The organism is Salinibacter pepae, from assembly GCF_947077775.1.
GTDB classification, from domain to species: domain Bacteria; phylum Bacteroidota; class Rhodothermia; order Rhodothermales; family Salinibacteraceae; genus Salinibacter; species Salinibacter pepae.
Genome location: NZ_CAMTTE010000001.1, coordinates 2,102,647 through 2,160,317 on the forward strand (window position 1 = coordinate 2,102,647; position 57,671 = coordinate 2,160,317).

A 57,671-nucleotide genomic window follows, 5' to 3' on the forward strand; every position below is an offset into this window, starting at 1 on the left:
GAAGCGTCCAGTCCAGCGGGGGCTACGGCGCCCCGACGGTCGCTCTGACGACCCTGAACGGCGAGACAGCCGCCATGGTCGGTGGGCAGGGCGGCTGGGTGCTCAACCGGCGCTTTGTGGTTGGGGGCGCCCTGCGCGGCATCGCCCCGCGCCCGGACGTCACGTTGCAGGGCCGCTCGTCGAGCGCCCCCGAGTCGGCGCAGGTGCAGCTGGGATACGCGGGCCTGCTTCTCGAATACATCGGCGCCTCGTCCAATCTCCTCCACTACGGCGGCACGCTCGTCGTCGGCGGGGGAAATGTGGAGCTCGTCGGCGATCAAGGCTTCCGGGCCGGCCCGTCGGTCTCGGACGACAGCGTCGAGCGGTCCGCGGTGTTTGCCGCGGAGGTGGGGGCCCGCGCCGAGCTCAACGTGACCCGCTTCTTTCGAATCGGGCTCAGCGGGGGATACCGTCTCGTCTCAGGCGCCGCCCTCGAGAAGGCGGCCGTATCGGACGGCGACCTCAGCGCCCCGTACGGCCAGCTCTCGCTTCGTTTCGGGAGCTTCTGAGGGGGGCGTGATTCCGCAATCTTTTGCGGGCCCTCCTGGCGCGGGCCCTTTGGGGGAGCAGGGCCGGCCCCCAACTCCGTTCCAAAGCAAAAGTAGATCGAGGAGGGGGATGGACGTCCGGGCGTGAGGCCTCGGGCCAGGCCCACGGGCCTTCCGGCCGCAACAATCTCCTTGCTCGTGTGGCCGTGTGCCTCAGCGGCAATACGTGCATCAACTCGGGCACTGGAACGAGTGAACTGGTCTGATCTTTTGCAAAACGACCCGTCACGGCTTGCACGTACACCCTGTATCATTCGAATCAAAACTGTCTCTCACAGAGAGGCACTCGTGGAGGCGTGCGCGTCTCCACCCGGCGGGCCGTGCGTGTTGGGCCTTCGATTCAGGGGCGATCCACTGCGCTGACAGCCAATTCGAGTCCGCCATGAGCCAACTTGAGTATCTCGTCGCCCTCATCTCGATCATCGTTGGGCTCGGGCTGACGGACCTGGCCCAGAGCGTCCGGGAATTGATCCGCCCGGGCTACACCGTGAAGTGGGACGGGCTCCCCCTCGCCTGGTCGGTGTTTGTGTTTCTCATGACCATCCTCCTCTGGTGGCAGGGATTCGCTGCCCTGAAGGAGCCGGACATCGGGGGCGGGGCGGGTCCCTTCTTCCTGTCGTTCTTGCTGTATTTCCTCATCCTGTACCTCTGCTGCGCGTTTGCGCTTCCGGACCCGGATTGGGAGAGGGCTTCCGTCGGCTCCGGGCCGGCAGGGGCGACCAACCCAACAGGCCCCGCCGAACGCGGGGTAGACCTGGAGGCCTTCTACTTCTCGACTGGGCACCGGAGGTGGTTTTTCGGGCTCCTGATCGGGTTCTGGGTGGCGCTCATGGTTGCGGATCAGCTCACGTTCGAATCGGGCGGTCCGGCCCAGCGCCTGCGGTCGGCCCTGCCAGTTGTGGGGCTGTGCGCGATCACGGCGATTCCCATTCTGACAGACCGCCGGTGGGCACACTGGGTCGTGGTGACGGTGTTGGGGGGGCTGGTTGGTGCGCAAGCGGTCAGGGACATCCTTCTTTGAGCAGAGGCTCTGGCGCGGCCCCTGTCGGTCAGCATGCGGAGCGAATCGCCCTCCGTCGTCACGGCGGTGACGTAAATGCGGTGTTGAACGAAGTCGGCAGGGAGAACGCGGCCCCCTGGACGCGGCTGTGCAAAGCTCGTTTTGGCGCCGAGCAGGCCGGCCAGAAGTCCGAAGGCGAGAATTGCGACGGGCCGCCGCGGGAACGAGACGGAGAAGCAGCGCACGGTTGCGTGAACGAGCGCAATGAGCAGAGTGCGATCGTGCAACGCCGTCCGGGACGCGCGCCGTCTGGGAAACGAGCCCCGACATCGCGATCCCCTGTTCGGCATCGCAGTCCCCTGTATACTCCGGCACAGGTCCGGTTGCCCCCTGATCGACGAACGGCCTCGGTGCGTCGACGAACGTCCAGTCCGCATCGACGAACACGGGGCGGGGCAACCTGAACCGCGCCGTCATGCGTCGCCGCCGCCGGACGCCCAGGGCGCGGCGCCGCCGGGTCGTGCGGTGCGAAAAGAAAGCGGGCCGCTCCAGAGCGGCAGCGTGACGGCCATGCCCCTCTGGGCCTTTGTTCGAAGGGCCCTGAAACGACAGTCATCGGGCGCAGCCTGGATGGGGCGCCGGAAGGGGACGAAACGGGGGCCGCGCCCGAGACCTAAATGGAACGATTCGTCCCGTCTGGTCATGGCCCCGAACCCGTTCGGGAGGGTCGCCCCCCCTTCCTCGCAGGTCTTCTTTCGGAGCGTCTTTTGATAGCATGCCCAACCCATCGGTGCCCCACTGCTACTTGAAAGCGCGGGTTCTCGTCCTCGCCGTGTCGGCCGCGTCGCTACTGGGCCTGTCGGCGGGGGCGGCACGGGCACAACCCGGGCCCGCCGAGATTGGGAAGCAGGTGCCCGGCTTCGAGATCGAGGCGCTCCGAGACTCGGGGCGCGCCATCACGCCCTCCGATTTCGAGGGCCGGTACGTGCTGCTCAACCTCTGGGCCACATGGTGCGCGCCCTGCATTGAAAAACTCCCCGCTCTCCGGGAGGCGCGGCGGCGCTACTCGCCGGAACGGCTCGCCATCCTGAACGTCTCGTTCGACCGGTCTCGGCCCAAGGCGACGGCGTTTTTGGAGAAGCGCGAGATGCCGGGGCGGCACGCACATGCGAGCGGGGGCCTCATGGGCGAATTTGGAGACAAGTTCGCCCGGATGCCGACCGAGTCGGCCTCGATGCAAATGCGAGGGCTTCCCAACATGACCCTCATCGGGCCGAAGGGAAAGGTTGCCGACATAGCAGCTGGAGAGTCGGCCGACCTCCTCGAGATGTTGAGCGAACGTCTCGGGCGTTGAGCGGGCACCTGTCAGGTCGCCGCCCCGAACGCCCCTCGATCGTGCTCCCGGGCCCTCCCCCCCGCTCGGAGGCCCGCCGCCTCGCCCCGGATCCCGCTCGGCCCGACCCCGAAGCGCCCGTCGTCAGAACTGGAGCGTTACCGAGAGGCCCACCTGCTCCCCCCGAGGGCCGCCGGCGGTTGGCGTGACGCGAGCCCGAAGGCCGTGCGTCCTGTTGTATTCTCGGGCCGCCGTTCCTGCCGTGGCGGTGTCGTAGATGCCGCTGCCAAGTACGGCGGCTGCCCCAATGAGGAGCCATTCCAGGCCATCGAAAGTCGGCGCCTCACTGACGCCCTGCTGATTCTGCGCCGATTCGGCCGCGCTGATCGCCACCAGGGCCGTTCCGGTACGGATTCCGATCCCGACCCACGCCTGCGAGTGGTTCTCCGCGTAGAAGTGGCCGAAGGCCGGCCCGACGAAAAGCCCGGCCCCGTAGGCGGGCGCAAGGAGCAGGGTGCCCCCGAGCGACAGGGCCACGGCCCGCCCGGGGCGTTTCGGCGAGGTGGCGGCGGCCTTCTGAGGGGGGCGATGGGGCTCCGGTTGGGGATGTGCTGCCGGTCGGGAGGCCGTGTCCCGATCAGTGGGGCCGGTCGGCTGGCCGTGGATGAGAGGGCCGTGGATGGGGCGGGCCCGGACGGACTGGCCCTGGGCGGCCTGTCCCGACAGGAACGCGGCAACGAGAAGAAGGCAAAGGCAGATCGAATGGACGTAGCGCATCGGTCGTTGGTTGCGTGTGGACCGGTGTTGAGAACATGCGCTCCCATGATCGGACCCGCCCGGGCGGAAAAACCGGACACGGGTCCGGAGAACGGGGACTTGTCCGCTCGGTCCGGGGGACGTGTCCGCTCAGTTGCGAGGGGCGCGCCGACGTTGACCCCGAGGCCTTCAATACCGCCGCAACACCGGACCGGCGGGTCCCCTCCTGCTTGAAAGCGTGGGCCCGACAGAACCGACTTCACCAAGCAATGCGGGGGACGGCGCAGGTCCCGCCAGCCGTCGGCGGCCTCGACTGGCCACCTGGACGTGGGCCGCCGGACTGCCTGCAGGGGGCAGTGCTCCCGCGCTCCTGCGGCAGGCGACAAGACTGACTTAAGGCCTAAACCTTTGAGGCCGATAACGTGAAGCAGAGGTCAAACCCTAGTCTTCAGGTCACATGTCTTGTCTCCCAACGTCATGAGCAGTACCACAGCGTCCAGGGGCAAAGAAGGGGTGGTCTCCAAAGCATTGTACAGTATTGGGGCGCTCGCCACGGCACTGGAAACGGCAACCCCGGATTTTCTACGTCGCCGTTTTGGGCTTAGGGTCCTTCTGGCAGGGCCGCTCTGTTCGGTGATCGGGTTCCCGTTCGCCGCCGCGTATCTGATCGAGAACGCCCACCTTTCCTTTGTCGTCGCCGGGGGCGGTGTGGCCGTGACTGGATTCATGGTCTACGCCGAGATGTACTGGCTGCTCCGGAAGATGAACGAGAAGGTTATCGAGATCGAGGGTAGGACTCACGACATATCCTTCGACTACGAGCGGCTTGACAGAATCGGGGTCATCTTCGAAACCTTCGAGGGGGTGGCGAGGGACCTGGGAGATTCAATAGAAGAGGCGAATGCCGCCCAGAGGCGAGCCGAAAAAGAGGCCGAGCAGGCCCGGGAGGCCGAGCAGAAGGCAGCCGAGCGGAAAGAGCGTCTTCAGGACGGCGTCGACACGATGCTGAAGGCGACCGACCGCCTAGCTGAGGGAGACCTGACGCCCCGACTTCCCGAGGGGCAGGGTGGAGCAATCGGCCGCCTGTTTGAGGGCTTCAACGAGGCGGCAGAGACGATGGGCCAGGCGATGGGAGAGGTCCGCAGGGCGATAAAGTCTGTCGCCTCAGCGGCGGAGGAAATCAGCAGTTCCTCCGACCAGATGGCCGCCAGCGCGGAGGAGCAATCCGCCCAGGCCGAGGAGGTGGCCGCGGCCGTTGAGGAGCTCAACCAGACGATCGGGGAGAATGCCCGGAGCGTTCAGTCCGTCGCCGATTCGGCCAGCGACGGCAGCCAGCAGGCCCAGGACGGGCAAGATGTGGTTTTGGAGGCCACCGCGAAGATGGAGGAGATTGCGGAAGAGGTTCAAGAGACCGCCGATCGGATTGAGCGGCTGCAGGCCTCTAGTGAAGAGATCAGTCAGGTGGTGGAGACGATCGACGACATCGCAGGGCAGACGAATCTCCTTGCCCTGAACGCGGCGATTGAGGCTGCGCGAGCAGGGGGGGAGGGCGAGGGCACCGGGCAAGGGTTTGGTGTGGTTGCCGAGGAGGTCCGAGAGCTAGCGGAGGACACCGACCAGGCGACCTCTGAGATTGGCGAGATCATCGGGGAGGTGCAGTCCGAAATCAAAGAGGCCGTCGAGTCGGCCCGGCGCTCGCGGAGCAATGCGGAGGACGGCATCGATCTGGCCCGGAGGGCCAGCGGCAGGCTGGAAGAGATCGTGCGGTCCATCGAAGCGGTCGAGGCAAAAGCCGACGAGATCGCGGCGGCCTCCGAAGAGCAGTCCACCACGAGCGAGGAGATCGCCCGGAGCGTACAGTCGATCTCGACGGCGGCCCAGCAGTCGGCTGAGGGCGTCACGGACGTGTCAGATGTTTCAGAGCGCCTCCGGGAAGTCACCAGCACGCTGCAGCAGCGGGTCCGGGCGTTCGAGATCGAACGAGAGACAAGGCAGGGGCCGTCGAGCCCCAGTCCCGCGTCCGGCCCCGTCCCGCATCAGCAGGGAGATGGGGCGCGGAATGAGAAGCGGTAGGCTTCAGAAACGGACAAAAGCGCCCCCAGAACTTCCAGGCTTCAACCCCAAAGGCACAGACAGCAGAATGGCCACGCTTGTCAACTTTTTTCTTCCCGACTCGCTCCCTGAAGGCTCCTCCAAACGGGACTTGGGGTACCTGACGGTCACGATGACATCCATCATCGTGGCGGCTGCGATCTCATACTCGGCGATGTACTTCAGGTGGGAGTTCTACTCAGGGATCGCGGTTCTCTGGGGAAGTGCGGCAGTACTTTCGCTCGTGCCGATAGCGGTAAAAAGTGGAGCCCCGCCGTCTATGGGGGCAAAGCTCACGCCTACCATAATGCTGGTGCTGATCTCCCTGCTTGTGATGCTGGACGGGGGGCTTTCGTCAATCACGACGCCTTGGTTTATCGTCGCTCCACTCATGGCACTTCTTCTGACGGAGAAGTGGTTTGCGGGATTACTGGCCGGAATTACCGCCCTCGAGGTGATTCTGATTTACGTGCTACAGGCCACAGGAGCCGTCTCGTTTCCGGCAGGGATAGCCGAAGTGATGACGAGTGAAGCCAGGGCCACTTCATACGTAGGACTCGTCTTCGTCATCTTCGCCGTCGCTCAGGTTTTCAAAAGCAGGCAGGTGCGGGCGATGAAAGAGGCGAAGTCCGCCACCGAAGAGGCCAAGGCCCAGAAGCAAGAGACCGAAGAAATGGCCGAGCGGCTTAAACGCCAGAAGGACTCTGTTGAAGAACGGGTCGAAGAAGCAACACAAGAACTCCAGGCACAGAAGGACGCCCTGTCGGAGCACGCGGGACAGATGCTTAAAGCCATGAACCGGTTTGCTGATGGGGACTTGAGCGTGCGGGTCCGTACCGACCGGGACGACGAGATTGGCGACCTCTTCGACGGGTTCAATCAAGCGGTCGGCAGCGTCCAACAGATCCTCAGTGACGTGAAGGAGGCAACCCGACAAACCGCCTCCACGGCGGATCAAATCAGTTCGTCGTCCGACCAGATGGCCGCCAGCGCGGAGGAGCAGTCCGCCCAGTCTGAGGAGGTCGCCGCGGCCGTCGAGGAGCTCAACCAGACGATCGGGGAGAACGCCAAAAGCGTTCAGTCGGTCGCCGAGGCGGCCGGCGAGGGCAGCCGCCAGGCCCGAAACGGGCAGGAAGTGGTCTCGGAGGCCACCGCGAAGATCAAAGAGATTGCGGCCGATGTGCAGGACACGGCCGAAACCATTGGCCGCCTCCAGGACTCCAGCGAGCAGATCAGCACGGTGGTCGAGACGATTGACGAGATCGCCGGCCAGACAAACCTATTGGCCCTAAACGCAGCCATCGAAGCGGCGCGGGCCGGCGGGGACGAGTCCGGTGCCGAGACCGGACAGGGGTTTGCCGTGGTTGCCGAGGAGGTGCGGGAGCTCGCAGACGAGACCGACCAGGCCACCTCCGAGATCTCTAGTATCATCGGGGAGGTGCAGTCGGAAATCGACGAAGCCGTGGAGGCGGCGCGGCGAAGCAGTTCGAACGCCAAAGACGGAATTGACCTGTCCGAGAAGGCGAGCGAGACCCTCGGCGAGATCGTCTCTTCCATCGAGCGGGTTGAGCAGAAAGCCGACGAGATCGCGGCGGCCTCCGAAGAGCAGTCTACCACCAGCGAGGAGATCGCCCAGAGCGTGCAGTCGATCTCGACGGCGGCCCAGCAGTCGGCGGCAGGGGTCACTCAGGTCTCCGACGTCGCTGGTGAGCTGGAGAGCGTCACCGGGAAGCTGAAACGGCGCCTCCAGCGGTTCACCGTCGATGAAGAGGGCAGGGGTCCAGGAGAGGCGGAGAGGGGCGAGACGGCTGGCCCGGCGGGGTCGGGCCGAACCGGAGCGGTGTCGGGGGGACGGCCGCTCGGGGACGGTGCGCAGGCTGCCTAGAGATAGACGGGTCGAGTCGGCCGTCGGCGTTGTCCTCATGAATCGTGCAGCCGCGAAAGGCACCGGGCGCCTCCCGAGACGGGGGCGTTTGGGACGTCCATTTCACCGCAGCCGACGGCCTCCCCCGTCCGGGTTGAGTAGACCTGTCTCCACGTAACTGTCCACCGGACAGGAGACGCTGCCCCGCCCCTCGACTGCCTCGTCCGGAAACGGTGCCCCCGACCAATCGGTGAGAGCTAGTGCCTCTTCGGTGTGTCTCTCTGAAGTGGCCTGACTGCCGCGAGAAAGCCTCTGCACGAGCGCCCGCCGACCTTCGGAAGACCCACCGGCCCACGTGCACGTGCCGGGGACGGATGCGCTCTGTGGTCGTGTTGAACCAGGGCCGTCTCTGTTTCCGGCGGCTGGTGGCCGGGACCTCCCAACGGCGGTCCCGCCGACGGCAGTCACCCTGACCTCCCAGTTTCATTGGACGCGTCCCTGCTCAGACCATGACCGTTGAGGTCTACCACCGCCAGCACTCCCCAACCGGCACCGGATACAACGTCTTTGAGGAGCGGCCCGACGTGGCCTGGAGCGACCGCCAGCACGAGTATGAGCGCTCGGCGACCGTCGAGGTGGAGGCGCCCGATCGCCGCGACGCGCTGAGGCGAACCTTTCGTCTGATGCGACACAAGCCGTCGACGACCGATTCGGGCGCCGTGGTGAAACTCTACCGCGACAGCGTGCGCCGCTCCTCGATCGGAGACGTGCTTGTGGTGGACGGGGCGGCCTATGAAGTGCAGGACGGAGGCTTCGAGCGAATTTGAGGACCCGCTCCGGCCGGGCCACCGGGACGTGTTGGCGTGGGGAAGACCCGTTGCCCGCGGCCGCTCAGAACAGAATGCGTCGGGCCGCCCGCCACCCGACCAGGCCGAGTGTCATCGCTACCGCTGTCCAGTGCGCCCAGCGCTGGTCCGTGACCATCGGCACCGCCGAGGCCGTGGCCAGCCCCCCGATCGCCAGGGCCGACACCAGACGGTCCTGCATGCTTCCCCACGCGAAGGAGATCTGGTTGTCCACCCCCAGTGCCACGAACAGCCCGGTCAAGAGCCCGAAAAACCACCGTCTGTGTCCCGCTGAAAAGTAGAAGGCTTCCAGGTCGACCGCCGGCTCGGAACCGTCCCCTGAACCGGCGACGGACGTCTCCCAATCGGGGTCCGGAAGCGCGAATGCGCAGCACAGGTACAGGAGAAAGAAAAACAGCAGGTACGACAGGAAGCGCGGCCCGGCCTCGCCTGCACTGCTTGCGCTTTCCAGCACGCTGAACCCGTTCCACCAAAGCAAAATCGTGAAGAGGAACACGAACGCCGACCAGGCGAGAGGGAGCCCATCCCACTTCACGGCGTAGCCCGGGCGGATCAGCTCTCGAACGCTCTGGGCCAGGTCCGTCAGGCCGAGGCCGACAATGATGGAGACGAGGGCAACCAGATATTCAAGCTGGCTCATGGCTCGGGGCGGTTCAGGCTATGCGGCCCAGCAGGCTCCCTTTGAGGCAGAAGACCTTTGAAGTGGAGGACTTGTTCGGAACCGGTCTCTGCGCTGTGGCACGGCGATCCCGTCCCGCGTCAGTCTTTGTCCTCAACACAGTCGAGGCAGAAAATCAGGTGGTCGGTTCTGATCCATCCGCGCTGGTAGAGGACGGCGTTGACCGTGTCGACGGAATCGAGGTCTGGCTCCGTGAACCGGAATGTACCTCGAACGGTCTTCCGGTCAATCACGATCTCATTTTCGCAACTGGCACACTCGAAGACAAAGGGATAGCCCAGACCGGACATGGCGAATAGGGGGCTGGTCAGTGATCTGCCCTCAGCACGGAGATCGAACGGCGCGTTCGGCCGGCCACTACGCTGCTGGCCCGCCCACGGAGGCGGGATTCGTCCTTGCGTCCGCGAAGCGACACCAGGGGGGCGGGAAGCGCAGGAGGCTCATTCCCGGCTCACGGTGCCGTTCCGGCCGGCAGGAATTCGTCGGCGAGCGCATGGGCGTCTTCCTTGGCCTCCTCGACCGTGCAGGCGCCCGTTTGACGCTTTTCTTCGACCGCGTCTTCGCGGATGGCGTACCTCCATCTGACCGACGTGCCTGGTTGGGCACGAGGAGCGTAGGCGCTGACGACTTCGTCCTTCCCGTGCAGGCCCTCCCAGTCGAGAAGATGTCCGGAGGGGTGCTCGACGGTCCAGTGCAGGGCCGGGCCGCCGGAGGCCCTTGGCCCACCGGTGTGCCGGCGCGCATTCTGCTCGTCGACAATCTTGACGAGCCGCCACCGCGTGATGTCGTGAAGCGCGATGGCAAGAGAAACGCAGGAGCCGCGCATGTAATCGGGCATGGCGTTCTGATCGGCTGCAACTGTGCTAAATCAGCTTGTTGTTTCGAAGCCAGGCGTGGACGCCGCTGGCGAGAATGCATTCGCAACCGCTTGCGCTGGCCCGGACGAGCGGCGGTCGGGACCCAGGGCAAACGGAAGAGCACCAACACGCGTTTTACATGACGTGCTGGGCGATGTTGTACGGAGCGTCAAGCGTTGTGCCCCATCCGATTGCAGGTTCGAGGCAGGCGCCAGTGGGGGCTGATCCGCATGTCCTCAACCAAGCGGCACGGCGGCCAATCCGGCCGTAGACGTGGGGCGGTCTCCTCTCTCCTCGGCGTCGGCCCGCAACGCATTCTCCGCGAGCGTCAATCCCTCCCGCCTTTTTGTGATTCGCCACTGCTGGCCTGCGAGTTTCCTGCCGGTGCCCCCCCATCCGCCACACGCCCCACCGAGGTGTTTTCTTGGCGGGAAAGCGCGTTTCCTGCACCGACCCACACGACAGTGCCCGTTCACTAAAAAAGCCCGGCCCCCCACCAGAGAGACCAGGCGCTGGCAGAATCGATGGCCAGATTGATATGCGGTTTTAACTAAGGGGTCCTCGCCTAAAGCGTAAAGGAAGTGCCAATGAAAAGCGCCCGCCCCAGCGGAGCCGACGGGCTCGCTACTGAGGCGGGCGCTTGCCTTGATCCCCTGGTGGGGGGCCGGGAAGGTATGCATACTAGGTAGCTTTTGCGCCTCGGTCCATCAAGCGCGGCGACGTAACCAAGCCTCAACGCAGCCGCCGAGAGGTTATGGGTAGGTAACGCCCCCACGATGAACATCCTGGCACGGCTGTGAAAGGGAGCCGAGTACGCCATCGGGCACTTCAGGCGGCCCCAGACGCGGAGCGGTCGGGGCGCAGAATCTTTTCCGGCAGGCCCTGCCGGTCGCCCTGCTCGTCTCATTGGGGCACGTCCCTCCGCACACGAACTGCCCCCCTGCGGCGCTGCAGGGGCCGCCCCCGCCAGCCGCTGTTCTCGCCAGTCGCTGTTCGCGCCGGTCGCTGTACTTGACAGGGGGCCTTGTCGACGGGGGCGTTCCCTCGCCCGGCCCTGCTCGCATCAGTGAAAGGAACGCCGGCCAAAAAGAAAGCACCGGAGGTTGCTGCCAGCGCACGTTCCTGCGCAAGAAGGCCGGTAGTCAAATACGGGCGCGGTGCCGGGACTCTAGCGAGGCGACGGGCCCAAAGTGGCAGCACGCGTCGGGTCCGATCCATCCCGCCCGAGATGAGCACGGGCAAGGCACTCGGGCTGGCTCATGGCTCGACCCTGCGTCGTGCCGCAAGATGGGCACGGCGCGGGCTGTTGTGCTTCACAGCCCCACCTCCACGGTAAGCCCGACCTGGTTCCCCGTGGGCCTACCGGCGGTGGGGGCCACCCGGACGTCGGAGACGCGCAGGCCGTGGGCGCGGTTGTGCTGGCGGGCCGCATTGTCGGCAACGACGATGTCGTAAATGGCGCTGACGAGGATCACGGCCCCTCCGATGGGGGCCGTCACGAGAAAGGCCCCCAGCCCCGCGTATCCCGAGCGGCCCGCCGTGGCGAGTATCGGCAGGAGCGCGCCGCCAGTCCGAATGCCGATGCCAACCCACGCCCTCCTGTTGTTGTCGGCGTAGAAGTGGCCGGCGGCCGGGCCCAGCAGGAGCCCGGCGCCGAAGAGGGGCGCGCCCAGCACCGTCCCGCCGACCGAGTACCAGACGGCCCGCTGCGGGTCTTTCCGCTGGGGCTCGGCCCCGGGTGCTTCTGGGGCATGAGGGGCTGAGGCGCGAGACGCATCCGGGGCGGGACGGCTTTGCGAGTGTGCCGGCGCCGCCAGCAAAACGGCAAAAGCGAAGGCGGCGAGGTAGGCTTTTCGGTGGCGTCCGGCTTCCGTGGGGGCTTTGGGGAGGTACATGGAGACAGGACAGCAGCACATGGACATGGGAGAGTCTGCTGGTGTTGGGAGAGCGATGTCGAGCATGTGGCCCTTTAGATACGCAGCTCGGGGCCGGAAGCCCGGACATCGGTCCGTGCCACGCGGACATGTCCGCTCTTGAGGCACGGAAGCCGGCCTCCTACGCGCACCCTCTGTGGTGATGGGGGGCACCAGGGGGCCTGCCCCGTTTCCCGGGCCGGACTGGAGGGGCACTGCCCTCCTGCGCCTTCCTGGTACTGCAACCCCAGGCGGGCTTGGCCCCGGTCCGGGCGGCTGACACGGTCTCACGAGGCACGCCTCATCCCAGAAAGCAAGGTCGGGCCGCTTGGGGACGGTCTTCCGGTGCCGTCCCGGACGGCGCGCACGCTGGGCCGGTTCTGTCCCCGCTCAGGCCGACACGGTGGCCGCTACAGTGAACCCTGCCTGCGTGCGCGCGGCGGCCCCGTTTCTCCCCTCCACCTTGAGAATTGCGCTGTAATCCCCCGGCACCGAGAAGGACACTGAAAGCGTCTCGCCGGTGCCGCGTGCAGGTTCGGGCCCGTCGATTGTCCATTCGTATCCGGTGGCATCCCCCGCCGAGGCCCCTGCGTCGAAGGTTACGGGCGCCCCCGTGGGCACCGTGCCGCTGGGACTGATGTTTAGGTGAGGGCGCGGCGCGATGCAAACGGGCTTGCTCAAGATGGCATCCACCGACTCCCCCGTCCCGCTCCCGTCATCGACGTAGGCCGTTACGTTGTAGGTGCCGTAGCTCGGGAAACGGGCCTCGATGCGGGATCCATCCGTGAGGGCCGGGTCCTGCGCCTCGTCGGAGAGCTCGTACTCGAGAATGGTGCCGCCGGAGACGGAGATGACGACCGTCTCTTCGGGCACCGTGGCGCCCCCAATGTGAAGGGTGGGGCGCCCGCGGCCAGGGGCTGTGGGGGCTTCAGGATCAGAAGGTGGGTCAGACATCATCGGAAGGGGGCTGGGTGAGCGTGCTTGTTGCGGCCTGTGCCGGTGGGGCGTCACGGGAGGGGCCCTTTTGCGTCGACCCGTCACAGATCCAGAATGCGCAGGGCCTCATCGAGCGTGCCGAGGGTGTAGTCCGGCTGCTCCGACGCCGCCTCCGGCGTTTCGCGGCCCCACAGGTCCCCCGGGCAGTACAGGGTCGTGCAGCCGGTGGCGTTTGCCGGCCGGATGTCCCGCTGCAGCGAATCGCCGATCACGACGACCTCAGCCGCCTGCGGCTCCGAGAGATCGACCGCGTTGCCGATGGCATGGCACACGTCTCGAAACGTGTCGGGCGTCTTCTCCCGAAGCACGATGTCGTCGAAATATTGGCCCCCTCCGATCCCGTGGGCGTCAAACGCCACCTCGAGGCGATCGGGCGCGCCCTCCGAAAAGAGGACGGACGTGCGGCGGTCGGGCCGGGCGGTCCGCCACGCCCGGACGCCCCGGAGGAGGGAAGCGGCCCCGTCCAGGAGGGGCGGTGGTGCGCTTAGCGCAGACCGGAACGCCTCGGCCGCCTTCCGCGCCCGGCTCCTGTCGCACCCTGGAGGCTGGCGGCCGGCCCGGACCTGCTCGGACGCCCAGCGAAGACGAGACGTCTGGATGCCGGCCTCAGGTCCGCCCCGAAGCCCCGACACGTAGAACGCCGCCGCCCGGGCCAACTGCTCCAGGTCCGGCCCTTCGCCCCCGGAGGACGGGAGGTGCTGGCTCAGGCGATACAGGACATCGGTCGTTTCGAGGCGCTTCTCCCCGTCGGGACGCGCCTCCTCGCCGGGCGGGTCCGCGGGCGAGGGGGCGGCGTCGTGGGGCCCGTCACCAGACGACGGGCCCGGGCCGGGTTGGGGGTCCGCCCCCTGCAGGACCTGAATCATGGCGCTTCGTGCCCGCCTGAAGGTCACATTGGTATCCCAGAGGGTGTTGTCGGCGTCCAGGACCAGCGCGTGTGGGGAAACCGGCATCGGGGGACACGATTGGAAACGTCTGAGTGGGGCTTCGCTTTGGCCGAATCCGCCTTTGGCCAAGTGTCCTTCAGGGCAGCACGCTCTACGGGGCGCAGGTAGGTTTTCTAAAGAAGTTTAGGGGGCGACAATTGGACGCGAGGCAGGATTGATGGACGCGAGGCAGGATTGACGGATGTGATGCAGGATCGGATGGTACTGGAAGCGTCTGACTCAGGGGGCCTGCACGGGGGCGTCACTTGAAAACCACTCAACTGTCTTGCCGAGCCCTTCACGGAGAGGTGTCTCCGGCTTCCATCCCAGTACCGACTGTGCCTTTGCGTAATCAAGAACGCTTCTCTTCTGCTCCCCGGGCAGGGACGGACCGTGCTTCTCGGCAACGTCCGCACCGGTCGTTGCTTTGATCAACCGAAAGAGGTCCGTGACGCTTGTTTCCTGGGCAGTCCCAATGTTGACAAGGTCACAACCTTCGTGGTCGAGGGCCTGTACGTTGGCCCTGGCGACATCGGCGACGTACACGTAGTCTCGTGTTTGATCGCCGGCGCCGTTGATCACCGGCTGTGTGCCGCCAAGCATTTCGCCGACAAAGATCGCGACCACACCGGCGTCGCCAGTGGGGTCCTGTCGGGGACCGTACACGTTGGCGTACCGGAGCGAGACGACGTCAATGCCGAACTGCCGGGCGTAGTACTGAAGGTAGTGCTCAGCGGAGAGCTTCGCGACCCCGTACGGAGACACCGGGCGTTCCGGGTGAGTCTCGTCCTGTGGCGTGTACTCCGGCTCCCCGTAAATGGCCCCACCCGTGGAGGCAAACACGACGTTCTGAAGGCTACCCCGGCGCCCCGCTTCCATCAGGTTGAGCAGTCCAAGCACATTCACACCAGCGTCGTGCGTCGGGTCTTCCACAGACGCGCGGACATCGATCTGAGCGGCATGATGGACCAGCGCATCGAAAGATCGGGCCCGAACCAGGTCGGCGGCAGCTTCGGATCGGACATCGAGAACGTGAAGGGTAGCCTCATCGGGGACATACTCGCGCCGTCCCGCCGAGAGATTGTCCATGACATCCACGCAGTGGCCCCTTTCGACGAGCATGTCAGCGACATGCGATCCGATGAATCCAGCTCCTCCTGTGACGAGGACGTCCATGCTGTTGAAGTCGGATGTTGGATTGAGAGGCATCACGGGTGAGAAGGCACGCAGCGGGGACGTCAGCAGTGCGTCCTCAGCAGCAATGCATCGAGCCTCCCTGCGGCATCGGCATTCCCGCGGAACCGCTCGACGGCCGAAGGAACCCCCTCGCGGTTTGACAAGGAGCCTTGAGAGCTCGCGCCGTCGGCGTCGCCCTGTATGCGGCGGGCCTCTTCGTGGGCGAGGTAGGTCAAGGCACGCCGCATGATGGCATGCTCCGCGTCCCGATCCTCTTTGGGCGTCGCTCCACCCCGGCTGCTGGCAGGCTGACTTTCGGCAGAGGCCCAGTCACGGTCAGAAAACCGACGCGTAAACTGGCGTCCAAGCTGCGACTCGTAGGCGGCCGCCCCGTTGAGCTTCTGCCGCAGAACCGGCTCTACGTCGACGGCGAGCGGGCTGCGCTTGCGAACGCGGGGGAATGGAGAGTGGGCGCCGAGATGCTCGATGACGTACGGCGCGTCGCGATACCAGACGAGCGGCGGGCAGGTATCCAGCGATTCCACACGGCCGACGGCATTGACGAGCTGGACGTGATCGACATGCCCGCCGATGGCCTGCGGAAGGGCGAGGAGGTCCGGCTTGTGCTCGCGGAGCAGGGCACGCAAATAGCCGCAGAGGGGATCCACCACAGAATCGTCGTCACGAATGGGGCCGAAAAGAGCATCGGGCGACGAGTAGCCGCGATGCGGGGCCTCCGGAAACGGTCCGTGCACGACGTTGGAGGCCCCGACCTGCTCGGCGAACACGCGGTCTTCGTCCCGACGGAGCGCCATGTAGTCCACGTCCGCACCGATGCCCTTGTCCAATTGGCACCTGAGCGCAAAGCCGGACGGGTCCGGCACCGGTGCGGCGAACAGCGTCGCGTGCACGACCTGCCAGTCCGCATCGGCGAGCCGGGCCATCAGCCCGCCGCACGAGAAGGCAGCATCGTCCAAATGAGGGGACAAGACCGCGGCTGTCGGCATGGAGAAGGAAAAACGAGACCACAGAGGGCGAGACTACAGAAGGTGTGGCTTCTCGTGGTAGATGCACCGGTCGACGGGCCCATCCGGCAGTGACCAACTCGTGTCCGGCTCCGTGCCCCTTATGTCCCGGTAAATGTCTGCGATCTGGCGGGCAATGACCGACCACGCATACGTCGACCGGCATTCCGCAAGTGCATCCTCAGCGAGGCGGGTGCGCAGGTCGTCATTCTCGACCATCCGGTAGAGGGCCTCGGCCAACCCATCGGGGTCGCCCGGAGAGACGAGGAGCGCATTGTCTTCGTCTCGCAGGCAGTCCACCACGCCAACCGTCTCGGTCGAGACGATGGGCACCCCGCTCGCCATTGCTTCAAGGATCGTGTTCGAAAAGCCCTCTGCGTACGTCGGCGAGACAAACACGTCCCCTCGGCGGTAGATGTCCGGGACGGTATCGTAGGGCGCGTAGCCGGTCATCTCCACCCGGTCCTCCACGCCCAGCGTACGGATGCGCTCCTCGACAGCGCCGACGTCCGGGCCGATGCCGGACATGATGAGACGTACCGAGTCCGGAAGCTTGGCAACCGCATCGATCATGTCGACTGCTCCCTTGCGCTCGTCCACCCGCCCGTGGTAAAGGAGTGTCGGGGCGGTGCTGTCCTGGAGGGCACCGACAGCCTCCTCGTCCCGTGGGGCAAAGCGGTCGACGTCTACCGCACCGGGAACGATCGTAAAGCGGTCCAGGGGCGTGCCGTGGTTTTCACGCACCTCCTTCGCGAAGGACCGAGAGCCGATGAGCAGTCGGTCGGCGTGGCCGAGGACAGCCTGCATTGCGGCTTCTAGGGTCTTGGATTTCGTCCCAACCCAGTGCCCGTCCCCTCCTTGAATGGAGACGACGTTTGGGATGCCGAGCTTCCGGCTGGCCTTCAAGGCCGCGAGCCCAGGCGGGTAGCCGTACTGCGCGTGGATGATGTCGAACGGTTCAGCCTCGTGTTCTGCCACGACACGGTCGACGATCGCATCGATGTCGCGCTCGAAGTCTCCATTCTCGGCCTCGCCCTTCGACTCCATCCCGATCACCGTTACGTCCTCTACGTCGTTGGGCGGTCCCCCTCCGTACACGCCCTTTCCTTCGGGATCATCGCGGTACTGGGCGAGCATCGTCATGTCGTGCCCCAGATCCACCATCTCGCGGAGCAGGTTGAGCGCGTAGACGCTCATCCCGGAGATGGTGGGAAAGAAACGGCGGGAAATGAAGCAGATGCGCATTGTGTCGTTGAGATGGATGCATAGAGTCAGAACGTGGCGAACGCCCCTCACGCATCGGGGGAGACTCGTTCGGCGCTTCGGAGATAGTCGAGGGCGTCGGGGACTGTCTCGTGGGCGGTCGGGGACGCGCGCGAGAGCTCCACACAGACGAGACGCCCGAAGCCAACTTCTTCGAGCGCATCGAGAATAGCGGGAATGTCCATGTCGCCCTCTCCGAAGAACAGATGCTCGTGGATGCCCCGCTTCATGTCCTCGATGGCGACGGTCCCAAGGTCCGACTCGCACTCCCGAACGGCCGCCTGAGGGGCTCGCTCTTCCGTCACCAGACAGTGGCCCGTGTCGAGCGCGAGCCGAAGCCCGGGAACTTGGTCCTGTAGGCGATAGAAGTCGCCGACGGTCTCGACCAACATTCCGGGCTCAGGTTCGAACGCCGGCGTCACGCCCCGCTCTTCTGCGGCTTCGACGACCTGCCCCACCCCCTCCACGAGCCAAGACCACGCTTCGTCCACGCCGACCCCTTCCTGGGGGCGTCCCGCCCAAAACGATACGGCTTCCCCATCGCAGATCGCCGCAACGTCGAGGGCTCGCGTCAAGAACTCGATCCGGCGATCGCGACCGTCCTCGGTCGGGTGGATCAGTGTCGGCTCGTGCTTCTCACGCGGGTTGAGAAGGAACCGTGCGCCCGTTTCCACCACGAGGTCCAGCCCTAGCTTGTCGAGGCGCGAGGACAGCTTGGATGCGCGGTGGTCAAGCCGCGGCGCGAACGGGTCAAAGTGGTGGTGATCCAGCGTTAGCGCGACGCCGTCGTACCCGGAGCCGGCGATCAGGCCAAGGGCGTCTTCGAGCCGGTGGTTCGAAGCACCGTTCGTGTTGTATGCGAACCGGAGCATGTGTGCGGGCGCGGGTCGGGAGGATCAGTGTGACTGTTGGGAACTGGCCGTCGCTAGGAACGCTCTGCCTCGAGAGCAAGGACGTGGCGTTTCGGCTCGCGGTACATGGCGTACAGCCCGTCAACCGCCTCACGCATACGTCCCGGGTGAAACCAAGCCTGGTCGCCGAGTGCCTCCTCGTCGGCCGGAGGAAGCGGGACGCGCTGGGCACCGTTGGGCGGCTCCCCCAGCCCGGCAATGTCGCTCCCGCGCCGCACAAGGCGGCGGATGTTACGCCGCCCAATCCGATCGTACGTCGCTGTCTCCACCTCCAGGGGCGGCACGATTGCCTTCACAGCGTGCGCAGGACCTCCCTCTGGAGAGTAGTCGACATAGAAAATGTCGAGGCCCGCGTCGAGAAACCGCCCGGCAACGAGGTCGAGGAGGGCCTCCGGGGACTGCAGTGTGCCGGGCGCAACAGTGGGGAGGGACGAGAGGCGAACCGTCTCGTCGACCCGGAGGGAGAAGTCAATTCGGTCATGCAGGGCTTCTACGCTCAGGTCACTCCACTCCTTCAGGGCCTGGAACGACCGTGATTCTTCGTTGGCGGGGGACTGCTGGCGCACGTGCTCCTCGTACCCGTCCGGAAACACCTGGCGGATGTCGTCCAGCATGCCGTGGTTGAACCGCTTGCGGACGCGGGACGACGCGTATTCGCGCAGCGCCTTGGCCAGGGCAATCTCCCGGTCCGGGTGGACCCCTTCTCCACAACCGGTAATCATGAGCGGATGCGGCGCGTCCTCCAGGTTGCGCTCGTGACCGACGACATAGAAATTTGCCATGCCGAACGCCGTGTCGGCAAGCTTGATGATGGGCTCGACCCCGGCCGCGTCGAACTGATCGAGAAGCCGGCGAATGTCGGGATCGGCGACGCTGTCGACCGATACCCCGACGCCCTGGTCGAGGGCGCGGTAGGTGACGCTGTTTCCGTCCCGCTGCACCAGCTCCATGAGACCGTGCCCCAGGGCACGCTCGAAGGAGTCCCCCGCGCCGAGGCCGTTGGTGATGGGCGTGTAGAGCCAGCCGTCCTCACGCGCCGGAGAAATGCCGTCAAGGTCTCCGAAGTAGGCGGCGGCCTCCTCGATGGGAATCCAGACCGGATCGTGGGACGGGTACCGGCGCGCCTGCGCCCACACCAGGGGCTGGTCGTGGGCGTATGTTGTGCCCACCGGCAGGCGCAAGCGCCGAGGATCGAGGGCAGGCTCGCCGGCCGCGGCAAGATCCTCGTACGATGCCGTGCGGCGGGGGAGCTCCGGAACGGCCTGCCGACTGGAGGCCTTCTCGTATAGTTCCCCCCACGCGCCGATCCGGGCCGACGCGTCCGTCGACCCGTAGCCGGCAGACGTGTTCATGCCGGGGCGCTCCTCCGGGAAGTGCGCGACGGTCCACACCGGAATGTCCGTCCGGTCAAGGTCCGTGATGGGAAACGCAAACGTTTCCCCGGGGGGCATGGCCTCCTGATACGCACGCGCAGGATCTGCCGTGTGCGAACCCTCTGCGCGATCCGGGGCGGCATCTGCCTCCTCGACGGTTTCGCGCAGGGGGAGTGGGTCAGCGAACGGGCGGCCGCTGAGTTGCTCCGCGAACAGATGGAGGGCGGCGTCTTTGCCGCCGGATGGAACGACCTCCCACGGCGTGATGACGGCATCGAAGTCGAGCGGCTCCATCAGGTCGCGGTACTGCCGAATGTCCGCGTGGGTGAGCGGAATGTGGGCGTCGTACGCCCTGTGCGTGGAGATCGAGACAGCGTCGCCAACGGGGTACTCGTCAAGCGTATACTTGAGCGCGTCCCCGCAGAAAAGCAGGCGGCGATCCTCGAGGTGAAGCACGGCGTGGCCGGGCGTGTGGCCGCCGGTGTGATGCAGGGTAGCGCCGGCAGTAAGTTCGGCGCGCCCGTCGAACGGCCAGGTCACCGGAAATGCCTGCGCGTACGGGAGTTCGGCCTCCTGGATGACCGTCTCCGGTGAGAATCGCTCCGACAGCCGCCAGAGCGCGCCGTACACGTGGGCATGCGAGGCGGACAGGTACTGGATCCCCCCAAGAGACTCAATGTGATCGAGCGCCGCGTCGTCGTACCACGTCGCCCCCTCGAACGCGATGTTGCCGTTCGGGTGCTCGACCAGGAATCCCCGCGAGCCGACCCCAATCTGGGGCTCGGTCCAGAACATCGTGATGCCGGGCAGCACCTCTGTCCAGTCCACGGACACGTGGTCGTCAACCTCGCCCGGCGTCAGAAATTCGTACCCGTCTGGGGGGAGTGGATGCCGGTAATCTTCGCAGACCGGGCACGATTCTGGCGGTGAGGGCCGTTTCTGCCAGAAGCCGGAGTGCTCTGTGCAGTAATGCGAGAGGGGCATGGTCGGCTAGCAGGAGAGGGGGCAAGTGAGCGTAGAAACGACTCGTCGTGAGAACTACGTGTCATCGGACACGGATCATCGGACACGGATCGGGGCGTCGCGGGGCGCCAGGCCACACGACACCGGGCGACAGCGTCAGGCGGCAGGGGCCGGAGACACCGGGACCTCGGTACTGGGGGACTCGACTGCGGCGTCGACGAGGCGCATGATGTGGAGGTCGTGGGCCGGAGAGAAGGGAAACGGCTCGACGGTACGCACCGAACGGGCGAAGGCGTCCACCTGCCCGAGAAACGGCGACCGGTCCTTGTCAAAATCAATCGCCGTTTCGGTGCCATCGCTGCGCGTAAGCGTGACCTCGCCTCCTTCGTCCTGTCCCATCGTGTTGACCGCCAGTGCGCGCCCCTCGGTCCCGATGACTTCCAGGCGGCGTCGCGGAAACACGTCGGGGCAGTTGTAGGCGACGGACTGTGACAGGAGGGTGCCGCTCTCCGACCGTGCGATGAGGGCCGCACCGTCGTCCACCGGATAATCGAAGACCTGCCCCTGCAACAGGGCCGACACGGAGGTGAGCGGCTCCCCCAAAATCATCTGGGTGAGATCGAGGCCGTGGGGAGCGAGGTCGATGAATGCACCGCCGCCCGCGCGGTCGGGATCAACACGCCAGTTGTCGAGGCTGATGCCATCGGGAGTCCAGTCGGCCGGGGTCCAGCAGGCGTAATGGATCCGAACAGTGGTCACGGTACCCAGCGTGCCGTCCGCGACAAGATCCTGAAGCCGACGGTGAGCGGGGTGGAAGCGCTGGTCGAACGCTGTCGCGTAGCGGACACCGGCAGTGCGGCAGGCGTCTACCAAGGATTCGGCCTCGGGCGTTGTGCGGGCCATGGGCTTTTCGCACAGCACATGCTTCCCTGCCTCCGCGCAGGCAGACACGAGCTCAGCGTGGCTGTCGTTGGGGGTTGCAACGTATACAGCGTCGAGGTCGTCGCGCCGGAGCAGCTCGCCGGTCCGCTGGGTTCTGCATGGCACACTGGTGTCAGGAAGCGTGGCCGCCAGGGCATCCCCGTCCCGGTCGCAAAGCCCCACGAGTCGGCTGTTCGAGGCGTTTTGGATTGCGGGAATGCCAAAGTCGCGGGCCACCCACCCGCATCCGATGACCCCCCATCCGACCGTATCGACGTTCTGAGCGGGAGCGTCCATGTTGGGGCTGTCGTTGAGAGTGTTGGGGTGCGCGGTAGAAGAAAAAAAGTGGCGAGCCGGGCGGACCGGAAGTCAGGAGAAGACTGAGGCGTCGAGCACGCGCTGCTGCCAGTCCTGTGCGAAGCCCTCGTGGACAAGGTTGTATTCGTCCAGCGCCACGTCGAGGGAAAAGTCCGCCGTCTGCGCGTGCCAGGCGATTTCCAAAACCCGGTCTAGTGCATCGGCAGCGTGGAAGGTTCGCGCTTCTGGAGAATCGACGTGTTCGGTGTGGGCAAGAGCGGAGTGGATCGGGTCGTGGAGCTCCTCTGGAATCGCCCGCATTGCCCGCTCGCGGCCTGCGTCGATGAGGGCGCCCGCCGAATCGCCGAGGATGACATCGCCCGCATGCCCTGCGTCCGGGAGCGTTGCGTTGTGCAGGTGATGAGCAAGGCCGATCAGGTATGTTGTTGCAACATCGGCCCCAAAAAGCGGAGCGAGCAGGACCCCGAAGACGGCAACAGCGCCACAATGGTCCCCGTGGCTCTCAGTCGGGGTCAGCATCAACCGAGACGTCCCTGGGGCAGTCACGCCCGCTCGCGGTTGCTCGCAGAGCGCGTCGACGAACCCAGGAGACTCTCCTCCGTCCCGCACTGGCTCCCCTGCGGCGTCCTTGCTGGAAATTGCCTCACGCAGCGAATCGCGGAGCGGGGAGTCGGGAAGCGGGGCTTCCTCGAAACCACGGACGCGGATCTCACGCGTGGTTTCCGCGCTCAGTCCATGCTCGCGGAGGACAGGAGCGGATACGTCGGCAAGCCGCGTTGCCAGGATGGCCTCGGCGGTTTCTTCGATTGCGGCAGGCCGGAATGATGCAGTTTCCGGGGCGTCCTCAACATGGAGAATCCGGCTCCATCCTCTCCGAAAACTCCGCTCCATCCAACTTCCGGTGCGGCCCGCCGATCGGACCCGCTTGAGGTTGACGATGTCGCGGAGCAGCGGTTCGTACGCGGGCAGGGTTGCCAATCCAGGGTCGGACATGTCGGGGCCATCGATCAGGCTCAAGAACGCGGCGGGCGCACTGCCAGGGGGGTACGCTCACCTGTCTGCGACGGATGAGGACGGGCTGCCCGACGGCGCCGCCGACTCCGGGGCCTTGCCGTTGCTCTCAGTGCCACTGCTTTCGGTGCCGTTGCTCGCGGGAATGCCTGCCTCTCCATTTTCCTCCGATGGAGACGCCCCGTCCTTCGAGCTGTGAACTCGCTCAAGCCACTGATGGAGGGCCCTCTGCTGAGAGGGGAGGCCGTGCTCCGGAACGTGGCCCTTCTCCACCATGGGGGACTTGAAAAACACCCCGAGATGCTCCTGGACGCCGCCCTGTTCGGTGCGATCGGCAAGATCGACACACCGAACCAACTCGATCACGAGCGGGGCCGCCAGGATGGAATCGCGGCAGAGAAAGTTGAGCTTCAGCTGCATCTTCTTTCCAAGAAACCCCGTCAGGTCGATGTTGTCCCACGCCTCCTTGTTGTCGCCACGGGGGCCGTAATACCGGATGTCGACAATGTGGTCCTCAACCTCATACCCCAGTATGGAGTCGAGCACAGACCCTTTGGTCTCAACCTTCGAGGCGAGAGAGTCCTCGTCGCTGAGAGCACGGCCGTCGCGGTTGCCGAGGATGTTGGTCGAGTACCACCCGTCCACGTTCAGTGCTCGTGACCTCAGGCCCGGTGCTAAAATGGTTTTCAGGAGCGTCTGTCCGGTCTTGCCGTCCTTTCCGGCCACGGGAACGTTCAGGCGCGAGGCCATCTCCCGAAGGGCAGGGGTGTCGGCGGCCAGGCTGGGCGTAAAGTTGACGTACGGCACGCCGGCATCGATCGCAGCGAACGCGTAGAGCATCGCCGGACTGATGGCCTCGTGGTTTTCCTCGATCCCGTTGCGAAACGCCTCCTCAGAACCGTATACAGGCAGAGAGGGATCGGCCCGAGCCTCCGTGGAGGCCAAATTCACGACCACGAGGTTGTCCAGGTCGTTCTCGCTTTTGAAGCGACGCAGGTCATCCTGTAGCGTGTCGACCGTCTCTCGGTGTCCCGACGTGGCCACTTGGTGGTCCCCAGTTACCTCCCGACAGAACCGCTCATTGCCCACCGCGGGCCAGGGGCTGAGTGATCCCAAGCTAGAGCGAACCTTCTCCAACTGACCTGGATCGAGCACATCATGGTTCTCTGCGGCCTGCTCGAGGTCTACGTCGTAGAAGTCCCAGCCGCCGAACACAAGCGACTCGTAGGAGGCAAGGCCCTGCGTGAGGCTCTCATCAAGGGCTGCGAGGGGAAGCCCGTGGTGCTTGGCATTGCCGGAGCGCATCAATTCAATCCCGGCGACCGTCGTCGTCGCGACCGCGCCGCCAAGTCCCACTATGGCAACACCGAGTCGTCCAGAGGGGGAGTCAGAAGAGGCCATCCGTTCGTTTCTCTGCGTGTGAGAGCATCAAAATTGCCGTCTAGTGTAATAGCTCTCATTGCCTTTTCTCTCCCTTCTCTTCACAACGGTTGTGTAAAGTATGTGCGTGCGGGTGCCTTCTCCCAATCAGCGTCGCGGCGAAGCGATACGCGCGTACTCCATGCGAGACTCCTGCCGTCCAATCCTGCCGTCCATCCAGCGAGGCTCTCGGGCCTTTCGCCCAACCCCCCCTCGGCTCGGTTGACTGCGACGGGGTCGGGTCACGATGAGAGATCAGAGGCCCCCAGGATCGTTGCTGCTCGCGGTCCCACCTGATGCCCCCAGAAACGAATGAGTTCATCCACTAAGCCACTGGTTGGCGCCTACTCGGGGATTTTTTACATCGTGGGTGCTGCGTTCTTCTGGAGCCTAACGAGCGCCTTTGTCAAAGTCGTTGGCCAGGGGGGCGTGTCGAGTCAGCAGATTGTCCTCACCCGTGCCGCCGTCACTTTAATCTATAGCTACGTCCTCGTCCGATGGTCTGACGAGGCCTCTCTGTGGGGAACGGACCTGACGTTGCTCTGGCTCAGGGGCTTTTTCGGATTTGCAACCCTCAGTTGCTTTTTCTTTGCCCTCACGAAGCTTCCCCTGGCAGATGCCACCGTAATCCACTACACCAATCCCGTATTCACTGCCCTCATTGCCGCGGCAGTGCTTGGGGAGGAACTACGCACGTCGGAGCTTCTTGGGGCGCTTGCGAGTCTTGCAGGGGTCGCCCTTATCACACAGCCCTCGTTTCTATTTGGAGGCTCTGGCGCGGCACTCGATCTCACCTATGTCGGAATTGCCCTCCTGGGGGCCGTGTGCGCCTCGTCGGCGCAAGTACTGATCCGCAGGCTCCGCAAGACCGAGCACCCACTGGTGGTGGTGTTCTACTTTCCCTTCGTCGCCACGATCGGGGGACTTCCGACGGCAGCGGTCACCGATCTGCAGTGGCCGACGTTCTGGGAGTGGATCATGCTGATCGGAGGGGTTGCCGGCTGTGCTCAAGTTGCACAAATTCTGCTCACGAAGGGGCTCCACAATGAGAAAGCCGGTCGTGCCATGGCCGTGTCGTATCTCCAGATCGTCTTCGCCGCCGGGCTGGGGCTTCTCGTGTTTGGGGAAGCGGTCGACCTCTGGAGCATAGCGGGGGCGCTCCTCGTGGTTGCCGGGACAGGATTTGCCGCCTGGAAGCGGTAGGTCGGTCCTTGCCGCGGCCCAAGCGTCACGCACCGGGGGCCAGGTCCCTCAGGATGCGTCGTCGGAGCCAGTCTTTTGACTGTCGGGCAGATCGGCGCGGGCCAGGTCCCCTTCCATCTCCTCAGGCAGGTCCTTGCTGTTTTCCGCGCCCAGCTCCCTCAGCATCTCGACCTGCCGGAGCAGGTTGCCGCGCCCGTCGGTGAGCCGCTTCCGGGCGGTGTGGTAGCTCTCCTGGGCCTGATCGATCCGCTGGCCCACCTCCTCCAGCGCCTCGGCAAAGAGCACGAACTTGTCGTAGAGCCGCCCGCCCCGCTCGGCGATCTCCCGGGCGTTTTGGGTCTGCCGCTCCTGCCGCCAGATGTTGGCGATCGTCAGGGTCGTGGCCTGAAGCGTCGTCGGGCTTACGATCACCACCCCCTGGTCGAAGGCGCTCTGGTAGAGGCCCTCGTCGTTTTGCAGGGCCAGGGCGAAGGCCGGCTCGATCGGCATGAACATCAATGCAAAGTCCGGGCTCCGCTCGCCATAGAGGCTCCCGTAGTCCTTCGAGGCGAGCCCCTCGACGTGACTCCGAACCGACTGGAGGTGGTCCTTGAGGTGGCTCTGCCGCTCCTCCTCTCCATCTGCGGAGCTGAAGCGCCGGTACGCCGTGAGCGATACCTTCGAGTCGACCACGACAAATCGGTCCTCCGGCAGCTCAATCACGCAGTCCGGCCGGAGCCGCTTGCCCTGCCCGTTGGTCCGGCTGACCTGCGTGTGGTACTCCCGGCCCTCCTTCAGGCCGGACTCCTCCAGGATGCGCTTCAAGACCATCTCGCCCCAGTCGCCCTGGGTTTTGGACTGGCCCTCAAGGGCGCCCACGAGATCCTCGGCCCGCTCGGACATCGTCTCGTTCAGGTCGCTCAGCTGCTCGATCTGCGTCTCCAGCTGGCTACGCTCCTTAAGGCCCTTCTCGTAGGTCTCCTCGACCTTCTCCTTGAAGCCTTCCAGCTTCTCCTGAAGCGGACCGAGCAGCTGATCCAGGTTCTCCTCGTTTTGCTCGGTGAACTTCTCGGTCTTCTCCTCCAAGATCTCGTTGGCCAGGTTCTTGAACTGGTCCCTGAGCTCCTCCTGCTGCTTTTCGATGCGGCCCTCCTGCTCCTCCAGCCGGCTTCGGAGGTTTTCGTTTTTGGTCTTGAGGGTAGACGTCTCTTCCCTGAGGTCGCCGACCTGGCCGCTGAGCTCGTCCCGCTCGGCCTTGACGTCGCCGAGCTGGGACGTGAGGCTTTCGGTCTCCTGCTGGAGGGCGGAGACCTTCTGCTTCAGCGCAGAGACGTCCTCCTCCCGGTCCGCGAGGCCGCGCTCGTAGGCCGCCTCGACGCGGCGTTTCAAAGCCAACCACGCGATCCCGCCGCCGAGAAGGGCCGAGCCGAGGGCTAGAGCGAAAGAAAGAATGAGGATGTTGGGCATGCGTCAATAGGCTGGTTAATGCAGACGTGGAGAGCGCCGGTTCCCCCAGGAACGAATCCAGAGGGACTCCTGCTTTTGAGCTTTGCTTTTGAGCTTCCCCAGGCCCGTCGAAGAGCGTCCGGAAAGGGACAACTCTGGACCGCCCTGTAAAGTGCCTTATTCCCGCTTCTCCCCTTCCCCGTCGATGACCATCAAAAAGGCCGCCGTGATGGCCATGGCAATGCCGGTCAGCTTGACGGGAATATCCAACGGATCGGTCGAGTAGATGTAGAGCGACAGCATCACGGTAATCATTGGCGCCGCGGCGCTCGTCATGGGCGAGACAATGATGGCACGCCCGTACCGGTACGCGTACACGACGCAGAGAGCCCCAACTGCGTTGAGCAGCTGTATCGGAACGGCCAGCCCGGCCCCTCGCAGTCCCCAGTTGATCCTCTGTGAGAAGTCCGTCATCGCGATCGCGATCGGCACGAGAAGCAGAGCCGAGGCAGCCATGTAAAAAAAGACGCTCTCTGCCCTCATGGTCCGGTTCGCCCGCTTGATAATGTACCCTTGAATCCCCCATGCCGAAAACACGAGGAGCGCCAACCCGAGCCACGCGATCCCTCCACCGGCGGCTGTGGCGTCAGAGGACGGGCCCTCGGTTGACAGAAGAACGATCGCCACCAGTGCAGACGCGACTCCCACCCAGCCCTTCGGCCCAGCCCGTTCCCCGATCAACCACGCAGAAAGCAGGACCGTGACGACGGGAGACAGGGACACGATTGGAAACACGATGTATGCAGGTCCCAATCTAAGAACCTCAAATAGAATCAACTGCCCCCCTGCCCCGAGTCCCCCCGCCGCCATCCCCATACAGACAGAGTACACGTCGCAGTCCAGATCCCAATCGGCTATGCCCAGTGCCACGATCGCGGGAGGGACCATCGTGACCGCCCACACAGAGTATCCCAGTGGAGGGGGAAACCCGGCCTTTTCCGGAATCTCGATCAGAGCTCCCCAGGTTCCCCAAAGCATCGTTGTGACTGCGGCGAAGCCAATCCAAGCCCGTCTCTTCCCGACGTAGTGCCTCACAGACGTGGTTCAGGTGAAAGTGTAGGAGCGAACTCGTTCCGGCCCACCTCCGCGCCACCGATTCCGAAATTGAGCGGAGAACCGCGTTGGGGAGTGGGCATGCGCGCCGAAAGGCAAACACGCCGCAGCGCTGTTTGGCTCTCCGGCATGTCAGGCGTCCGGGCCGAAACGAGACTCCGATTAGAAGCGCCCTTTTTCTCTTCCGAAGCGTCCCTGCAAGGGATGCGCTTGTGCCCTGCTCAACAGGCTGCTCCGGACCCATGGGATCCCTTCCGCCGCGCCGAAAAGGAAGTCATCAGGGCCGCAGCGGGACGTCGTCGCCCGTTAGGTTTGGTGGGCGAATGAGGACCTTTCCGCTGGCCTCAGCAAAGCTTCCAAATATGCCGGTTCCGTTCTCGATGTCCTCGTCAACGTTCGGAATCTCGCCGGGGGCCAGGCTCATCTGCTGGGCCGACTGCGTGCGCAGAAAGTCGTAAAGGTTGTCGTCCACCACGCTTGCGCGGACCTGGTTCGGCCCGTAGAAGGCCACGGCAAGCCAGGGGAGCGTGATGCTGACGGTGCCGTCGTCGTTGGAGGTGAAGTTCGCCTCGTTCAGGAGGCCCGACGAGTTGACGCGGAACGACGCCAGGGTGTCGCTGTCGGCATCGTATTGTTCGAGATAGAATGGGGTCAGCAGGCGTCCGGCGACGCTATCGGGCGGGCTGGCGGGAATGGACTGCAGCTCAAGCAGGGACCGCGACGTGAGAACGTAAACGTTTTGCCGCTCCAGGGCAGACGGCCCGGGCCGGACCGTCAGTTCGAACTGGGGCGGGTCGGAGTTCTCGTCGTCCGGGTCCGGGTATGTCGTCGTGTCGTTCTGGGTCCGCACGGCCTCGACGGGGGCCGGCACGGTGGTCTCCGCAGTGACGACAGGGCCTTCCGGCGGGGCGGCCCGCAGCCGGTACGTGCCCTGAGGCTTGACGGTGGCTGGTGTCTCGGGGATGTAGAGCCCGTCCGTGCTGTCCGTCTCCGTGTACGGCACGGTCGCCGCGACGCCGCCGCTGTCGTTCAGGCGCTGCACCTGCACGTCCGCGCCCTGAACGGCCGTCCGCTCGGGGGTGTACTCCGCACTTGCCCGTGCGGTGCGCGTGAGCCGGACGGAGTCCATCGGCTCACCGGCCTCCAGGTAGGCTTCGACGACGACCTGGGATTCGGTCTCCAGGGCGGCCGTATCGCAGCCGACGAGGGCAGCAAGGCCAAAAATGGCGAAAAGCAGAAGGCGTCGCATACAGGAGGGGGCGGTGTGCCGGGTGCGAGAGCGCACAGGTCAACGGCAATGCTCAGCGGCAATACTCCGTCTAGAACGTGAGCGTGAACGACAGGTTGGGGATCGGGACCGGGATTTGGGGGATCTCGGTGCGCTCGAGGCTCCCGTCGTCCTGGCGCTCGTACTGGTAAAACCAGACGTTCCGCCGGGCATACGCGTTGATGAGCTGTATCTTGAACTCGTAGTCCGCAATCCCGAAGAATTTCCCGCTGCGGGTCGCCCCGATGTCGAGGCGATGGTAGGGGGGGAGCCGGGCGTTGTTGAAGGGGCTGATCAGCACCGTTCGCTCGTCGGTGGCGGACTGAAAGGGACTGTCCACGGTGCTAAACTGCCGTTCGGGGCGGGTGTAGGGCTGGCCCGTGCTGTAGCTGAACGTGCTGGTGAGGCGCCAGCCCCTGGTGAGCCGATAGTTCGCAACGAGCGTCAGGTCGTGAGTCCGGTCGTACTTCGGCGTGTAGTACTGAGGCCCCCCTGCCTGGGTCTCATTGATGTTCGGGAACCGGCGTTCGGTGCGCCCCAGCGTGTAGCTGAGGAAGCCGGTGAAGTCCCCGGTCTCTCGGCGCAGCAGCGCCTCCAACCCGTAAGCCCGCCCGTCGCCGATCTGGAACCGCTCGGCGTAGGGCACCCCTGCCGTGCCGGACGAAAACGGGTCCTCCCGGAACAGGCCGGGCATGGTGCGGCCATAGCCCTCAACCTCCGCCTGCCAGCCGTCCCCGAATTGCGTGGTCAGCCCCAGCGCCAGCTGGTCGCCCGAAGACGGGGGCACGCCTTCGTCGGACATCAGCCACGTGTCGAAGCCCGTAAAGAGCTGGCTGGTCTCCAGCGTGATGTACTGGTGGTAGCGCCCGTACGCCGCCTGCAGCTGCACGGAGGGGGACAAGGAGTATTCGGCCGAAAGGCGAGGGGAGAGGCGCCAAAAACTGCCCTTCTGGAAGTACGAGCCCCGAAGGCCCGCCTTGAGGGTCCAGTCGCCGGTCGGTTTGTACGTGTCCTGAACGTAGAGGGCCGCCTGCTGGCTGCGAAGGTCCTGGTCGAAGGTCACGGAGCCGTCGAAGGACTCCTGCAGCTGGAACGAGAGCAGGCTCCACTGGGCGCCGCCCTTCAGGGTGTGGTTCGAGCCGGGGGTGTACTCGATATCCGCATTCACCGACAGGTCGTCGACCCCGTTCGTCTGTTCGAACTCGGTGTTCGCGATGTTGGCCACCGGGGTGCTGCGGTACCGCGACCCGGTGACCTGCAGGGTCGAGAAGGCCTGGCTTCCGAAGAGGTGCGTCCAGTCCGCACTGATCGTCTGATTTCCGTAGTCGATGTCGAAGCGCCCGGCGGTTTGAAACTGCAGGTCCAGGCGGTCCTGCCCCCCGTACAGGGACAGAGAGAGCTTGTCGTCGGGGCCCGCGTCGTAGTTGACCTTCGCGTTCACGTCGTAAAACGCGAAGGCGTCCGGGATGCCATCCGTACCGGTGCGCCGCAGCCCCGCCAGCACGGGCTCAAGGGTCGAGCGGCGCACGGCGACCATGTACGAGCCGTCCGCCGAGTCGCCGCTTCCCCCGTAGGGCCCCTCGATGTACGCCCGGGACGCGAGCAGCCCCACGCTCAGCCCCCCGCTGGTCTCGCGGCGGTTTCCGTCCTTGTTGCGGATGTCGACCACCCCCCCGAGGCGCCCGCCGTACTCCACCGGATACGCCCCCTTGTACAGCTCCACGTCCTTGATCGCATCGGGGTTGAACGTGGAGAAGAAGCCGAAGAAATGGGTCGGGTTGTACACCGTGGTGCCGTCGAGCAGAATTAGGTTCTGGCCCGGCCCCCCGCCGCGGATGTAGAGGTTGCTGGAGTAGTCCGAGGCGGTTTTAATGCCGGGAAGCAGCTTCAGCGTGCGGAAGACGTCCGGCTGGAACGCGGTGGGGAGCTCCTTAATCAGGGCCGTCTCCACTTGGTCCATGCTCACGGAGCCCTCCTCGTCGGCCGCTTCGCCGGTCACGACGACCTCCTCGCCCGCCACGCCCGCCGGCTGAAGCTCGACGTCGAGACGGCGCGCCTCGCCGGCCGACAGGGTGATTTTCTCCACGCGGTTCTGGTAGCCGATGTAGGAGAACACAATCGTGTACGTGCCGGCGGAGAGGTCCTGAATCGTGTAGTAGCCCTCGCTGTTGGTGGCCGCCCCGCGGCTGGTCCCCTTGACGAGAGCGCTTGCCTGAATCAGCGTCTCGCCGGTCTCGGCGTCCCGCACGTAGCCGCTCAGGGACGCGCTCTCCTGGGCCCCGGCGGGGATGGGCCCCAGGGTCAGGAGAAGGGCTGCGCACAAGCCGGCGAGGGTGAAGACGGAACGGGAGTGCTCAGTCATACAACTGGGAGGCACACTTGGAATGTATTCAGGCCACGCGGGCAGAGCAGGCGACCGGACCGGCGGCATTCATCGGCGTGATTTCCTGTAGAACGGGCCCCTCATGCTCGATGCCCCCATGCTCGAGTCCGGCGGGGCCCTGTCGGTACGAGACTCTCTACCGGCACGGCGGGGGCTGCTGGTGAGAAGGCCCCTCCCGGCAACGAACCGCACGCTGGCAATGGGTCCTTTGGCGTGAGGGCACCCTCGGCGAACGTGGGGGCTTGGCAACCCAGGTCAGCGCTCCGGGGATCGGAGAGCACGCCCCCTCGCGCGCATCTCAGCGACTGGGCTCGGGGGCCTGGAGGCGCCTGCGGGTTCAAGGTCTCGAATCGACGGTTGGGAACGTCCCCTGCTCACGTCTGCAACGCGTCGCCCCTGAAGGAATGATTTCGCCTCAGAAAAAGAGGCCCCGCTTCAGGAGGCGCCCCCCGACACTCCGATCTCCCGAAGAAGGTCTGAGAGCGGCTCGGTCGTGCCGTCGGTATACTCCACGATTACCTGCTCGGCAGACCCGTCGTACCGGAGCGTCGCCACCTGGTTGCCCTGCAGCAGCACATCGACGCTCACGCGGTCACTGATCTCGTCCGCCGACGCGTCTTCGAGGGCAGAGAGCGCCCCAACGTCCGCTGCGTACTCGATCGCAAGGTCCTGCCCAACCTGCGTCGTGCCCTCGACGCGGCCAAGCGTGCTGTCATCGCCTTCGGCATCGTCCGGGGAGAGGTCCACGGTCGCTGTGGTGGCGGTCACTGGTTGACCATCGTTTCGAAACCGGTCTTCGTACTGGAATGTCCCGTTCTGACCACGCTTGAGACTGGTGGTGAAGGCAAGCGGATTCGCCGTCACGTCCAGCGAAAACGACTGCGGAATTCCAAGAAACGTGAACCCAACGTCCCTCAGGTCTACAGAGAAGATCTCTCCCTCATTTTCCAGTGCAAGCGAGGCTCCAATCTCGGTTGGTATCTGCTCTGTTGAACCTCCGACTGTGACCGACTGGGTCTCGTAGCGGCTCAGCGTAAAGGTTGCGTTGTTGCTCGGTGCGTCTGGGGACTCTGGAAACCGGAGAATGAGGCTGTCGGCCGGGCGCTCCTGGCGCCAGGCCTGCGTGTCCGAGGTCCAGACATAGACGCCTGTGCTGGCGTCGTAGTTGAAGTTCCCACCCGTCGTGTCGAGCACGGCCCCGAGGCCAGAGGTCAGCGCTTTGCCCCAACGCGAGACGGTCCTCCCCTCGGACCCTGAGGTCATCATCGCCTCGGACAGGCGGGCGAGAGGGGTCTGTTCAAACGTCGCGGCTGCTCCCTGCAGGCCACTCGCCGACTCGATGATCTGGGGTCGGGCCTCCTCCGCGGTCATGGGAGGAGAGGTTCCCCCTTGGTCGCAACCGAGAAGCCCGGCGCCGACCAGCGCGAACGCGAGCAAAAGTGCAGCACTGCGCAAACGGGTCCGCATGGCGCGATTCTCCTACTAGCAAAAGTGTCTGGACCTGTGTTAACAACGGGCCGCCGGAAGAGTGCCACTCGGCCGCCAGACATCACCCATTCGGAAAAGTGTGAGGCCCGCTGGGCCGGACGAAACCCGGGCTGTACAAGCGTGAATGGGCCTGGCGCCGCATGGCCGTGAGCCAAGCCACAGCCTCGTCGGCCACCAGTTCCTCATGCCACGGGTCGGGCGTGATACATGGCCAGCGTTCTTTCTGTCCCTCACAAGGCCCTGAGAGGCTATGCGGACCCCAAGGGTCTCAAGGCTGGTGCGAATCCGATACCTGCAAATATGAATTAGGTAAACCGAGGTGGAGAGAACGAAACTGGTCTTGGAAAAATGTTTTGTTTCAACGGCATTCATCGCGGCCGTACGTAGAGACAAAATTGCGGTGGATCCCCCTTCGAGAAATGCGAGCACACCGGGCGGGTCCCACCCCGAACTATCCCCCAGTAGGGATCGTCTCTGAACAGAAGGATCGTTCTCAGACAGGGGAGCAGGCTTGAGGACGTGCCGTGGGCACGGGCGTAACGCTGCCCTTCCGTTCCCAAAGAGCCATTTTCTGCTGGGAGCCGTTCCGGTGCCAAAAGCTCTTCGGGCCGCACTCGCAAGTTCCCATGTTCGATTCGGCCACCGATGCCCTCTCCCGTCCTTCAGCACTGGGCCGGCGCAGTGCCTTTCAGCTGTTGCTCGTCGTCGGTCTGACGCTGACGTCCTCCCTTCTGTTTGATGTCTACGCGGACTGGGTCCGCCAGGGAGACCCGCTGTGGACGACGGTACTGGAAAATTTGGTGCCGATCCTCCTGGCCCTGGCGCTTCCCTACGTCGGGTGGAGGCCTCTTCAAAGCCCATCCGGTGCTCCCTACCTACCGGACGTGGCGAAATACGCGTTGGTGGGAAGTCTTGGGCTGGGGCTTCTTGCTGGGCTCGTGGTGGGAGTGCAGGTCCTGCAGGAAGAAATCAAGCCTGCCGTCATCGTTCTGCAACTAACCACAGTCGGTGGAATCGCGGGCCTCTGCGTAGGATACAGTACCGCCCAGTTGAAGGAAGCCACACGCGACGCGCAGGACGACCGCAATCGGCTCGAAAATCTCTTGGACGGCCTTCCGGTTCCTGTCGTCCACGGGCGGGTTGAGGGAGAAACGCTCAACATCCTGGCTGCCAACGCTGCGTTCGAGAGGGCGTTCGGCCATGACCCCGAGGAATCCATCGGGGAGAACCTGTACGACCTCATCCGTCCGGGGGACACGCAGCGGGGCACCGGAAGAATTAATCACCAGGCCCTGGACTCGGGGGCCTCAGAGACGTATTCCGTATACACGGACATCACCAAGCGGAAGCGGCGGGAGGAGCGGCTTCAGACGCTGTATGCTCGCCTTCAGCTTGCGCTCGACGTGTCGGACACGGGGACGTTTGACTGGGAAATCCAGGCCGACGAGGTGATCTGGGACGAGACCTCCGAGCGGCTTTTTGGGTATGAGCCTGGGGGGTTCCCAGGAACGTTTGCGGCCTGGGCCCAGCGCGTTCATCCCGATGATCTTCCGGGTGTCCGGGAGGACATCGAGCAGGCAATCGATGCTCAAGAGGAGTTCAGGACGGAATTCCGGGCGCAGATCCCCGGTGGTCAGCAACGGTGGATTGAAGGCCGCGGTATTGTCGAGTATGACGATAGAGGAGAGCCGATTCGGATGCTGGGGATCCACACCGACATCACCGAGCGAAAGAAGCGCGAACAGACGCTCCGTGAGGCAAAAGAAAGGGCAGAGGAGGCCGCCCGGCTCAAGTCCGCGATGCTGGCAAACATGAGCCACGAGATCCGCACGCCCCTCACCTCCATCACCGGCTTCTCGGAGGTGCTGGAACAGAACCTCAGTGGCCAGCACGGAGACTTCGCCACCAAGATACGCAAAAGCAGTGAGCGGCTTCAGCGGACGCTCGAGTCGGTGCTCCATCTCTCAAAACTGGAGTCCAGCGTCCACAAGCTCAAGCGGGAGGAGGTCTCGCTGAGGGCTGTCGTCGAGGACGTTACCGCAGCGCTCCGTGACGACCTCACTGAAAAATCCCTCGCTCTGCAAACTGAGATCCCGGACTCACCAGTCAGCGGCATCTCGAACGAGGACGCCCTCCACCGAATCTGCCGAAACCTGCTAGAGAACGCGATTAAGTTTACGCCGGCGGGAGGCTGCGTGGGGATTCGCCTCCTGGATGAGGGCCGAAGCGCAACCCTTGAGATTGAGGACTCCGGGATCGGAATGGACCCGGAGAACGTGCCGGGGCTCTTTCAGGCCTTCAGACAAGAGTCGGAGGGGATGGCCCGTGAGTACGAGGGCAGCGGCCTGGGGCTGTCGATCGTGAAGCGGCTTACCGACGAGCTTGGGGGCGAGGTCGATGTCGAGACCGAAAAGGGCGAGGGCACCTGCTTTGCCGTAACGCTTCCCCTGACCGACGACGCGCACGAGCGCTCCGACGAGACCGTAGGTGGCTGAGGGGGGGCGCCGTCAAAGCCCGAGCAGTTCCCCAAATTGCGTCCAGCCCAGGATGGTCGCGAGCGTGGACCACCCGATTCCCAGAAAGCAGAGCACCGAAATCACCGCGTGGGCCCACTTTCGGCCCGTCCACACGAGCGTGCCGAGAAGGGCGACCAGGACCAGGTTGCCCGGGATCTCTTGGGGGTTGACGCTCCGCTCGGCAAACAGACTCGCGATCTGGCTGCTGATCTGGCTCGTGAGGATGAAGGCAATGAAGACCCCGAAGAACCACCGGCGGTGTGCCGTAGAAAAGTGAAATGCCCTCAGATCCAGTGGGGCCCGGGCCCCTAGCGACTCGACAGAGAATCCGCCGCCTGTCTCCGACCCAGGCGGTTCCCACCCCGGGTCGGGCAGCGCGAAGGCACAGGTCAGATACAAAAGCAGAAACGCGACAAGGTACGGGAGGAAAAACTCCGAGGTGGCTCCCTTCAGAAACGAAAACGAGTTCCACCAAAACTGAACGACAAGGAGAAACGCGGTGGCGGCCCAGAGAAGGGGCAGCCAGTGCCAGTTGACCGTCCGCCGGGGGCGAACCAGTTCGCGGAGGCTTTGGGCCAGGTCGGTCAGGCCGAGGCCGACGATAATCGAAAGCAGAGCGGCAATGTATTCGGGCTGACTCATGGTCGGAGGGACGGTCTGGCCGAGATCGGTCTGTGCGAGACAGGTTTGGGGAGGCGTTGGGCATCCGAAGTCGAACGCCGCATACGTGAGCTGCTAGGTACGTGAGCCGCTAGGAGAGAGGCGCGTTCCTTTGGACGGGGCCACGTAGACGCCGGTGGGCACGAATCGGTGAACACGAACCGATGAACACGAAGACGAAAGGTCTCCTGGGCGCAGCGCCGTTGCGGTCGGTAGCGAGCGTGGACGGGGCCTGGGGGGCGGACGAGTTTTAGGGGGGCGCCTCCGTCTTAACCGAGACCTGCACGGGGGCATTCCCTCGTGGACCCCTCTCGTCGCGGCCTGGAGGTCCCCCTCACGGCCGGAAACAGTCCCTGCGCCACGACGGGGGCCGGCACGGAGCCCAGCCGGACCGGGCAGGAGACCCTCTCCGGACCGCCTGGCCTCGGACCGACGGGAGAACGGCCGCCGGGCCCGACCGGACGCTATCAGGCCCGATAGGATGCCATCAGGCCCGATAGGATGCCATCAGGCCCGACAGGAACGAGAACCCACGCGGGGGAGGCAGCTCTCGGGACGGACGCCGTTCCCCGAACGCCTCCTGTTGAAGAGTGGCCCTTCAGAACTGAAAAGCGGGCCTTCAGATTCCCCCGAGGGCAGGCCCCCGAAAAGAAATGCCCCGAAAAGAAATGCCCCGAGACGAGCAGGTCCCCGAGACGAGCAGGTCATCGGGCGAAGAGGGCCCATCCGTCGCGCCAGCGGGCCCACTTGTCGCACGCACCGGACCGCCCAGGGGTATTTTCAGTCCAAGCATGTGCGCAGACGCGGAGCCGCACATGCAGAAGGCACACGTAGAAGCGTGAGCGTCGAGGGAACGCTTCCCCCTCGGGAAGCGCCCCTTCGTTTTCTTTGACAAGCATCTTTAGCCCGGACCCATGCAGACAGCACGCCGCTCTCAGACGACCGACCGACCTCGGAAACGCCACGACCGCAAGCGGGACGCGTCCAATTTCGACGACTACATGCTCGCCGTGGTCTCGGTGGCGCTGGTGGGATTTCTCATCGCGCTCTAGTCCCGTCGTGCTTTAGCACCATTGCGCTCGGGGCGCGCTGCGACCGCGTTGCGCTGCGGCGCCCGGCCTGCCAGGCTGCACGCCAGGCCAGCAGGCGCGCTCCGGAGGCGGTCTCGAGACTCGAGAGGAGCGCCCGCTCATGACGGCCGCCGCCAGCCAAGGATACATCCACTACGAGAAGGGCTCGCTCGTCATGTACGCCCTGAAGGAGTACCTCGGGGAGGAGACGGTCAACCGCGTGCTTCGGGAGTTCCTGCGGGCCAACCAATACCAGTCGCCCCCCTTCGTGACCTCCGAGGCGCTGGTCGAGCGGTTCGAGGCGGCCGCCCCCGACTCGCTGAAGGGCTTCGTGGGCGACCTCTTCCGCAAGATCACGCTTTACGACAACCGCGCCACCGGCGCTACCTACAGGGAAACGGCGGATGGACGGTACCGCGTGACCCTCACGGTCGAGGCCCGCAAGCAGCAGGCCGACAGCATCGGGGCGTCCCCCACGGAGGCGCCGATGGACCTGCCGGTGGAAATTGGCGTCTTCGCCGAGGAGAGCGACGTGGGCGCCGAGGACCAGCGGACGCTCTACCGGCAGACGCACCGGCTTACGAGCGGGACGCAAGAAATCACCGTGACGGTGGACGAGAAGCCGGCGCGGGCCGGCGTCGACCCCTTCACGCTACTCATCGATCGGGAAACCGAGGACAACATGACGACCGTCACCCGGGCTGAGTGACGTCCCCTCCGGTGTTGGCGTGGGGCCGGGCCTGCGTCCCGCTCGGGGGGGCGGCATTGTGGCTGGCTGCCGGCCTCCCGGGCGCAGCGCCGCCGCAATCAGTAGCGAATTCGAACGGAGACCGTGGCCCGCCGGCCCGGCAGGGAGCGGGTCCACCGCGAGACCGACCCGTCCGGGTGTGGCTCCAGTCCCCAGTCGGCCACGTTCCGGCGGCCCAGCACGTTGGCGACGCCGATCCGGCCCTCGACGCCGACCCCGGCCCAGGAGCGGGAGATGCGCACGCCGGCATCGAGCGTGTATCGGGGCGGCAGCCGATGGGTCTCGGGCCGATCCAGCTGGCGCTCGTCCCAGGCCGCCCCGAGGTCGTCGGGCGTCAGGTACGCGTAGTAGGCCCGCCGGTAGCCCCAGCGGCGGCCCCACACGCCCTCGCCGGTCGCCTCCAGCGCCAGGCCGGCGCCCAGGGGCACCTCGGCGGTGAGGGCAAGGCGGTGCGGGTCGGTCCACGGCACTAAGACCTGCCGACCGCCGAAGCGCCCCGGGAAGGTACGCTCGGCCCGGCTGTAGGCGTAGCGCAGCGACCCGGTGAGGGGCGTCCCCTCGTAGGCGACCTCCAGCCCGCCGCCATGCGCAAATCCGTGGCTGGGGGCGATGAACCGCGATGGGTCCGTCGGGGCGGCCGGCGCCGTAGGGGCGCCGCGCAGGGCCGGATAGTCGATGGCGAGCAGGTGGGGCTGCCACTTCCGGTAGCCCTCCACGTCGATCTGCCAGCGGGGCGCGGGCGCCCACGTCAGGTCGGCCGCGAGGTGGTAGGTGCGGGGCGGCGTGAGCGGGTCGGTGAGGGGGAGCCACATCCGCGTCGTAGGCACGACCGCCGTGGCGCCGTCGCGGATCAGGTCAAACTGTGTGGTGAACTGTCGGTAGAGGCCGCCCCGCACGCTCAGGCCCACCGTGCCTAGCCCCCCAATGGACCGGTCGTAGCGGAGCGCGCCCCGCGGCTCGGCGAACACGGTCCCCTGCCCGGGGCGGCTCGTCAGCCGGAGCCCCCCGTCGAGCTGCAGGTGGGCCCCGAGGCCAATCGTCATCTCGGCCGCGGTCGTGAGCCGGCTCGTGTGGGCCCGGTGCTGAAGCTGCGGGGCAAACGCGTTCCCGATGCGGACGCGGCTCCGCTGATGCGTAAGGCCGCCGGACCACACGAGGCCCCAGCGAGGACCGAGGGCCACGTCAACCTCTCCCTCCAAAAGAACGTCCGTGACCGCGCTTGTGCCCTCCTCCCCACGGGCGGCCTGGCGCGCCGCGGCCACCCCTGCCTCCGAGCGAAGCGACGAGGGCGAGGTGAACTGGACCTCGCCCACCTCCGAGGCGGCCGTGCCCCGGTAGTGGCTCACGCCGGCCTGCAAAGTTGCGGTCGTGCGGCCGGAGACCGGCGCCTGGTAGCGGGCCTGCGCGACCGTATTCGACCAGTCCTGCTCGTCGCGGGTTGGCAGCTTGAAGGGGGAGGAGTCGAGGGAGAAGTCGTCCCCCTCCTCGCCGGTTTGCCCGAGGTCCGTACCGATGGGCTGGCCCAGCACGAGGTCGGCCCCGAGGGTGCTGCGGCCGTGGTAGGCGGACAGGTCGAGCCGTGTGGCGGGGCCGAGGTCGAAGCGGAGCGCGCCGTGCAGGTCGTAGAAGCCGGCGCTCGGCTGGGTGCGGGCGCCCAGCGACCCGCCGGCGAGGGAGGTGTCGGCGGACACCTGCGCCGCCGCGAGCATGGGGTCGAGCGTCGACCACCGGTCGATGAGGTCGTGGAGCCCGGCGTCCTGGTACACGTCCCACACGCTCGTGCGGCCGGCCACCATGGCCGAGACGGGCGTGTCGCCCAGCGTCGCACTGCCCTGCAGCCGGGCGCCCAGGCTGCGCGAGTCGGCGCGAACGGTGCCGTACTGCCCGCCCGGATCCGAAGGGGCCGGAAGGTCGTGGGTGAGTTCGAGGGTGCCGGACAGGGCGTTCCCGCGGAGGGCCCCGAAGCCGGCCTTCCGGGCCGTGAGGCCCTCTAGCGCCAGCGGGCTGAAGGCGCCGAGGAGGCGACCTGCACTCGCCGGATTGCGCACGGGCATGCCGTCGAGGCGGAGCGTATGCCCGCCGGCCGGGCCGCCCTGGATGTGCAGGTCGGCGTAGGGCGCGGACGCAGTCACGCCGAGAACGGACCCGGCGGCGCCGAGCACGTCGGGCACCTCGGTCGCCCCGCCGGCCCGGAGCGGCGCCGCCGGCACGCGGTCCGCCTCGCGCCGGGCCGACGGCAGGCCGTAGCGGTCGGCGTCGATGAAAAGCGAGTCGGCCGCGATGGGCGAGGGGGCAAGGACGGCCTCGTGGCGGGCGGTATCGTTGGGGGGCACGTAGACGGTCGCCTCGTGGCGGCGGTAGCCGAGGTGGCTGACCACGACCGTGTGGGGGCCGGGCAGGAGACCGGACACGTGAAACCGGCCGGTCGAGTCGGTGACCGTTCCGCGAAATTCTTGGGCGTCCGGCAGGCGGACGTGCGCGTCGGGGAGGAGGCGCCCGGCCTCCCCGTCCCGGACGATCCCGGCCAGCCGCCCCACCCGTGGCGGCCGCCGGACGGGCGAGCGAAGGACGTAGGTGCCCTGGGAGGTCCGGACGTAGTCGACGGGGTGCCCGGCCAGCAGGCAGCGGAGGAGGGCCTCCGGGGGCGACGTGTCCGTGACGCAGGAGGCCCGCCGCCCTGACACGAGGGACGCGTCGTACACGAGGCTAATGCCGGTCGCCGTGGCCATCTGCTCCAGCGCCTGCTCCAGCGGGGCATCCTGAATGCCTAGGGCGGCAGGTTTCCCCGTGCTGGGCTGCGCCACTGCGCGTCCCCCAGACAGAAGGGGGCCCCCGAGCAATAGCACGACCAGGAGCGCGGTCGCCGGAAGCGAGTGCGGCGCGTTTGGCGTGGCGCCTGGAGCTGTCATGGCGGCCGGAGCGGAATGCAAACCAGAGGCGAGAACGTGGCCGGACCGAACTGACCGATCCGGAGCCCGACCCGGAATTACCGACCTGCCGGGGCCGCGAAGAGCTCAAACCCGCGGCTCGTGGGGCGGTAGTTTAGATTGCGGGCCGTACAGAGGTCGTGAAGAATGGTTTCCAGATCCGGCGCCTCCGGGTAGTAGAGGGAGACCGGCGCCCGGGTCTCCTCCACGGAGTCGTGGAGGCGCAGGGTGGCGTCGAAGCGGCGCTCCAGGTCCTGAAGCACCGACGTGAGCGGCCGGGCCTGGGCCGCAAACCCCCCGTTTCGCCAGGCGAGGGCGTACTTGGGGGCGGCCGGTTCCGGAGGCGTGGGCGTGGCATCGGGGCCGGCCACCTGGCTTTTCGCCCCGGGCTCGGACAGCACCACGCGCCTCTCCGGCCGTGTCCGGGCGGCTACCTCGACGCGGCCCGCGACGAGCGTTACCTCGGTCGCCGCTGCGGGGTCGGCCGAGCGGGGGGCGGCCGAGCGGGCGTCGTCCCGATCGGCGTTTTCGGGCCGAGCGTTCCCGGGGCGGGCGCGGACGTTGAACCGAGTGCCCGTGACGGCCACCTCCGCACTGGCGGTTTCGATGAGGAAGGGGCGGTCCCCGTCCTCGACCTCGAAGAACGCCTCCCCGCCCAGCTCCACGGCGCGGCGGGCAGCGTCCACGAACGGCCAGGACTGAAAGCCCCGCCGGTAGGTGAGCGTGGTGCCGCTGTTGAGGTGGGCGGTCGACCCGTCCGGCAGGGCCGCCGTGCGCTGCTGCCCGGGCGGGGCCGTGATCGTGACCGGCTGCCGCCACAGCCAAAGGCCCCCGGCCAGCACGAGGGTCGCGACGGCCAGCCCCATGGCCACCCGCCACGAGTGGGCGCGGCGCGACCGGCGGGCCGGGCGCTGCCGGCGCCGCGACTTTGGGGCCGCTTCTGTCTGTTCCGTCTGGGGGGCGGTGCCGGAAGCAGTGCCGTTTGCCGGGGTCGCGTCCAGCTCGGGATGCGCCTCCGTGAGGGCGTCCCACGCCGCGTCGGGGTCTGCCTCCTCGGTGGCGGGGGCATCCGCGCCGCCCAGCAGCTCCCAGACTGCACCGAGGCTCGACCGCCCCTCGGGCGACTCCTCCTGGAGGCGCTCTTCTAAGAAGTCGGGAAGGGAGGGGGTATCATTGCTCATCGCGGCCTAGCAGGTCGGGTTCGTAGTCGTTGACGCGGCCTCGCAGGTGCTTCAGGGCCCGGACGATGTGGTTGTTCACCGTGCGGGGGGAGATGCCCATCACGTCGGCCGCCTCCTCGTGGCTCAGGCCCTCGAAGCGGGTCAGCACGAGGGCCTCGCGCTGCCGCCCCGTCAGTTCGCCGATCCACTGCCAGAGCCGGTCCTCGAGCTGGTCGGCATCGGCCTGGTCGTCGGGGCGGGCCGGCGAGGCCGGCTGGGCGGCCGTCTTGTCGCGCACGGCCGGCTCCTTCTCGTCCCGGGTGCGCCGGTTGCGCTCGTGGTTGTATGCCCGGTTGCGGGCGATGCGGTAGAGGTACGCTTCCAGTGACTGGCCCGGGCTCAGGGACTCCCGCGCCTCCCACAAGCGAATGAACGTGTCCTGGGCCACGTCCTGGGCCGCCTCCGCCGACGACGTGATCGACCGGACGTACCGAAAAACCGGCTCGTACATCGCGTCGAAGAGCGCGGCGTAGGCCTCCCGGTCCGACGCCTTGAGGCGGCGGCACCACTCCTCGAATGGAGGCGTGTCGGGCATGGGAACGAGAATACGGATTCGTGTTGCTCCGGCCCCGCGTAGGGTTCAACACGCGTCGGCCCGCCGGTGACCACCGCACCTGAATGCTTTCGAACGGCCGCTTCCCGGGAAAAGGCTCTCGCAAGCGGCCGGAGGGGCGGCCAGACAGGCCGCAAGAGCTACCGCTCGATCCAGACGTTTCGGTAGGCGTCGACGCGGGCCCGCCAGCCGGGCGGCACGACGATGGTCGTGTCGTACTGGTGCAGCACGGCGGGGCCCTCAAGCGTGTGCCCGTGGTGCAGGGCCGTGCGGGCGTAGGCGGTCGTCTCCGTCGGGCCGCCGGGCGAAAAACAGACCGGGCGGGTGCCGATTTCGGCGTCCCGCAGGGGCAGGTCGGTCTCGGGCTCGCGGGGAAGGGGCGGGGGCGAGACGGGCACCGTCCCGCGGGCCCGCAGGGCGACGGCCTCGACCGGGGCCTCCGGGGCGGCGTGGCCGTAGCGCCGGCGGTGGCGGTCGTGGAAGGCCTCGGCGACGCCGCCCAAAGCCGGTGCCGTGACGGGGGAGGCCAGGGGCACGGTCACCTCGTAGCTCTGGCCCACGTAGCGCAGGTCGAGCTCGAAGGCGACCTCGGGCGTGCCATGGCCCTCCAGGACGGACTCGATGTCCTCAGCCAGGGCGCTGGCGGCGCGCTGGATTGAGGCGGGATCGTCCTGGAGCGCGCCAACGGGGGTCAAGAGTGCCCGGGAGGCGTCATGGGTCACGTCGGCCATGAGCAGGCCGAGCGCGCTGAGCGCGCCGGGCGCGGGGGGCACCAGCACGCGGGGCATGCCGAGCGCCTCCGCCAGGGCCGCCGCGTGGAGGGGGCCGGCCCCGCCGAACGGAACGAGCGTGTAGTCCCGCGGGTCGTGGCCCCGCTCCACCGACACGCGCCGAAGGGCCCGCTCCATCGTCGCGTTGGCGACCCGCAGGACGCCGAGGGCGGTCTCCTCCAGCGATCGGCCCAGCGTTTCGCCGAGGCGCCCCACTGCGCTGCGGGCGGCCTCCGGGGCCATGTCGAGGGCATCGGTGCCGCCGAGCACGCGGTCGGGGTCGAGGCGGCCTAGCGTGAGGTGCGCGTCGGTGACCGTCGGCCGGGTGCCGCCGCGCCCGTAGCAGACCGGCCCCGGCTCGGCCCCCGCGCTCTCCGGGCCTACCCGCAGGCTGCCGCCGGCGTCGACGTGGGCGATGCTGCCGCCCCCGGCCCCGACGGTGTGAATATCGGTGGCGGGGAGGCGAAGCGGGAGGCCGGCGATCGTATGCTCGGTGGCGCGGGGCACCGCCCCGTCGCAGAGGGCCACGTCGGCGCTCGTGCCGCCCATGTCGAGGGTCATCACGCGAGGCGCCTCGCCCAGGGCGCGCCGGGCCACCCCGAGGGCGCCGACCACCCCGCCGGCCGGGCCACTCAGGGCCAGGCGGGCGGCCTGCTCGCCGGCGGGCCCCGGTCCAATCGTGCCGCCGCTCGACTGCATGACGCGAACCGGCCGCTCGCTCAGTTCGTCGCCGAGACGCGTCAGGTAGCGCTCCACCCTAGGGCGGACGTACGCGTTGGCGACCGTCGTAGCCGTGCGCTCGTACTCCCGGTGCTCAGGCAAGAGGGCGCTGCTTCGGGTCACCGGGACCTCCTCGGGCAGCTCGTCTCGAAGGAGCTCGGCGGCCCGCTTCTCGTGCTCGGGGTTCCGGTAGGAGAAAAGAAACGCGAGGGCGACGCTCTGGACGTCCTGTTCCTCGAGAACGCGGGCCACGCGGCGCACGGCCGCCTCGTCCAGCGGGGTGAGGATGTCCCCCTCGGCACTGATGCGCTCCGGCACTTCGTGGCGCCGGGCGGCCGGCACCAGGGGATCGGGCCGCGTCGGCGTCAGGTCGTAGAGGTCGGGCCGGTCCTGCCGCCCGATGGCGAGCACGTCGGCGAAGCCCTCCGTGGTCACCAGCGCCGCCTTCGCGCCTTGCCGCTCCAAAAGCGCGTTCGTCGCCGTCGTGGTGCCGTGGGCGATGGGCGCCGCGGGGGGCACGTCGAGCCGACCGAGCCCCGTGCCGACGGCCTCGTGTTGGGGGTCGGTGGTCGGGACCTTGCGCACCTCCAGGCCCGCCCCGGTCGCCACGACGAAGTCGGTGAACGTGCCGCCGACGTCGATCCCCACCTCAGAAAGGCCGTCTGTATCGGAGGCGCCGGAAGCAGGCATCGGGGATGCAGGAATGATGCGGTGGCGTGGGGATGCCCAAAAGACGGAGGCGCCCCGACACAATCAACCGCCGTGCGCCGCCGAGCTTGTGGCTGCGCCTGCGGAATTTCCTGCGTGCCGGGGCGCTCGATGTCCACCTCAAAGAAACCACACGGGGTAGTGACAATTGTTGTCACCACGTAGTGACAATAGTAGTAACAATAGAAGCGACCGGTCGTCTTTTCAATTCTCTCTCCCATGAAGTCGTTTGAAGAAAGGGGCCTTCCTGCCCTATCGCTCGACCATGATCTGATGCGATCGGTGGGCCGGCTCCATGAGTATCGGGGACGGGAACAGCTATACACGCAGCAAGCCCGCCAGTCGCTCGACACCTTGAGGGAGGTGGCAGTCGTCCGGAGCGCCGAGTCCTCAAATCGAATTGAAGGGGTAGAGGCGGCACCAGAGCGCATCAAGAAACTGATGGACGAAAGCGCGGCTCCGGAGACGCGCTCTGAGCAGGCTATCGCGGGCTACCGGGATGTTTTGAATACCATCCACACTCGTCACGAAGACATCGAGCTTTCGAGTGGCGTTGTCCGACAGTTTCATCGGGACCTGTTCAAATACACCAGCAGACGCGGTGGGGACTGGAAGTCGGCCGGTAACGACATCATCGAACAGCATCCGGACGGCAGGGAGGTGGTCCGGTTCAAAACCGTGTCGCCACACCGAACGCCCGACTACATGAAGACGCTTCACGACCGGTTTGGTCGGGCCTGGGCGGAGAAAGAGGTGGATTCACTGCTGCTCATTGCAGCGTATGTTCTGGACTTTCTGTGCATCCATCCCTTTCGAGATGGCAATGGCCGGATGGCCCGACTTCTGACACTTCTGCTCCTTTACAGGGCCGATTACGGGGTAGGGCAGTACATCAGTGTGGAAAAGCTCGTTGAGGACAGCCGGGAAAGTTACTATGACACGCTGCATCGCTCGTCCCAGGGGTGGCACGAGGGAAACCACAATCTTCGGCCCTGGACGGACTATTTTCTCGGAACGCTCCTAGCGGCCTACGAAGAGTTTGAGGATCGGGTCGGCGAACTTCGCACCCAGCGGGGGGCGAAGACGCAGCGGATTCTCGATGCGGTCAAGGAGCTGCCCGACGGATTCAAGACGCGGGACGTAGAAGAGCTCTGTCCCAGCGTGAGCCGATCGCTCATTCGGAAGGTGTTCAACGAACTCAAGGAGCAGAGGAGGATCAAAGCCGAAGGCAGAGGACCTGCTGCCGTTTGGCGCAAGATCGGGGAGTACGGATAGGCATCCACTTCGAGAGGGCAAGCAGTTCGTGTCCTGGGGACTACTTGCCCAGCATCTCCACGAGGTCGAGGGGATGATAGGGCGTGAGGGTCGTCGATACAAAATCCGACTCGTTTCGAGTTGCAATTGCAGAAGCGCTGGCTGATGTCCCAGCAGCAGCAAGGTAACTGTCTTCAAAGTCATCGGTCCCAGGATTCTGAAGCGCCGTTCGTAGGGGTGAGCGTCCCATGGGAGCGAATCGCATCACGTCTGCCAGAAGGTCGAAGAGTGGGCGCGGATCGGTGTCTTCCCGCTCATGGGCCACGTACCAGCAGGTCGCGATTGATGTGGGTGCGACGAGACCATCGATGGTGTCGCGCTCGGCCGCAGCAATCAGCCGGACAGCCGTGCCGTGATAGGAACGGGACACAACGGCGGCATCGATGAGCACATTCGTGTCAAGTAGGACTGTCATGTCAACCCGGTCAGGTATCGGAGGCGAGGAGCATTCGGGCTACTTGTGTTTCTCGTGCATCGCGTCGACCCAGGCCTCCGTATCCTCATCAAGGTCAAGGTCCGTCTTCGCCGGACCGAGAGCGTCGACCATCTGTCGAGTGCGAGGCGGGAGATCGTCAGGAACGGCATTTTTACCGGATGCCGATTCCGCTCTGGAGTCGCCTCCGCTTGGATCGTGGAGCAAGAGTCGGAAGTAGTCTTCTACGATCTTGGAGACGGAGGTCCCCCGCTCTTCAGCTAACTGCTTGGCACGTTCCTTCAAACCGTCGTCGAGACGAAGAGTAAGCTTTGACTTCATTACTAGTTCTACCGGTATACGTCAACAAGTGCGCTTTTGTGACGTGCACCAGTTGCTTCGTTCTCTGTTCCTTCATCTGGGGCCCGTTCGGTGCTGCCGGGGTTCTGATTTCGGGGACAGCTCCAGCCGATCGTACGGGAATGAGTAACCGCTGGACCGAAGCGAACGTCCGCAGCTTGGCTCGCCTTCTGCAGAAGGGCCTCCGTAGGGTCCTCGCCCGATTTGCTGGTTTCGCTCAAAGCACCACGCCCTCCCGCCGAGCTGCCCGAGGCAAAGGGCGGTCGCGTTCAAAATTCTCCTCGCTGAGGTGAAGAGGAGAAAGGGCCACGCCGTACTCGCTGGCAAGACGGATCACCAATTGGCTGGTGCGTTGGGCCTCCTCGTCTGGGTAAACCTTTCCACCAAGTACAATCATGAGGTCCACGTCGCTATCGGGACGGGCTTCCCCCCGGGCCTGAGAGCCATAGACAATGAGTTTTTTTAGCCGATCGCCATAGATCTCTCCAAGAGCAGACTCTGCATCTGAAAGTGCCCTTCGGACCGGAGTAGAGAAGGGTGAGGAAGTAGGCATCAAGGAACAGACGACGATGATTTTCAACGCGTATACGTTCACGAATTGAACCGATTGGCGTTCTCAACCTACAGTATCGGGAGAGCGCGAGAGGGCTTGGGAGCCGATTGCTTCGAGGAATCCCGGCTCTATGAAGCTGTTGCTCACGGAGTTGTCGCTCCTCCGGTGGTACCAACCTGTCGATTTCGAACCTGTCGGTCCCGAACCTGTCGGTTCGGAGACTCTCTCGCGGGACACAGTCGAAGTCAAATAGTCGAATCCAATTGAGGTGCGCCCGAAAAGTTGGACTGGTGGGACGACTAAGAGAATGAGGTTGGATCGCAGCCTGCTTAGTTTCACCGCAAACCAACCAATCCAACGATACGCGCCATGGGTAATCGGACCTACAGCCGGAGAGTTCAAGCTTCAGGTTGTTCTTGAGGCGCTCCAGTCAGATGGAACCGACGCGGAGGTTGCCCGAGCCTACGACATCCATCCAGTGGCGCACGATGTCCGCCTCAGAGAAACCACGCGAGGCAGTGACAATCGTTGTCACCACGTAGTGACAAAAGTGGTGACAATGGGGCAGGGGTATTCTCTGAAAACCGCCGCTCTTCTTCGATGAGAAGTGTTTCTCGAAGGGGGGCTACGTCGTGCAAGACCTGCCGATCAGGGATCTTACCCAGTCAGGAATCTCATTCCCTGGGGTTTTCGATTGCTCTGCGTGCCACTTTGGGGAACTGAGACACGTCGCTGACGAGATCTTCTGCGGCCTGGATCTCGAAGACGAAAAACGCGTCGTAGTCGGCTCGATTGCGATCTGTCTCAGCCTGGGTGAGGACTTCTCTGATCCCTTCTGAGGTACGACCAGTTCGAACAAAGTGATGACTGAAGCGAGACAGAATCTCTGCGTAGGAGGTGTGCTCGTCTCCTTTAATCAGAAGGGTTCAGTTAGCGCTTCTACACGTGGTCAAGGGGCTTTCTTGGACGAGGATCATGACGGCGAGTCTGCTTCTGAGCAAGCTTGATGGTCAACTGGGCAGCGCAACCCGAGGCGGGAAGGAGCGAGCCTGGACGGCTTCTCGCTTGTCCTTCTTCTCCCAAACGCCTGTTTGATCCCTGTCGTGTCGGCGCATCTGAGGACCAGGTAGCGGGAGGGAGGCCGCCCCATCGGCGCAGCCCTAGAGACACAGCCGACAGGAAGGCCCTCTGTCCTACCGGTCGGAGATCAGCCGCTCGTCGACCGGAAACGGCTCGGCCTGGCCGATCTCGATGTTGTCGAAGGCCTCATGCAGAGGATTGAGGAGATAGTTGTAGCTGTAGGGCACCGCGACAGAGGGAACCCTGAGAACCGCCGACTCCTCGCGGGAGACCCACCGATCACCGACACGTTGCGACCGAGAGGAAGGAGGATGCCGGTCCCACCCGTCCGGCAGGTCCTCCGCTTCTAGCTTGGAGAGTTGTCCCTGTGGGATCCCCACCCGAAAGAACACGTAGCGCCGGAGCTGATCGTAGCGTTCCAATCCGGTCATCGTCTCGACGAGCGCCAGCGGCAGGCTCTCGGCAGTGTACACGACAGATATCCCCGGACTGTTGAACCGCCCCCCGTATTGGCGCGCTCCCTCTCCGCTGAAGGCCGACCCCGAATACTGCTCCTTCGTGAGGCGCCAAACCGTCAGATCAGCCATCCGTCAATACCAGCCGCTGGCGGAGGCAAGGCGAACTAGAGAAGACAAGGACCTAGGTCGGAACCCCGTGTTCGATGCGGCCAAGAAGGCGTTCGACCTCCCGGGCGCCCGGCTCCAGCCGGGCAATCTCAAGGGGAACCTCTCCGCCCAGGCGCATCTGCGGGCGTTTCAGCCAGGAGCGGGCCTCCTCTTCACTCTCGAAAACACTGGTGGACTTCCGGAAAAGGCGCGCGATGCGGTAGAGGCGCTCAGATTCAACTGGGGTGAGGCTGCCGCTTTCGCCGCGGCGCTTCAAGGTGCGAGGCGAGATGCCGAGAAGGGTGGCCATCTCCTCGGTGTCAACCCCGAGTCGCTCTTGGATCTCGCCTATGAGCCTCGCAGGAAGGCCCTCATCGATTGATTCGAGCAAGCCGGAGAGGCCTGCGGCCTGGAGGTCTTCAAACGACTCAACGGGGCGGGGCGGGGTCGAAGGAGTGGGCATTGGGAGGAGGACAGGCTTGCAGTTTGTCATCGATCAGGCGACATGTTGTCTTCATGCTGGCCTGTTCCTTACAAGAGGGAGGAAGGCAGTGTTGCAGTCGCTCCTGCCTGCAGCCCGAAAACTGGAGGCCTCTGGGCTGGTCATTCTCAGAACGGCTTGTCCTATAGGTGTATCCTGTAGTATCGGGAGAGCGCGAGAGGGCAATAGGACTCCCGGCTTCAGCCGGCCTGCAGGGGACCCCTCTCGCAAAACATAATCGAAGTTTGTACATCGGAGCAGGTGCAGCCAGCTAAAGCTAAGCGGCTGTATTGTCTTACTGGTAGGGTCAGCCCGAACCGTTCTGGGTAGCAGGTAGCACCTGTGGCGTCCAAGAACGCTTGGAGCTGTTGCTCCGGAAGAGCCGGGTAAGACCTGAATGGGCGATGTGTCATCGCCAGTGTACCCGCGGGCACCGCTCGCCCGATGGTAGAATCTCTCGCGAAGCGACAGCCGGATTAGCCGGAGGAGAAGTCAATCTGCTGCTCCCTCGTCGTGAGAGCTGTCCCCCCTAGCATAGCGAAGGTCCTCCGCCAGTTCGTCGGGGCCGTAGTGCCGCTCGACACCTCGCTCGCCCAGCAGCCGGCCAAACGCATGCTTACTCATTTCGGCGAACTCACGGGCCTTTCCAAAAGAGAGCATGTCTTCACGGTACAGAGAGATGGCCAACTCGCGCTGGAGCTCTTCTTTTTTCCGGCCCTCGGGTAGGGCCAGTGCGTCGGCGACCGAACGAGGAATCGAGAGCTGAACGTCCTTTGAGGGAGTCACTACTCAAGGGTTGTAAGGGGGATCAAGAGTTGTAGGGAAAATCTCTTTTCTGAACGGGGCTGGTCGAAGCTGGTTCTGTACCCAAAAACCGGGCAATTTACCGCTTTTGCTCTCCAGTGGTCTTGCCCCGCCACCTCGGTGGGCCGCCATCGGACGTGTTCTGTGTGGCATCGTTCTGTGCGCGGAAGAATTCTTACAGGATCATGCCCAAGACTTACGGTAGAATGTGCTTCTGCGCGGTAGAGAACGCTTCCACATAAGAGAACGCTTCCACATACAGATGGGATCGGTCGCCACGACGAAGTCAGTGAACATGCCGCCGACGTCGACCCCCACCCCAGAAGGGCCGTCTGTATCGGAGGCGCCGGAAGCAGGCATCGGGGATGCAGGAATGATGCGGTGGCGTGGGGATGCTCAAAAGACGGAGGGCCCCGACACAATCACCCGCCGTGCGCCGCCGAGCTTGTGGCTGCGCCTGTGGAATTCCCTGCGTGCCGGGGCGCTCGACCTTCGCCTCAAAGAAACCACACGGGGTAGTGACAATTGTTGTCACCACGTAGTGACAATAGTAGTGACAATAGGAGCGACCGGTCGTCTTTCCCCCTCAATTCTCCCCCTCCCATGAAGTCGTTTGAAGAGAGGGGCCTTCCTGCCCTACAGTCCCAGGTCCACCAGGCCACTGGCGTGCAGAGCTCTTCCGGCCAGGCACGTGCGTCTGCACATGCGTTTTGGAGGGGCCCGCCAGCGTGAGACGAAGCTGCCAGCATGAGACGCGTTTTTGGTGGCGCTGCCTCACCACTGGCGACGAGCCCCAAATGGCAGCCAGCGCAGCGACTGCGGCCTGATATGCGGTGCCTGAGAGGCATGACCGTAGGGCCAAGAGCCTTTCTGGCGGGTGGAACCGCGGCACAGAAAGCGAGATGATAAGCCGCCGGCCTGACGTCCTAGGCCTGGCCGGTTCTGTGGCCGTCGCAGGCCAGAGGGATAGGAGGAGCCCGGAGGCCCGGCGAGCCCAGCTGAGGCTTGTGGCACAGTGCCGAGTGCAGTCCGGTAGGGGCTGGACAAACGCAAGAACGGCCCGTCTTGGACGTGGCCCCGGGAAGACGTCTTGGCTCTCGGCGGGAGAAAAGAAGAGATCAGAAGCGCCAATGTACCTGTTGTCCAAACTGCGGCTGCGCCCCAGACGATTGCCGGCGCAGACAGCACACTAGAGGTCCAAAACATGCGGGGAGGGTGAGGGTGCAGTTCAAATCGAATAGCGCTCAGGCCGGGCGGGATTGGAAGCGGCCGCCAGGTGGGATACCACCAGAAGAGATACCACCAGGTGGACTGATACCAGAAAGGATGTCATCAGGAGGGATATCCTGCGTTCTCGCTCGCCTGCGACGATTACTGTCTCACGTGTACTGCCTCACGCATGCGGCGGCTCTGCTGCGCTAACCATGCAGGGTGATCGTGCAAGGTAAGCATGCAAGGTGAGCCTATAAGGTGAGCCTACAAGGTGATTACCTGTGAGTCGCTGCGTCTTGACCAGCGCGGTTGCCGCTCGCCGTTTCCAGCCGGCCCTGATTTTCGGCGCGTGCGGTGGGCTGGGGTGCCCTGCTGCCAGGGCAGCTCCGTCAAGAAAGCCGAAACGAGCTTGCTCCGACGGCCGCGTGCCATGGCAGACGGGCAGGAAGAGGAAAGCAGCGCCGCCTGCCGTGACCGACGGCCTCTGTGACTGACGGCCTCTATGGCCCCTGGCCCTGCCCCAATCGGTCGGGACCGGCTGGTAAGGTTTGGAGCATCCGGCGATGCGCTGCTTTCTGCGGGCCCAGTATGCCAAAAAGGCAACCTTAATATGCCACGAGAGGGCGACTCCAGCATTGGAAGCCCTTTGACCTGCAGGTAGTACAAAAACAACTAGTCTCCACGCCTCGCAACTTCAAGACAGGGATGCCGCAGGCCCGGCAGCCGTGACGAAACTTTCCATCTTTAGGAAGAGCCGGCATGGGTCCCTCCAGATCACCGCATGGTGGCCCGTGTGATCCTTCCGCGTAGGCCAGGTTTTGAGACCTCCCCACGAGGAGGAAGCTTCGAGGGGAGCGGTCAGAGCTTCGACAGCCAGAGCTTCGGTAGTTGGAGCTTCTGGAAGTAGTGCAGATTACCTGCATCGGCCGCGTCGCCTTGACCCACTGCCCGTGGCCTGTTTGACAACTCAAGAGATCCGCGGGTGAGATTTGCGCCTACCCGAACATGGATTCGACCCATCGGGGTCTCTGCGCGGACACCTGCGAGGAATGGTCTGCTGGCAGTCGGTATCTGAACACGAGCGAGTCCTTTTAGCGGAGAGCTGGCCGTCCGGTCGACAAGTTTCTCGGCCGAGAGCCTTCGCTCGACAGGGAACCGACTGCCTAACAGGCACGCCCCCTGGCCCCAACGCCTCACTCGCCGTTTCTGAGGGGGAGCGGAGCACCGCCGCCCCGCCGGATGACCAGTTTGATGCCGTTGCCGTTCATCTCGGCGCTCACCGGCATGTTCGTCTGCAGGCTGTTCCCGCTCCCATTCTGCAGGACGTTCATGTCCAGCCCCTCGGTGGCGGTTTCCATCAAAAACCGGTTCTCACTGCCGGTCTGTAGCAGGTTCATTGCATTGCCGGAGCCGTTCAGGCGGATGCCCGCCGCGTTGTTGCTGCCGAACTGCGTGATGCTCGTCTGATTCTCGCTACCGCTGTGGACGGCCACCGCTCGGTTTCCCTGTCCTGGACCACTCGGACTGAACGTGCGGACGGCTCCAAAGACATTGGTTGCGGAGAGGTCCTCCTGCAGGCCGCCGTCGAAGACAGTGGGGACCACCCTGTCGTCGCCCTGTGTAATTACAATCTCGTTGTCGTTGCCCAGTTGGGACGCGGAGGCCTCGTTGCCGGTGCCAACCTGACGGATCCGGGCGTCGTTGCCGCTGCCATCCTGGAAGATGGCGGCGCTGTTGCCGTCGGTCGGCGTCAGGCCGGGCGCGCCCGCCGGAATTAGATCGGTCACGTCGCCGACGGCGTCTCCGACCTGCACGACGAGCACCTCTGACTGGGAGGCGCCCTTGACGTCGGGCGTGGTCTCCGCCCCGACCTGTTCCTCCACCTGGGCCGCCGCCGGACCCGCGGCCAGCACCCCAAGAGTCAACAGCAGGGTCGTGAGGAGCATGATCCCGGAACGAAGCGGATCGAAGGAGGGGCGGTGCCGACGCATGATGTCAGAAGGGGATGATGAGAATGTGTGCGCGTCTACCGCCGACGAAGGCGACGGTTAGGGGCTGGTCGTTACTCCTGGGTGATCGTCGCGGTGTTGCCGGAGCCGTTTTGGGTAGTTAATCGGGCGATGCGGGCGTCGTCGTTGTCGCCGTACTGGGCGATGGAGGTATCACTGTTCTAGCCTGCCGCGACGCCGACGGAAAGCAGGAAAGACAAGGTGGCCATCAGGGCCTGCAGGACAATCGAGACCGACAGAGAAAAGAACATGGCGTCTGGTCAGTTGTGAGCCGGATTTGAGAAAGACCCTTTTCAACAGCTGTGAGGGGCGGACTCGAACCGCCAGCGATCTGGTTAACAGCCAGACATTCTGCCGTTGAATTACCCCACAGGGTTGCACCAGGGGCGTGGGCCCCGGTGCTGATATCGTAGAAGTGAAGTCGAGTTACTGCTGGGTGACGGTAGTCGTGCTCGCGCCGTTCTGATCGACGTTCGCGATATCGCCACTCCCGAACTGGTCAATGTCGGCGAAGGCACCGCCAGCCTGCTCCACTCTCGACAGGTTGTTGTTCCCCAACTGGTCGAGGAGAAGCTCAGCGCCCTCTCCCTGCAAAGTTACATCGCGGGTGCTTCCGAAGCCCTGAAGCTCGTTGCCGTTACCATCCTGGACGATGTTGGCCATGGCGTTGTCGCCCTGATCGAGACGGACAACGTTGCTGTTGCCATCCTGGTCAGCGGTGAGTGAAGCGCCGTCCTCCTGGTCGACAGCACGGGCTCCATTCCGGCCAATTACTTTATTCGCGTTACCGTCCTGGTCAACGTCAGCCGTGGCAGGACCGTACTCGTCACGAGCACCTCCATTCTGATCCAAGCGCGCGATGTTGTTTCGGCCATTCTGGTAAAGGTCGGCAACTGCCCCATTTCCAGGAGAGCCGCCCGTTTGCGTGAGTACACCAATGTTTCCACGTCCATTCTGGGTCGCATCCGCATCCATACTGAAGGTACCAGTCTGGCTCACGGTAGCTCGGTTGTCCGCCCCTGTCTGGTTGACATCAGCATCGGAACCAGTTGTGCTCTGCTGGGTCACGTCAGCGCTATTCAAAACACCATCAGCGCCTCCCACATTGGTCTGATTGACCACAGCATCGACGCTAGCGACATCAAGCTGATCGACCTCCGCGAAGTTGTTGCCTGCCTGCGTCACATCTGCGTCAGCGTCAAGGTTTCTCGACAGCGACTGCGTGACAGTCGCCTCAGTCCCACCCAGGGTTTGTGTTACAGTGGCAGTGGCAACCCCGTCGCCTGCAGTCTGACCAATAGTAGCGCTGTTGCTACCGCCGGACTGCATCACGGTAGCGTCGATGTCAGCGCTACCATTGTTGGTCTGCGTAACGTCTGCAGTGCTGTTATCTCCATCTTGCGTGACATCAGACTCACTCTGCTGTGCGAACGCCATCCCCGCCGAAAAGACGAGGGTGAGCGCAAAGGTGGTCGTGATCTTAGCAAAGTATCTCATGGATCGAGAAAAATTAGTTTTAGGAAGACAAATTTGGGAGCACGCCCGGAGGATCCGGCGGATCGTCCCGATTCTTCGCTCACCCAACTAAGGGGCGGGCCGTTTTCCCAGCTTCGTACGCAAGTCACAAGCACCCTGCGTTTCTGGAAGAACAAATCCGATAAAAAGAGACCGTGAGTACTAAATATCAGGCTCACGGACAGTCATCTTGAAGATGATCAATGGGGGGCGACAAAAATCCCGGTTTGGGGCCCTTGAAGGCGGATTTTGGGGTGCAGAGACCGCCAACGAGTCCTTCACTGAGAAGGGAATTGCGGCCGCTGTGAGCGAATTTCGTCGGATCCCCTGTTTGATATCTAAATCCGCTGGAGCACCAATTTGACAAGTAGATTTTCCATCGGATCGTGTATGTGAGGCTGGGCAAGGGGCGGTTCAGACTGCAGTAGGAGACTGGTTTAAGAGCCCGGAAGATTACATGCTCCAGAAGAACATACCTCATCCGTCGCTCTACCCCTAGATGCCTGTGTTGCCTGTAGTGCTCTCGATTCGGTACGGATGTGCTCTACCGACCACTGACCGTTCGTAGAGAGGACTCGGAGGCAGGCACACGCGCTCCGACAGCACCATTTGCTCTGGACCCTCCTCGAGGAGCTGATCCAGACGAATTCGGGGGATCGTCATCGGTCGCCGGGCGGGCGATAGTGGCACCACTCTGTTCGAGACGGAAGGACCCGTTGCGGAACGATCGGGCGGAGCCTGTGCAACACTAGGGTTTGCCGGGGGGCTCCACGCTGTCCGGATCCTTGCAGCGGGGCCCCAGAGTCGACCCGGCGACGGTTGGGCTACTCGGCTTCCCGAGACGGTACGAAAGATGTGGTTCGGGTACTGTGGAGCGACGATGAGAGGCCCCGACGAAGCGACGGTGGACCGACGGGGACGGTTCAAGAGGCCCCTATTCGAGAAGCGGCCAGAGAGGAGGCGTGCCGGGCTTGCGGCACGAGACCCGAGACAAAGAGATTAGGCCCACGTCATCGGGTGGGCCATTTTTGGGGTTGGGGGTGGGCCACTGGAAAGACGTGTACGGGCGTGGTCGGTGCGCCGGCGATCCGTCAATTCGAGCCGCTGGGTTCGATGAAGGTGTCCGAGACCTCCACCGACTGCGCGTCCGACCGAACATACTTCCGGAAGCCGCCGAGCTCGGCCTCCCCCTCCGCGAGGCTATCGCGCGCCGCCTCGAACCGGAACGTGCCGTCGTCGGCCGTCTCGATCTCGAAGAACACCTTGTAGCGGCCGATCGGCCCCTCCCCCACGTTTTCCGCCCGGTACTCCACGTCGACGAAGATGCTGTCGGCCCCGGTGCTGTCGCGGTTGATGGGGTCGTTGAACCAGTTCGTGACCTGGGCGGACAGGGAGTCGGCCTCGGTGCCGTTCTCCGGCTCGAGGAGGATGGAGGCGTTGGTCGTCTGGCCCTCCTCCACCCGCACCGTGACCGACCGCGAGCCGAAGTCGTTCTTCGTGGCGGTCACCGTGTAGTTGCCGGTGGGGATGTTGTCGAGGGAGAAGGTGCCGTCCTCGCCGGTGAGGACCGACTGGGTGGGCGGACCGGTGGTGACGTTGGCGCGGGGAATGGGGGCGTTGGTCTCGGCGGACTCAACGGTTCCGGTCAGCGTGCCGCGGGTCTCGGGGCCGACGGTCTCGTCGTCGCAGCCCACCAGGGCGCCAGCCACGAGAAGCAGGGCAGCAAGCAGGAAAGACCGTCCAGATACTCGAACATTTGGGAGCCACATGCAGCAGAACGGAGGGGCCTTGGTGAAGAGAAGAGCAGCTCAGCGACGTGTCCCGGGGCGGATTACGTCCGCAGGGGGTACTGCCTAGCGCAAGACGTGTGCCGAGTCGCCCGCAGGACCGGCGGGCGCGGACTACGGAATTGTGCGCCGGACGCGGACGCTGTCGATTAGCGTTTCGGCCCGGCGCACGCGGAGGTGTAGGGTGAGGGTGTCACCGGACTGGACGTTAACCTGGGTCGTCGAGAGGGTGTCGGCCTGGCCGGGGCCCGTTGCGAAGGCGCCGGACTGGGTAGTCTGCGTGGTGCCGGCCGTGCCGCTGCGGCGGAGGGCCAGTTCGTAGCGCAGCGTGTCAGCCGGCACGTCCGCGTTCACGAACACGCTCTGCACGCGCATCTGGTTGCCGATGCGCTCGGTGTGGATCTGGGCGCCGGTGCTGTCGTCCGGTGTGGTCGCGCCTTCACCTGAGGAATCCGCCGTGAAGCTGAGTCCACACAGGAGGATGAGCGTGAGGACTTCCAAGGGGCCTCCGGCTGAAGGT

46 protein-coding genes, 1 tRNA gene and 1 pseudogene (1 of these 48 running past the window's edge) are annotated in these 57,671 nt (G+C 65.0%); 11 read left to right on the forward strand and 37 right to left on the reverse strand.

Going from position 1 to position 57,671, the window contains the following annotated elements:
• From OJA40_RS08815 to OJA40_RS08825, 3 genes are all read left to right on the forward strand, one after another.
• A protein-coding gene (locus OJA40_RS08815; protein ID WP_259129234.1) for a hypothetical protein crosses the window boundary here: on the forward strand, positions 1–548 show its 3' portion. Its footprint begins 136 nt before the window's first position; 548 of the gene's 684 nt are visible here — the last part of the coding sequence; its start codon lies off the left edge, out of view; its stop codon occupies positions 546–548.
• A 421-nt stretch (positions 549–969) separates the two neighbouring features.
• Positions 970–1,608: a hypothetical protein gene (locus tag OJA40_RS08820; RefSeq protein ID WP_263810364.1), complete on the forward strand. Its 639-nt coding sequence runs from the start codon at positions 970–972 to the stop codon at positions 1,606–1,608.
• A 754-nt stretch (positions 1,609–2,362) separates the two neighbouring features.
• Entirely contained in the window at positions 2,363–2,941 is a 579-nt protein-coding gene (locus OJA40_RS08825; RefSeq protein WP_013060674.1) for a TlpA family protein disulfide reductase, read from the forward strand.
• Between the two features lie 123 nt (positions 2,942–3,064).
• Here OJA40_RS08825 and OJA40_RS08830 read toward each other — a convergent pair whose 3' ends face one another.
• Positions 3,065–3,697, reverse strand: coding sequence for a hypothetical protein (locus tag OJA40_RS08830; RefSeq protein ID WP_118829851.1), 633 nt, complete (start codon positions 3,695–3,697; stop codon positions 3,065–3,067).
• Between the two features lie 456 nt (positions 3,698–4,153).
• Between OJA40_RS08830 and OJA40_RS08835 the strand changes: the two genes are divergently transcribed.
• From OJA40_RS08835 to OJA40_RS08845, 3 genes are all read left to right on the forward strand, one after another.
• Positions 4,154–5,749: a methyl-accepting chemotaxis protein gene (locus OJA40_RS08835; protein WP_263810366.1), complete on the forward strand. Its 1,596-nt coding sequence runs from the start codon at positions 4,154–4,156 to the stop codon at positions 5,747–5,749.
• Entirely contained in the window at positions 5,736–7,652 is a 1,917-nt protein-coding gene (locus tag OJA40_RS08840; RefSeq protein ID WP_263810368.1) for a methyl-accepting chemotaxis protein, read from the forward strand. The genes OJA40_RS08835 and OJA40_RS08840 overlap by 14 nt, the downstream gene beginning before the upstream one ends.
• A 488-nt stretch (positions 7,653–8,140) precedes the next feature.
• The gene (locus OJA40_RS08845; RefSeq protein WP_013060680.1) at positions 8,141–8,458 is read left to right on the forward strand and encodes a hypothetical protein; all 318 of its coding nucleotides are present in this window, start codon (positions 8,141–8,143) and stop codon (positions 8,456–8,458) included.
• 64 nt (positions 8,459–8,522) lie between these two features.
• Here OJA40_RS08845 and OJA40_RS08850 read toward each other — a convergent pair whose 3' ends face one another.
• From OJA40_RS08850 to OJA40_RS08915, 14 genes are all read right to left on the reverse strand, one after another.
• Positions 8,523–9,137 (reverse strand): hypothetical protein, encoded by a 615-nt coding sequence (locus OJA40_RS08850; RefSeq protein ID WP_263810370.1) that lies wholly within the window; start codon positions 9,135–9,137, stop codon positions 8,523–8,525.
• 119 nt (positions 9,138–9,256) lie between these two features.
• Positions 9,257–9,466 carry a hypothetical protein gene (locus OJA40_RS08855; RefSeq protein ID WP_263810371.1) on the reverse strand — a complete coding sequence of 70 codons (210 nt, stop codon included), beginning with the start codon at positions 9,464–9,466 and terminating at the stop codon, positions 9,257–9,259.
• 161 nt (positions 9,467–9,627) lie between these two features.
• Positions 9,628–10,014 (reverse strand): hypothetical protein, encoded by a 387-nt coding sequence (locus OJA40_RS08860; RefSeq protein ID WP_263810372.1) that lies wholly within the window; start codon positions 10,012–10,014, stop codon positions 9,628–9,630.
• 1,332 nt (positions 10,015–11,346) lie between these two features.
• The gene (locus tag OJA40_RS08865; RefSeq protein ID WP_263810373.1) at positions 11,347–11,928 is read right to left on the reverse strand and encodes a hypothetical protein; all 582 of its coding nucleotides are present in this window, start codon (positions 11,926–11,928) and stop codon (positions 11,347–11,349) included.
• A 408-nt stretch (positions 11,929–12,336) separates the two neighbouring features.
• Positions 12,337–12,900, reverse strand: a complete 564-nt coding sequence (locus OJA40_RS08870; RefSeq protein ID WP_263810374.1) for a PKD domain-containing protein — start codon at positions 12,898–12,900, stop codon at positions 12,337–12,339.
• An 83-nt stretch (positions 12,901–12,983) separates the two neighbouring features.
• A complete protein-coding gene (locus OJA40_RS08875; protein WP_263810375.1) occupies positions 12,984–13,895 on the reverse strand; it encodes an HAD family hydrolase in 912 nt (303 codons plus the stop codon).
• Between the two features lie 213 nt (positions 13,896–14,108).
• Positions 14,109–15,044: an NAD-dependent epimerase/dehydratase family protein gene (locus OJA40_RS08880; protein WP_103016313.1), complete on the reverse strand. Its 936-nt coding sequence runs from the start codon at positions 15,042–15,044 to the stop codon at positions 14,109–14,111.
• 62 nt (positions 15,045–15,106) lie between these two features.
• Complete coding sequence (locus OJA40_RS08885) at positions 15,107–16,051, reverse strand: PIG-L deacetylase family protein (protein WP_263810376.1); 945 nt, start codon at positions 16,049–16,051, stop codon at positions 15,107–15,109.
• Positions 16,052–16,084: 33 nt separating this feature from the next.
• Positions 16,085–17,314 carry a glycosyltransferase family 4 protein gene (locus OJA40_RS08890; RefSeq protein WP_103016311.1) on the reverse strand — a complete coding sequence of 410 codons (1,230 nt, stop codon included), beginning with the start codon at positions 17,312–17,314 and terminating at the stop codon, positions 16,085–16,087.
• 47 nt (positions 17,315–17,361) lie between these two features.
• Positions 17,362–18,204, reverse strand: a complete 843-nt coding sequence (locus OJA40_RS08895) for a sugar phosphate isomerase/epimerase family protein (RefSeq protein WP_263810378.1) — start codon at positions 18,202–18,204, stop codon at positions 17,362–17,364.
• Between the two features lie 53 nt (positions 18,205–18,257).
• A complete protein-coding gene (locus OJA40_RS08900) occupies positions 18,258–20,444 on the reverse strand; it encodes a YcaO-like family protein (RefSeq protein WP_263810379.1) in 2,187 nt (728 codons plus the stop codon).
• Positions 20,445–20,735: 291 nt separating this feature from the next.
• Positions 20,736–21,797, reverse strand: a complete 1,062-nt coding sequence (locus tag OJA40_RS08905) for a Gfo/Idh/MocA family protein (RefSeq protein WP_263810380.1) — start codon at positions 21,795–21,797, stop codon at positions 20,736–20,738.
• Between the two features lie 72 nt (positions 21,798–21,869).
• Positions 21,870–22,811, reverse strand: coding sequence for an HD domain-containing protein (locus OJA40_RS08910; RefSeq protein ID WP_118829875.1), 942 nt, complete (start codon positions 22,809–22,811; stop codon positions 21,870–21,872).
• 57 nt (positions 22,812–22,868) lie between these two features.
• A complete protein-coding gene (locus OJA40_RS08915) occupies positions 22,869–24,230 on the reverse strand; it encodes an inositol-3-phosphate synthase (protein ID WP_272506858.1) in 1,362 nt (453 codons plus the stop codon).
• Positions 24,231–24,560: 330 nt separating this feature from the next.
• Between OJA40_RS08915 and OJA40_RS08920 the strand changes: the two genes are divergently transcribed.
• The gene (locus OJA40_RS08920) at positions 24,561–25,451 is read left to right on the forward strand and encodes a DMT family transporter (protein ID WP_118829879.1); all 891 of its coding nucleotides are present in this window, start codon (positions 24,561–24,563) and stop codon (positions 25,449–25,451) included.
• Between the two features lie 48 nt (positions 25,452–25,499).
• Here OJA40_RS08920 and OJA40_RS08925 read toward each other — a convergent pair whose 3' ends face one another.
• The 5 genes from OJA40_RS08925 to OJA40_RS08945 form a co-directional block, all read right to left on the reverse strand.
• Entirely contained in the window at positions 25,500–26,897 is a 1,398-nt protein-coding gene (locus OJA40_RS08925; protein WP_259084113.1) for a DNA recombination protein RmuC, read from the reverse strand.
• Positions 26,898–27,053: 156 nt separating this feature from the next.
• Positions 27,054–27,971: an EamA family transporter gene (locus OJA40_RS15655; RefSeq protein ID WP_480918970.1), complete on the reverse strand. Its 918-nt coding sequence runs from the start codon at positions 27,969–27,971 to the stop codon at positions 27,054–27,056.
• Positions 27,972–28,266: 295 nt separating this feature from the next.
• A complete protein-coding gene (locus OJA40_RS08935; protein ID WP_263810386.1) occupies positions 28,267–29,238 on the reverse strand; it encodes a DUF4249 domain-containing protein in 972 nt (323 codons plus the stop codon).
• Between the two features lie 70 nt (positions 29,239–29,308).
• On the reverse strand, positions 29,309–31,618 hold the full coding sequence (locus OJA40_RS08940; RefSeq protein WP_263810388.1) for a TonB-dependent receptor: 2,310 nt from the start codon (positions 31,616–31,618) through the stop codon (positions 29,309–29,311).
• Positions 31,619–32,074: 456 nt separating this feature from the next.
• Positions 32,075–33,010, reverse strand: a complete 936-nt coding sequence (locus tag OJA40_RS08945; protein WP_263810389.1) for a hypothetical protein — start codon at positions 33,008–33,010, stop codon at positions 32,075–32,077.
• Positions 33,011–33,753: 743 nt separating this feature from the next.
• Here OJA40_RS08945 and OJA40_RS08950 point away from each other — a divergent pair.
• Positions 33,754–35,622, forward strand: a complete 1,869-nt coding sequence (locus OJA40_RS08950) for a PAS domain-containing sensor histidine kinase (protein WP_263810390.1) — start codon at positions 33,754–33,756, stop codon at positions 35,620–35,622.
• A 12-nt stretch (positions 35,623–35,634) separates the two neighbouring features.
• Here the strand turns inward: OJA40_RS08950 and OJA40_RS08955 are convergent, their stop codons facing one another.
• On the reverse strand, positions 35,635–36,285 hold the full coding sequence (locus tag OJA40_RS08955; RefSeq protein WP_263810391.1) for a hypothetical protein: 651 nt from the start codon (positions 36,283–36,285) through the stop codon (positions 35,635–35,637).
• 932 nt (positions 36,286–37,217) lie between these two features.
• Here OJA40_RS08955 and OJA40_RS08960 point away from each other — a divergent pair.
• Together OJA40_RS08960 and OJA40_RS08965 are read left to right on the forward strand one after the other, a co-directional pair.
• On the forward strand, positions 37,218–37,355 hold the full coding sequence (locus OJA40_RS08960; RefSeq protein ID WP_013060693.1) for a hypothetical protein: 138 nt from the start codon (positions 37,218–37,220) through the stop codon (positions 37,353–37,355).
• 139 nt (positions 37,356–37,494) lie between these two features.
• Positions 37,495–38,082, forward strand: coding sequence for a M1 aminopeptidase family protein (locus tag OJA40_RS08965; RefSeq protein ID WP_251930066.1), 588 nt, complete (start codon positions 37,495–37,497; stop codon positions 38,080–38,082).
• Positions 38,083–38,180: 98 nt separating this feature from the next.
• Here the strand turns inward: OJA40_RS08965 and OJA40_RS08970 are convergent, their stop codons facing one another.
• The 4 genes from OJA40_RS08970 to OJA40_RS08985 form a co-directional block, all read right to left on the reverse strand.
• Positions 38,181–41,030 carry a carboxypeptidase regulatory-like domain-containing protein gene (locus tag OJA40_RS08970; RefSeq protein WP_259171010.1) on the reverse strand — a complete coding sequence of 950 codons (2,850 nt, stop codon included), beginning with the start codon at positions 41,028–41,030 and terminating at the stop codon, positions 38,181–38,183.
• A gap of 77 nt (positions 41,031–41,107) precedes the next feature.
• Complete coding sequence (locus tag OJA40_RS08975; protein ID WP_259171009.1) at positions 41,108–42,229, reverse strand: FecR family protein; 1,122 nt, start codon at positions 42,227–42,229, stop codon at positions 41,108–41,110.
• Entirely contained in the window at positions 42,219–42,803 is a 585-nt protein-coding gene (locus tag OJA40_RS08980) for an RNA polymerase sigma factor (protein WP_259044756.1), read from the reverse strand. Before OJA40_RS08980 ends, OJA40_RS08975 begins: the two co-directional genes overlap by 11 nt.
• Positions 42,804–42,961: 158 nt before the next feature.
• Positions 42,962–45,001 (reverse strand): hydantoinase/oxoprolinase family protein, encoded by a 2,040-nt coding sequence (locus tag OJA40_RS08985; RefSeq protein WP_259171008.1) that lies wholly within the window; start codon positions 44,999–45,001, stop codon positions 42,962–42,964.
• A 237-nt stretch (positions 45,002–45,238) separates the two neighbouring features.
• Here OJA40_RS08985 and OJA40_RS08990 point away from each other — a divergent pair, with 237 nt between their 5' ends.
• The gene (locus tag OJA40_RS08990) at positions 45,239–46,294 is read left to right on the forward strand and encodes a Fic family protein (protein ID WP_259171007.1); all 1,056 of its coding nucleotides are present in this window, start codon (positions 45,239–45,241) and stop codon (positions 46,292–46,294) included.
• Between the two features lie 40 nt (positions 46,295–46,334).
• On the opposite strand, the gene OJA40_RS08995 is transcribed toward OJA40_RS08990, so the two are convergent.
• From OJA40_RS08995 to csgH, 12 genes and pseudogenes are all read right to left on the reverse strand, one after another.
• Positions 46,335–46,748 (reverse strand): type II toxin-antitoxin system VapC family toxin, encoded by a 414-nt coding sequence (locus OJA40_RS08995; RefSeq protein ID WP_118829894.1) that lies wholly within the window; start codon positions 46,746–46,748, stop codon positions 46,335–46,337.
• Positions 46,749–46,787: 39 nt separating this feature from the next.
• A complete protein-coding gene (locus OJA40_RS09000) occupies positions 46,788–47,087 on the reverse strand; it encodes a DUF6364 family protein (RefSeq protein WP_013060720.1) in 300 nt (99 codons plus the stop codon).
• A gap of 235 nt (positions 47,088–47,322) precedes the next feature.
• Positions 47,323–47,700 (reverse strand): nucleotidyltransferase domain-containing protein, encoded by a 378-nt coding sequence (locus OJA40_RS09005; protein WP_183957522.1) that lies wholly within the window; start codon positions 47,698–47,700, stop codon positions 47,323–47,325.
• 1,151 nt (positions 47,701–48,851) lie between these two features.
• Positions 48,852–49,325, reverse strand: a complete 474-nt coding sequence (locus tag OJA40_RS09010; protein ID WP_183957524.1) for an RES family NAD+ phosphorylase — start codon at positions 49,323–49,325, stop codon at positions 48,852–48,854.
• A 52-nt stretch (positions 49,326–49,377) separates the two neighbouring features.
• Positions 49,378–49,806, reverse strand: a complete 429-nt coding sequence (gene parS / locus OJA40_RS09015) for a type II RES/Xre toxin-antitoxin system antitoxin (RefSeq protein ID WP_259059893.1) — start codon at positions 49,804–49,806, stop codon at positions 49,378–49,380.
• A 510-nt stretch (positions 49,807–50,316) separates the two neighbouring features.
• A complete protein-coding gene (locus tag OJA40_RS09020; protein WP_259080837.1) occupies positions 50,317–50,610 on the reverse strand; it encodes a UPF0175 family protein in 294 nt (97 codons plus the stop codon).
• A 2,423-nt stretch (positions 50,611–53,033) separates the two neighbouring features.
• Positions 53,034–53,831: a hypothetical protein gene (locus tag OJA40_RS09025; RefSeq protein WP_263810395.1), complete on the reverse strand. Its 798-nt coding sequence runs from the start codon at positions 53,829–53,831 to the stop codon at positions 53,034–53,036.
• Positions 53,832–53,902: 71 nt separating this feature from the next.
• Positions 53,903–53,998 (reverse strand): annotated as a pseudogene (locus OJA40_RS15595) (hypothetical protein); the annotation flags it as partial.
• A gap of 151 nt (positions 53,999–54,149) precedes the next feature.
• Positions 54,150–54,221, reverse strand: a tRNA-Asn gene (locus OJA40_RS09030).
• Between the two features lie 54 nt (positions 54,222–54,275).
• A complete protein-coding gene (locus OJA40_RS09035; RefSeq protein WP_259171005.1) occupies positions 54,276–55,346 on the reverse strand; it encodes a hypothetical protein in 1,071 nt (356 codons plus the stop codon).
• Positions 55,347–56,455: 1,109 nt separating this feature from the next.
• A complete protein-coding gene (locus OJA40_RS09040) occupies positions 56,456–57,073 on the reverse strand; it encodes a carboxypeptidase-like regulatory domain-containing protein (RefSeq protein WP_259171004.1) in 618 nt (205 codons plus the stop codon).
• A gap of 192 nt (positions 57,074–57,265) precedes the next feature.
• Positions 57,266–57,652 carry a curli-like amyloid fiber formation chaperone CsgH gene (csgH, locus tag OJA40_RS09045; protein ID WP_263810396.1) on the reverse strand — a complete coding sequence of 129 codons (387 nt, stop codon included), beginning with the start codon at positions 57,650–57,652 and terminating at the stop codon, positions 57,266–57,268.
• Positions 57,653–57,671 lie beyond the last annotated feature (19 nt).

What these genes read in the sequence shown, in the direction of transcription:
- OJA40_RS08820 (WP_263810364.1), top strand. Translation starts at nt 970, where the DNA reads ATGAGCCAACTTGAGTATCTCGTCGCCCTCATCTCGATCATCGTTGGG.
- OJA40_RS08825 (WP_013060674.1), top strand. Translation starts at nt 2,363, where the DNA reads ATGCCCAACCCATCGGTGCCCCACTGCTACTTGAAAGCGCGGGTTCTC.
- OJA40_RS08830 (WP_118829851.1), bottom strand. Translation starts at nt 3,697, where the DNA reads ATGCGCTACGTCCATTCGATCTGCCTTTGCCTTCTTCTCGTTGCCGCG.
- OJA40_RS08835 (WP_263810366.1), top strand. Translation starts at nt 4,154, where the DNA reads ATGAGCAGTACCACAGCGTCCAGGGGCAAAGAAGGGGTGGTCTCCAAA.
- OJA40_RS08840 (WP_263810368.1), top strand. Translation starts at nt 5,736, where the DNA reads ATGAGAAGCGGTAGGCTTCAGAAACGGACAAAAGCGCCCCCAGAACTT.
- OJA40_RS08845 (WP_013060680.1), top strand. Translation starts at nt 8,141, where the DNA reads ATGACCGTTGAGGTCTACCACCGCCAGCACTCCCCAACCGGCACCGGA.
- OJA40_RS08850 (WP_263810370.1), bottom strand. Translation starts at nt 9,137, where the DNA reads ATGAGCCAGCTTGAATATCTGGTTGCCCTCGTCTCCATCATTGTCGGC.
- OJA40_RS08855 (WP_263810371.1), bottom strand. Translation starts at nt 9,466, where the DNA reads ATGTCCGGTCTGGGCTATCCCTTTGTCTTCGAGTGTGCCAGTTGCGAA.
- OJA40_RS08860 (WP_263810372.1), bottom strand. Translation starts at nt 10,014, where the DNA reads ATGCCCGATTACATGCGCGGCTCCTGCGTTTCTCTTGCCATCGCGCTT.
- OJA40_RS08865 (WP_263810373.1), bottom strand. Translation starts at nt 11,928, where the DNA reads ATGTACCTCCCCAAAGCCCCCACGGAAGCCGGACGCCACCGAAAAGCC.
- OJA40_RS08870 (WP_263810374.1), bottom strand. Translation starts at nt 12,900, where the DNA reads ATGTCTGACCCACCTTCTGATCCTGAAGCCCCCACAGCCCCTGGCCGC.
- OJA40_RS08875 (WP_263810375.1), bottom strand. Translation starts at nt 13,895, where the DNA reads ATGCCGGTTTCCCCACACGCGCTGGTCCTGGACGCCGACAACACCCTC.
- OJA40_RS08880 (WP_103016313.1), bottom strand. Translation starts at nt 15,044, where the DNA reads ATGGACGTCCTCGTCACAGGAGGAGCTGGATTCATCGGATCGCATGTC.
- OJA40_RS08885 (WP_263810376.1), bottom strand. Translation starts at nt 16,051, where the DNA reads ATGCCGACAGCCGCGGTCTTGTCCCCTCATTTGGACGATGCTGCCTTC.
- OJA40_RS08890 (WP_103016311.1), bottom strand. Translation starts at nt 17,314, where the DNA reads ATGCGCATCTGCTTCATTTCCCGCCGTTTCTTTCCCACCATCTCCGGG.
- OJA40_RS08895 (WP_263810378.1), bottom strand. Translation starts at nt 18,204, where the DNA reads ATGCTCCGGTTCGCATACAACACGAACGGTGCTTCGAACCACCGGCTC.
- OJA40_RS08905 (WP_263810380.1), bottom strand. Translation starts at nt 21,797, where the DNA reads ATGGACGCTCCCGCTCAGAACGTCGATACGGTCGGATGGGGGGTCATC.
- OJA40_RS08910 (WP_118829875.1), bottom strand. Translation starts at nt 22,811, where the DNA reads ATGTCCGACCCTGGATTGGCAACCCTGCCCGCGTACGAACCGCTGCTC.
- OJA40_RS08915 (WP_272506858.1), bottom strand. Translation starts at nt 24,230, where the DNA reads ATGGCCTCTTCTGACTCCCCCTCTGGACGACTCGGTGTTGCCATAGTG.
- OJA40_RS08920 (WP_118829879.1), top strand. Translation starts at nt 24,561, where the DNA reads ATGAGTTCATCCACTAAGCCACTGGTTGGCGCCTACTCGGGGATTTTT.
- OJA40_RS08925 (WP_259084113.1), bottom strand. Translation starts at nt 26,897, where the DNA reads ATGCCCAACATCCTCATTCTTTCTTTCGCTCTAGCCCTCGGCTCGGCC.
- OJA40_RS08935 (WP_263810386.1), bottom strand. Translation starts at nt 29,238, where the DNA reads ATGCGACGCCTTCTGCTTTTCGCCATTTTTGGCCTTGCTGCCCTCGTC.
- OJA40_RS08940 (WP_263810388.1), bottom strand. Translation starts at nt 31,618, where the DNA reads ATGACTGAGCACTCCCGTTCCGTCTTCACCCTCGCCGGCTTGTGCGCA.
- OJA40_RS08945 (WP_263810389.1), bottom strand. Translation starts at nt 33,010, where the DNA reads ATGACCGCGGAGGAGGCCCGACCCCAGATCATCGAGTCGGCGAGTGGC.
- OJA40_RS08950 (WP_263810390.1), top strand. Translation starts at nt 33,754, where the DNA reads ATGTTCGATTCGGCCACCGATGCCCTCTCCCGTCCTTCAGCACTGGGC.
- OJA40_RS08955 (WP_263810391.1), bottom strand. Translation starts at nt 36,285, where the DNA reads ATGAGTCAGCCCGAATACATTGCCGCTCTGCTTTCGATTATCGTCGGC.
- OJA40_RS08960 (WP_013060693.1), top strand. Translation starts at nt 37,218, where the DNA reads ATGCAGACAGCACGCCGCTCTCAGACGACCGACCGACCTCGGAAACGC.
- OJA40_RS08965 (WP_251930066.1), top strand. Translation starts at nt 37,495, where the DNA reads ATGACGGCCGCCGCCAGCCAAGGATACATCCACTACGAGAAGGGCTCG.
- OJA40_RS08970 (WP_259171010.1), bottom strand. Translation starts at nt 41,030, where the DNA reads ATGACAGCTCCAGGCGCCACGCCAAACGCGCCGCACTCGCTTCCGGCG.
- OJA40_RS08975 (WP_259171009.1), bottom strand. Translation starts at nt 42,229, where the DNA reads ATGAGCAATGATACCCCCTCCCTTCCCGACTTCTTAGAAGAGCGCCTC.
- OJA40_RS08980 (WP_259044756.1), bottom strand. Translation starts at nt 42,803, where the DNA reads ATGCCCGACACGCCTCCATTCGAGGAGTGGTGCCGCCGCCTCAAGGCG.
- OJA40_RS08985 (WP_259171008.1), bottom strand. Translation starts at nt 45,001, where the DNA reads ATGCCTGCTTCCGGCGCCTCCGATACAGACGGCCTTTCTGAGGTGGGG.
- OJA40_RS08990 (WP_259171007.1), top strand. Translation starts at nt 45,239, where the DNA reads ATGAAGTCGTTTGAAGAAAGGGGCCTTCCTGCCCTATCGCTCGACCAT.
- OJA40_RS08995 (WP_118829894.1), bottom strand. Translation starts at nt 46,748, where the DNA reads ATGACAGTCCTACTTGACACGAATGTGCTCATCGATGCCGCCGTTGTG.
- OJA40_RS09000 (WP_013060720.1), bottom strand. Translation starts at nt 47,087, where the DNA reads ATGAAGTCAAAGCTTACTCTTCGTCTCGACGACGGTTTGAAGGAACGT.
- OJA40_RS09010 (WP_183957524.1), bottom strand. Translation starts at nt 49,325, where the DNA reads ATGGCTGATCTGACGGTTTGGCGCCTCACGAAGGAGCAGTATTCGGGG.
- parS (WP_259059893.1), bottom strand. Translation starts at nt 49,806, where the DNA reads ATGCCCACTCCTTCGACCCCGCCCCGCCCCGTTGAGTCGTTTGAAGAC.
- OJA40_RS09025 (WP_263810395.1), bottom strand. Translation starts at nt 53,831, where the DNA reads ATGCGTCGGCACCGCCCCTCCTTCGATCCGCTTCGTTCCGGGATCATG.
- OJA40_RS09035 (WP_259171005.1), bottom strand. Translation starts at nt 55,346, where the DNA reads ATGAGATACTTTGCTAAGATCACGACCACCTTTGCGCTCACCCTCGTC.